Source organism: Pararhodobacter aggregans (genome assembly GCF_003075525.1).
GTDB lineage: Bacteria > Pseudomonadota > Alphaproteobacteria > Rhodobacterales > Rhodobacteraceae > Pararhodobacter > Pararhodobacter aggregans.
Genome location: NZ_QDDR01000016.1, coordinates 1 through 55,543 on the forward strand (window position 1 = coordinate 1; position 55,543 = coordinate 55,543).

The 55,543-nt window shown below is 68.6% G+C and carries 54 protein-coding genes (1 of these 54 cut by a window edge); 29 read left to right on the forward strand and 25 right to left on the reverse strand.

The window, feature by feature from the left end; genetic code table 11:
- Positions 1 to 27 precede the first annotated feature (27 nt).
- Entirely contained in the window at positions 28 to 1,038 is a 1,011-nt protein-coding gene (locus tag DDE23_RS21945; protein ID WP_107751736.1) for a DUF6456 domain-containing protein, read from the reverse strand.
- Between the two features lie 280 nt (positions 1,039 to 1,318).
- Between DDE23_RS21945 and DDE23_RS21950 the strand changes: the two genes are divergently transcribed.
- Both DDE23_RS21950 and DDE23_RS21955 read left to right on the forward strand, forming a co-directional pair.
- Complete coding sequence (locus DDE23_RS21950) at positions 1,319 to 1,654, forward strand: DUF6477 family protein (RefSeq protein WP_107751737.1); 336 nt, start codon at positions 1,319 to 1,321, stop codon at positions 1,652 to 1,654.
- Between the two features lie 94 nt (positions 1,655 to 1,748).
- Positions 1,749 to 3,782: an ASKHA domain-containing protein gene (locus DDE23_RS21955; RefSeq protein ID WP_107751738.1), complete on the forward strand. Its 2,034-nt coding sequence runs from the start codon at positions 1,749 to 1,751 to the stop codon at positions 3,780 to 3,782.
- 3 nt (positions 3,783 to 3,785) lie between these two features.
- On the opposite strand, the gene DDE23_RS21960 is transcribed toward DDE23_RS21955, so the two are convergent.
- From DDE23_RS21960 to phaC, 4 genes are all read right to left on the reverse strand, one after another.
- Positions 3,786 to 4,604: a hypothetical protein gene (locus DDE23_RS21960; RefSeq protein WP_107751739.1), complete on the reverse strand. Its 819-nt coding sequence runs from the start codon at positions 4,602 to 4,604 to the stop codon at positions 3,786 to 3,788.
- 36 nt (positions 4,605 to 4,640) lie between these two features.
- Positions 4,641 to 5,213, reverse strand: coding sequence for a polyhydroxyalkanoate synthesis repressor PhaR (gene phaR, locus DDE23_RS21965; protein WP_107751740.1), 573 nt, complete (start codon positions 5,211 to 5,213; stop codon positions 4,641 to 4,643).
- A 234-nt stretch (positions 5,214 to 5,447) separates the two neighbouring features.
- Entirely contained in the window at positions 5,448 to 5,927 is a 480-nt protein-coding gene (locus DDE23_RS21970) for a phasin family protein (RefSeq protein WP_107751741.1), read from the reverse strand.
- Positions 5,928 to 6,037: 110 nt separating this feature from the next.
- Positions 6,038 to 7,837, reverse strand: coding sequence for a class I poly(R)-hydroxyalkanoic acid synthase (gene phaC, locus DDE23_RS21975; protein ID WP_107751742.1), 1,800 nt, complete (start codon positions 7,835 to 7,837; stop codon positions 6,038 to 6,040).
- Positions 7,838 to 7,942: 105 nt separating this feature from the next.
- Here phaC and phaZ point away from each other — a divergent pair, with 105 nt between their 5' ends.
- Positions 7,943 to 9,229 (forward strand): polyhydroxyalkanoate depolymerase, encoded by a 1,287-nt coding sequence (phaZ, locus tag DDE23_RS21980; protein WP_107751743.1) that lies wholly within the window; start codon positions 7,943 to 7,945, stop codon positions 9,227 to 9,229.
- A gap of 56 nt (positions 9,230 to 9,285) precedes the next feature.
- On the opposite strand, the gene DDE23_RS21985 is transcribed toward phaZ, so the two are convergent.
- Both DDE23_RS21985 and DDE23_RS21990 read right to left on the reverse strand, forming a co-directional pair.
- The gene (locus tag DDE23_RS21985) at positions 9,286 to 9,714 is read right to left on the reverse strand and encodes a DUF1330 domain-containing protein (protein WP_238150090.1); all 429 of its coding nucleotides are present in this window, start codon (positions 9,712 to 9,714) and stop codon (positions 9,286 to 9,288) included.
- A complete protein-coding gene (locus DDE23_RS21990; RefSeq protein ID WP_107751744.1) occupies positions 9,711 to 10,457 on the reverse strand; it encodes an aldolase/citrate lyase family protein in 747 nt (248 codons plus the stop codon). The genes DDE23_RS21985 and DDE23_RS21990 overlap by 4 nt, the downstream gene beginning before the upstream one ends.
- A gap of 114 nt (positions 10,458 to 10,571) precedes the next feature.
- Here DDE23_RS21990 and DDE23_RS21995 point away from each other — a divergent pair, with 114 nt between their 5' ends.
- From DDE23_RS21995 to DDE23_RS22035, 9 genes are all read left to right on the forward strand, one after another.
- Complete coding sequence (locus DDE23_RS21995) at positions 10,572 to 11,513, forward strand: sugar-binding transcriptional regulator (RefSeq protein ID WP_107751980.1); 942 nt, start codon at positions 10,572 to 10,574, stop codon at positions 11,511 to 11,513.
- Positions 11,514 to 11,660: 147 nt separating this feature from the next.
- Entirely contained in the window at positions 11,661 to 12,968 is a 1,308-nt protein-coding gene (locus DDE23_RS22000) for an ABC transporter substrate-binding protein (RefSeq protein ID WP_107751745.1), read from the forward strand.
- Positions 12,969 to 13,094: 126 nt separating this feature from the next.
- Positions 13,095 to 13,961: a carbohydrate ABC transporter permease gene (locus DDE23_RS22005; protein ID WP_107751746.1), complete on the forward strand. Its 867-nt coding sequence runs from the start codon at positions 13,095 to 13,097 to the stop codon at positions 13,959 to 13,961.
- A gap of 10 nt (positions 13,962 to 13,971) precedes the next feature.
- Positions 13,972 to 14,802, forward strand: a complete 831-nt coding sequence (locus tag DDE23_RS22010) for a carbohydrate ABC transporter permease (protein WP_107751747.1) — start codon at positions 13,972 to 13,974, stop codon at positions 14,800 to 14,802.
- Positions 14,803 to 14,814: 12 nt separating this feature from the next.
- Complete coding sequence (locus DDE23_RS22015) at positions 14,815 to 15,819, forward strand: ABC transporter ATP-binding protein (RefSeq protein WP_107751748.1); 1,005 nt, start codon at positions 14,815 to 14,817, stop codon at positions 15,817 to 15,819.
- The gene (locus DDE23_RS22020; protein ID WP_107751749.1) at positions 15,816 to 16,583 is read left to right on the forward strand and encodes an L-iditol 2-dehydrogenase; all 768 of its coding nucleotides are present in this window, start codon (positions 15,816 to 15,818) and stop codon (positions 16,581 to 16,583) included. The genes DDE23_RS22015 and DDE23_RS22020 overlap by 4 nt, the downstream gene beginning before the upstream one ends.
- A 1-nt stretch (position 16,584) precedes the next feature.
- Positions 16,585 to 18,057: a mannitol dehydrogenase family protein gene (locus tag DDE23_RS22025; RefSeq protein ID WP_107751750.1), complete on the forward strand. Its 1,473-nt coding sequence runs from the start codon at positions 16,585 to 16,587 to the stop codon at positions 18,055 to 18,057.
- A 3-nt stretch (positions 18,058 to 18,060) separates the two neighbouring features.
- Positions 18,061 to 18,738, forward strand: a complete 678-nt coding sequence (locus DDE23_RS22030; protein WP_107751751.1) for an HAD family hydrolase — start codon at positions 18,061 to 18,063, stop codon at positions 18,736 to 18,738.
- An 11-nt stretch (positions 18,739 to 18,749) separates the two neighbouring features.
- On the forward strand, positions 18,750 to 20,318 hold the full coding sequence (locus tag DDE23_RS22035) for an FGGY family pentulose kinase (protein ID WP_107751752.1): 1,569 nt from the start codon (positions 18,750 to 18,752) through the stop codon (positions 20,316 to 20,318).
- Here DDE23_RS22035 and DDE23_RS22040 read toward each other — a convergent pair.
- Positions 20,308 to 21,426 (reverse strand): LysR family transcriptional regulator, encoded by a 1,119-nt coding sequence (locus tag DDE23_RS22040; RefSeq protein WP_238150091.1) that lies wholly within the window; start codon positions 21,424 to 21,426, stop codon positions 20,308 to 20,310. The genes DDE23_RS22035 and DDE23_RS22040 overlap by 11 nt on opposite strands.
- Positions 21,427 to 21,521: 95 nt before the next feature.
- Between DDE23_RS22040 and DDE23_RS22045 the strand changes: the two genes are divergently transcribed.
- Complete coding sequence (locus tag DDE23_RS22045; protein WP_107751753.1) at positions 21,522 to 22,841, forward strand: serine hydroxymethyltransferase; 1,320 nt, start codon at positions 21,522 to 21,524, stop codon at positions 22,839 to 22,841.
- Positions 22,842 to 22,845: 4 nt separating this feature from the next.
- Here the strand turns inward: DDE23_RS22045 and DDE23_RS22050 are convergent, their stop codons facing one another.
- On the reverse strand, positions 22,846 to 24,870 hold the full coding sequence (locus DDE23_RS22050; RefSeq protein WP_107751754.1) for an AsmA family protein: 2,025 nt from the start codon (positions 24,868 to 24,870) through the stop codon (positions 22,846 to 22,848).
- A 144-nt stretch (positions 24,871 to 25,014) separates the two neighbouring features.
- Between DDE23_RS22050 and DDE23_RS22055 the strand changes: the two genes are divergently transcribed.
- The 3 genes from DDE23_RS22055 (at position 25,015) to DDE23_RS22065 (ending at position 27,502) form a co-directional block, all read left to right on the forward strand.
- Complete coding sequence (locus DDE23_RS22055) at positions 25,015 to 25,692, forward strand: lysophospholipid acyltransferase family protein (RefSeq protein WP_107751755.1); 678 nt, start codon at positions 25,015 to 25,017, stop codon at positions 25,690 to 25,692.
- A complete protein-coding gene (locus tag DDE23_RS22060) occupies positions 25,689 to 26,633 on the forward strand; it encodes a phosphatidate cytidylyltransferase (protein WP_107751756.1) in 945 nt (314 codons plus the stop codon). The genes DDE23_RS22055 and DDE23_RS22060 overlap by 4 nt, the downstream gene beginning before the upstream one ends.
- Before the next feature lie 71 nt (positions 26,634 to 26,704).
- Positions 26,705 to 27,502 carry a crotonase/enoyl-CoA hydratase family protein gene (locus DDE23_RS22065; protein WP_107751757.1) on the forward strand — a complete coding sequence of 266 codons (798 nt, stop codon included), beginning with the start codon at positions 26,705 to 26,707 and terminating at the stop codon, positions 27,500 to 27,502.
- Between the two features lie 6 nt (positions 27,503 to 27,508).
- Here the strand turns inward: DDE23_RS22065 and DDE23_RS22070 are convergent, their stop codons facing one another.
- On the reverse strand, positions 27,509 to 28,192 hold the full coding sequence (locus tag DDE23_RS22070) for a pentapeptide repeat-containing protein (RefSeq protein WP_107751758.1): 684 nt from the start codon (positions 28,190 to 28,192) through the stop codon (positions 27,509 to 27,511).
- 295 nt (positions 28,193 to 28,487) lie between these two features.
- On the opposite strand from DDE23_RS22070, the gene DDE23_RS22075 reads away from it, so the two are divergent.
- A complete protein-coding gene (locus tag DDE23_RS22075; RefSeq protein ID WP_107751759.1) occupies positions 28,488 to 30,101 on the forward strand; it encodes an FMN-binding glutamate synthase family protein in 1,614 nt (537 codons plus the stop codon).
- Here the strand turns inward: DDE23_RS22075 and DDE23_RS22080 are convergent.
- Complete coding sequence (locus tag DDE23_RS22080) at positions 30,098 to 30,547, reverse strand: MarR family winged helix-turn-helix transcriptional regulator (protein WP_170121834.1); 450 nt, start codon at positions 30,545 to 30,547, stop codon at positions 30,098 to 30,100. The two genes, DDE23_RS22075 and DDE23_RS22080, sit on opposite strands and share 4 nt — an antisense overlap.
- A 97-nt stretch (positions 30,548 to 30,644) precedes the next feature.
- Here DDE23_RS22080 and DDE23_RS22085 point away from each other — a divergent pair, with 97 nt between their 5' ends.
- The gene (locus tag DDE23_RS22085) at positions 30,645 to 31,178 is read left to right on the forward strand and encodes a cytochrome b (protein WP_107751761.1); all 534 of its coding nucleotides are present in this window, start codon (positions 30,645 to 30,647) and stop codon (positions 31,176 to 31,178) included.
- Positions 31,179 to 31,330: 152 nt separating this feature from the next.
- Positions 31,331 to 32,707, forward strand: coding sequence for a 30S ribosomal protein S12 methylthiotransferase RimO (rimO, locus tag DDE23_RS22090; RefSeq protein WP_107751762.1), 1,377 nt, complete (start codon positions 31,331 to 31,333; stop codon positions 32,705 to 32,707).
- Positions 32,708 to 32,713: 6 nt separating this feature from the next.
- Here the strand turns inward: rimO and DDE23_RS22095 are convergent, their stop codons facing one another.
- From DDE23_RS22095 to DDE23_RS25210, 3 genes are read right to left on the reverse strand one after another with little or no spacing between them, the layout of a single operon-like run.
- Positions 32,714 to 33,565 (reverse strand): alpha/beta fold hydrolase, encoded by an 852-nt coding sequence (locus tag DDE23_RS22095; protein ID WP_107751763.1) that lies wholly within the window; start codon positions 33,563 to 33,565, stop codon positions 32,714 to 32,716.
- Positions 33,566 to 33,596: 31 nt separating this feature from the next.
- Positions 33,597 to 34,538, reverse strand: a complete 942-nt coding sequence (locus DDE23_RS22100) for a hypothetical protein (protein ID WP_116548263.1) — start codon at positions 34,536 to 34,538, stop codon at positions 33,597 to 33,599.
- Positions 34,539 to 34,564: 26 nt separating this feature from the next.
- The gene (locus tag DDE23_RS25210) at positions 34,565 to 34,741 is read right to left on the reverse strand and encodes a hypothetical protein (protein ID WP_157958099.1); all 177 of its coding nucleotides are present in this window, start codon (positions 34,739 to 34,741) and stop codon (positions 34,565 to 34,567) included.
- A 106-nt stretch (positions 34,742 to 34,847) separates the two neighbouring features.
- Between DDE23_RS25210 and DDE23_RS22105 the strand changes: the two genes are divergently transcribed.
- From DDE23_RS22105 to murA, 5 genes are all read left to right on the forward strand, one after another.
- Positions 34,848 to 35,270, forward strand: a complete 423-nt coding sequence (locus tag DDE23_RS22105; RefSeq protein WP_107751766.1) for a GNAT family N-acetyltransferase — start codon at positions 34,848 to 34,850, stop codon at positions 35,268 to 35,270.
- A gap of 52 nt (positions 35,271 to 35,322) precedes the next feature.
- The gene (locus DDE23_RS22110; RefSeq protein WP_107751767.1) at positions 35,323 to 35,616 is read left to right on the forward strand and encodes a DUF1330 domain-containing protein; all 294 of its coding nucleotides are present in this window, start codon (positions 35,323 to 35,325) and stop codon (positions 35,614 to 35,616) included.
- A gap of 53 nt (positions 35,617 to 35,669) precedes the next feature.
- The gene (gene hisB / locus DDE23_RS22115) at positions 35,670 to 36,257 is read left to right on the forward strand and encodes an imidazoleglycerol-phosphate dehydratase HisB (protein ID WP_107751768.1); all 588 of its coding nucleotides are present in this window, start codon (positions 35,670 to 35,672) and stop codon (positions 36,255 to 36,257) included.
- A gap of 167 nt (positions 36,258 to 36,424) precedes the next feature.
- Entirely contained in the window at positions 36,425 to 37,063 is a 639-nt protein-coding gene (hisH, locus tag DDE23_RS22120) for an imidazole glycerol phosphate synthase subunit HisH (protein ID WP_107751769.1), read from the forward strand.
- Positions 37,064 to 37,146: 83 nt separating this feature from the next.
- A complete protein-coding gene (murA, locus tag DDE23_RS22125) occupies positions 37,147 to 38,457 on the forward strand; it encodes a UDP-N-acetylglucosamine 1-carboxyvinyltransferase (protein ID WP_107751770.1) in 1,311 nt (436 codons plus the stop codon).
- 55 nt (positions 38,458 to 38,512) lie between these two features.
- Here the strand turns inward: murA and DDE23_RS22130 are convergent, their stop codons facing one another.
- From DDE23_RS22130 to DDE23_RS22180, 11 genes are all read right to left on the reverse strand, one after another.
- Complete coding sequence (locus DDE23_RS22130; RefSeq protein ID WP_107751771.1) at positions 38,513 to 39,601, reverse strand: alpha/beta hydrolase; 1,089 nt, start codon at positions 39,599 to 39,601, stop codon at positions 38,513 to 38,515.
- 66 nt (positions 39,602 to 39,667) lie between these two features.
- On the reverse strand, positions 39,668 to 40,675 hold the full coding sequence (locus tag DDE23_RS22135) for a VOC family protein (RefSeq protein WP_107751772.1): 1,008 nt from the start codon (positions 40,673 to 40,675) through the stop codon (positions 39,668 to 39,670).
- A 69-nt stretch (positions 40,676 to 40,744) separates the two neighbouring features.
- Positions 40,745 to 41,125: a carboxymuconolactone decarboxylase family protein gene (locus DDE23_RS22140; RefSeq protein WP_107751773.1), complete on the reverse strand. Its 381-nt coding sequence runs from the start codon at positions 41,123 to 41,125 to the stop codon at positions 40,745 to 40,747.
- Between the two features lie 58 nt (positions 41,126 to 41,183).
- Positions 41,184 to 42,650 carry an aldehyde dehydrogenase gene (locus DDE23_RS22145; protein WP_107751774.1) on the reverse strand — a complete coding sequence of 489 codons (1,467 nt, stop codon included), beginning with the start codon at positions 42,648 to 42,650 and terminating at the stop codon, positions 41,184 to 41,186.
- Positions 42,651 to 42,654: 4 nt separating this feature from the next.
- Positions 42,655 to 43,455: an N-acyl homoserine lactonase family protein gene (locus DDE23_RS22150; RefSeq protein ID WP_107751775.1), complete on the reverse strand. Its 801-nt coding sequence runs from the start codon at positions 43,453 to 43,455 to the stop codon at positions 42,655 to 42,657.
- Between the two features lie 9 nt (positions 43,456 to 43,464).
- Positions 43,465 to 43,881: a (R)-mandelonitrile lyase gene (locus tag DDE23_RS22155; RefSeq protein WP_202863308.1), complete on the reverse strand. Its 417-nt coding sequence runs from the start codon at positions 43,879 to 43,881 to the stop codon at positions 43,465 to 43,467.
- Between the two features lie 78 nt (positions 43,882 to 43,959).
- Positions 43,960 to 44,838 carry an NAD(P)-dependent oxidoreductase gene (locus tag DDE23_RS22160; protein WP_107751776.1) on the reverse strand — a complete coding sequence of 293 codons (879 nt, stop codon included), beginning with the start codon at positions 44,836 to 44,838 and terminating at the stop codon, positions 43,960 to 43,962.
- A 195-nt stretch (positions 44,839 to 45,033) separates the two neighbouring features.
- Positions 45,034 to 46,080: a TRAP transporter substrate-binding protein DctP gene (gene dctP / locus DDE23_RS22165; RefSeq protein WP_157958100.1), complete on the reverse strand. Its 1,047-nt coding sequence runs from the start codon at positions 46,078 to 46,080 to the stop codon at positions 45,034 to 45,036.
- A 67-nt stretch (positions 46,081 to 46,147) separates the two neighbouring features.
- A complete protein-coding gene (locus DDE23_RS22170) occupies positions 46,148 to 47,320 on the reverse strand; it encodes an FAD-dependent oxidoreductase (RefSeq protein WP_107751778.1) in 1,173 nt (390 codons plus the stop codon).
- A gap of 162 nt (positions 47,321 to 47,482) precedes the next feature.
- Positions 47,483 to 49,462, reverse strand: a complete 1,980-nt coding sequence (locus tag DDE23_RS22175) for a TRAP transporter large permease (protein WP_107751779.1) — start codon at positions 49,460 to 49,462, stop codon at positions 47,483 to 47,485.
- 47 nt (positions 49,463 to 49,509) lie between these two features.
- On the reverse strand, positions 49,510 to 50,697 hold the full coding sequence (locus DDE23_RS22180) for an FAD-dependent oxidoreductase (RefSeq protein ID WP_157958101.1): 1,188 nt from the start codon (positions 50,695 to 50,697) through the stop codon (positions 49,510 to 49,512).
- Between the two features lie 377 nt (positions 50,698 to 51,074).
- On the opposite strand from DDE23_RS22180, the gene DDE23_RS22185 reads away from it, so the two are divergent.
- The 5 genes from DDE23_RS22185 to DDE23_RS22205 all read left to right on the forward strand — a co-directional run.
- Complete coding sequence (locus DDE23_RS22185; RefSeq protein ID WP_107751781.1) at positions 51,075 to 51,998, forward strand: dioxygenase family protein; 924 nt, start codon at positions 51,075 to 51,077, stop codon at positions 51,996 to 51,998.
- Positions 51,995 to 52,954 carry a VOC family protein gene (locus tag DDE23_RS22190; protein WP_107751782.1) on the forward strand — a complete coding sequence of 320 codons (960 nt, stop codon included), beginning with the start codon at positions 51,995 to 51,997 and terminating at the stop codon, positions 52,952 to 52,954. The genes DDE23_RS22185 and DDE23_RS22190 overlap by 4 nt, the downstream gene beginning before the upstream one ends.
- The gene (locus DDE23_RS22195) at positions 52,954 to 53,610 is read left to right on the forward strand and encodes an alpha/beta hydrolase (RefSeq protein ID WP_202863309.1); all 657 of its coding nucleotides are present in this window, start codon (positions 52,954 to 52,956) and stop codon (positions 53,608 to 53,610) included. The genes DDE23_RS22190 and DDE23_RS22195 overlap by 1 nt, the downstream gene beginning before the upstream one ends.
- A gap of 83 nt (positions 53,611 to 53,693) precedes the next feature.
- Positions 53,694 to 54,968 carry an ABC transporter substrate-binding protein gene (locus tag DDE23_RS22200; RefSeq protein WP_107751783.1) on the forward strand — a complete coding sequence of 425 codons (1,275 nt, stop codon included), beginning with the start codon at positions 53,694 to 53,696 and terminating at the stop codon, positions 54,966 to 54,968.
- Between the two features lie 57 nt (positions 54,969 to 55,025).
- On the forward strand, positions 55,026 to 55,543 hold the 5' portion of the coding sequence (locus tag DDE23_RS22205) for an ABC transporter ATP-binding protein (protein WP_107751784.1). 196 nt of this gene lie beyond the right edge of the window; 518 of the gene's 714 nt are visible here — the first part of the coding sequence; its start codon is at positions 55,026 to 55,028; its stop codon lies off the right edge, out of view.

Here is a 55,543-nt window from a genome sequence, read left to right on the forward strand (position 1 = left end):
TCCCCCGGCGCAAGCGCCGGGCGCCGCTCACCCCATCATCTTCCCGGTCTCGCCCTGGGAATCGTAGTGCCGCTTCAACCGCAACAAGGCGATCCGCAGCACGATCTTGCCCGAGCGCGCCGACCAGCCCAGACGCCGCTCGGCCGTCTCCAGCCCCTCCATGTGGCAGCAGCAGCGCAGCGCCATATCCGCCAGCCCCGGTCCCAGATCGTCGAGCGCGGCGATCACCCGGTCGCGCGCGCCCAGCGCCCCCTTTCCGGGTAACGCCCCCCTTCCCGCCCCCGTACCCCGGATCGGTCCGGTCAGAAACCGGTCCCAATCCTGCGTCATCGGGGCGCCGGTCTGCGCCGCCTCGAAATCCTCGCGCAGCCGCTCGGCCGCCGCCACCAGATCGGCCGCAAGGAACGGCTTGCCCTCGCGGTCGCGGCGCCGGGCCAGGGCGGTGATCGGGCTTTCCACCGTCACCGGCCGGGTGCGCCGCGTGTCCTCCTCGTCGAAACTGCGGGGCGCGGGGGCGGCGCCCTCCTCGCCCATCAGCCGCCGCAACGCCAGACGCCCGGCCTGGGTGATCTCGTAGCGCAGCACCCGGCCCGATTGCACGCAGATGATCCAGTCCTGCAGCGCGAAGGCCTCGGCCACCAGCCGGTCCAGGACTGCCAGCCGTTCCGTGCCTCCGGCCCCCTCGCGCAGGATCACCGCGCGGTCCATGTCGGGCGCCACCGCCATCAGCGCCCCCTCCTCGGCCAGCCGCGGCAGCACGCGCCGGGCCTCGGCATCCAGCGCGCTGTCGCCGGTCGTGGGCCCCGCCCCCGGCCCGTCCTCGGCCGCCTTGAGCCGCCCCAGCGCCCCGTCGACCAGCGGGTCGTCGCGCCGGTTCTCGAACCGGCGCACCTGACGCAGGACGGTCGAGGCATGTACCCCCTCGGCCCGGGCGATCTCGCGCAGCGAGAGGCCGCCTTCGGTATGGGTCAGATAGAGCCGGACGGCAGACGGCACCCAGTCGGGCAGCTGGTCGAGCGGCGAGAGATTGGCGGTCATCGAACCCCCTTTGGCCTTGCCACACCCTCGGCACGCGCCGGGTTCCGGTGTGGCAGACCCGAAATCCCAGAATATATAGGTTGCCAAATGGTAAATATTCTCAACCTGCGCGTGCATCTGTTACCGGATTCTTAACCGGCTCACCCAGACAACAATGGTTATCAAAGCGTAAGGACGCTTGAAGCTTGCGAACGGTGGGAAAAGGGCCGCGCGCAACACCCGGATAGATTGTGTCATCATGATGGCAGCCTTGTGTTGTTATCGTGAAAGGACCGTCCCGATGAGCAGTACCCACGCCGATTCGCTGTTGAACGCCCTGGCCGAGCTGACGGCCCTGCGTCGCCCCCGGCTGATGCTGCGCACCGCGCGCTTCGGCACGCTCGATTACCAGCGCGACACCGACCTCCGGCGCATCCTGCGGCTGCCCGCGACGCCTGCCCCGGGGGTCGCCACCCTGCGCCTGCTGATGGAGCTGGAAAGCCAGCACGAGGCGCTGCGCACCCGCCCGCCGCAGGAAATCGGCAATCCCTGGCGCGCGACCCGCCATATCGAGGTGCTGATCGCCCTGATCGCCGAGGCGCGGCTGCTGGCCGAGGCGGTGACGCCCGCCACTTGAGCCGTCGCTTTCCGTCCGGCGTCGGTCGCCCTGCCCTCTTCCCCCTGCCGCCCCACGGGCTATGGTGCGCGGGATTAGGGACAGGACGGCTACCATGGCAGGCGACGCGCTGGTGATCTTTACGCCCTCGGGCAAGCGGGGGCGGTTCGCGACGGGAACCCCGGTGCTGACGGCGGCCCGGCAATTGGGGGTGGACCTCGATTCCGTCTGCGGCGGGCGGGGCATCTGCTCGAAATGCCAGGTCTCGCCCGGTGTGGGCGCCTTCCCCAAGCATGGCGTGACCGTCGCGCCCGACGCGCTGAGCGACTGGAACGCGGTCGAGCAGCGCTACAAAGACAAGCGCGGCATGATCGACGGGCGGCGGCTGGGCTGTCAGGCGAAGATCATGGGCGATGTGGTGATCGACGTGCCGCCGGAAAGCCAGCTGCACCGGCAGGTGGTCCGCAAGGCCGCCAGCGCCCGGGCCGTCGCCATGGACCCGGCGACGCGGCTTTTCTACGTCGAAGTGGCCGAACCCGACATGCACGAGCCCTCGGGCGATCTGGAGCGGCTGGCGGCGGCCTTGGCCGAGCAATGGCAGATCGCCGGGATCGAGGCCGGGCCAGCGGTGCTGCGCAAGTTGCAAACCGTGCTGCGCAAGGGCAATTGGGCAGTGACGGCCGCGGTCTACCGTGACCACCACGGCGGGGCGCCGCGGCTGCTGGATGTGTTCCCCGGCCTTTATGAGGGGGCGCTGGCGGGGCTGGCCATCGACCTCGGCTCGACCACCATCGCCGCCCATCTGTGCGACCTCAGGACCGGCGAGGTTCTGGCCTCGGGCGGGATCATGAACCCGCAGATCCGCTTCGGCGAGGATCTGATGAGCCGCGTCTCCTACGCCATGATGAACCCGGGCGGCGATGTCGAGATGACCAGCGCCGTGCGCGAGGCGCTGGATGCGCTGGCGAAATCGGTGGCGGGCGAGGCGGGGATCGACCCTGCGGCGATCATGGAGACGGTGGTCGTCTGCAACCCGGTCATGCATCACCTGTTCCTCGGCATCGACCCGGTGGAGCTGGGACAGGCGCCCTTCGCGCTGGCCACCTCGTCCTCGCTGTCGCTGCCCGCCCGCGATCTGGGGCTGAAGGCCCTGAACGCCGAGGCGCGGCTCTATACCCTGCCCTGCATCGCCGGGCATGTCGGCGCCGATGCGGCGGCCGTGGCCCTGTCCGAGGCGCCGCAGGACAAGGACGATCTGGTGCTGATCGTCGACGTGGGCACCAATGCCGAGATCCTGCTGGGCAACAAGACGCGGGTGCTGGCCTGTTCCTCGCCCACCGGCCCGGCCTTCGAGGGGGCGCAGATTTCCTCCGGTCAGCGGGCCGCGCCCGGGGCCATCGAGCGGATCGAGATCGACCCGATGACCAAGGAACCGCGCTTCCGGGTGATCGGCTCGGACCTGTGGTCGGACGATCCGGGCTTCGCCGAGGCGACGGCGCAGACCGGCGTCACCGGCATCTGCGGCTCGGGCATCATCGAGGCGGTGGCCGAGATGCGCATGGCCGGCATCGTCGATGCGGCGGGGCTGATCGGCTCGCCCGAACAGACCGGCACAGCACGGTGCGAGGCCGAGGGGCGGACCCACAGCTATCTGATCCACGACGGCAGCGCCCAGAACGGGCCGCGCATCACCGTCACGCAGGGCGATATCCGCGCGATTCAGCTGGCGAAATCCGCGCTCTATGCGGGGGCGCGGCTGCTCATGGACGAAATGGGCGTGGACCATGTGGACCATGTGACGCTGGCCGGGGCCTTTGGCGCGCATATCAGCGCCAAGCATGCGATGGTCCTCGGCATGATCCCCGACTGCCCGCTGGAGAATGTGACCAGCGCCGGCAACGCGGCGGGCACCGGGGCGCGGATCGCGCTGTGCAACATCGCCGCCCGGGCGGCGATCGAGGCGCAGGTGAAGCGCATCCACAAGGTGGAAACGGCGATCGAGCCGCGCTTCCAGGAGCATTTCGTCAATGCCTCGGCCCTGCCGCATGCGGTCGATACCTTCCCGCATCTGTCGCAGATCGTGACCCTGCCGCAGGTCGTCCACAACACCGGTGGCGGCGGTGAAGGCGGGCGGCGCCGGCGGCGCTGAGGCTCACATCCCCTCGGGCGACCAGAGGCCGAAACGCCGCTGGTGATCCTCGATGCAGCCGAGGTCCAGCGCCTTGCGGTCGCGCCCCTCGAATTCGCTCATCGCCAGCGCGGCGCTGCCCCCGGCGCGGCGGCGGGTCGGCGGCAGGATCGAGGCCTCGACCCAGATGGGCGTGCCCGCCAGTTCCAGCATGGCCGAAAGCCAGACGTCATCGACCGGCCACCATTCGCCCGGACCGTCGCGCAAGGCGGAGGGGAAGAACCCGGCGCGGACCATGACCCCGCACCAGCCGCCCAGCAGATCGGCATAGCCGCTGGCCTCGACCAACGGCACCGGCTCGACCCAGCGGCGGGGGCTTTCCAGCACCGGTTTCGTCACCCAGCGCGGCAGACGGCGCATGCGCGGCATGCGCTCGGCCCGCCGTTCGGTCTGGCCGAAGCCCGGCAGGTGACGGCCCAGCGCCGCCAGCGCCTCGGTCGGTCGGGTCGCGCGGAGATCCTTGAAACGGCGGTGGAAATCCGGGGCGTAGAGGCTGTCGTCATCGCAAAAGAGGATGTCGGTTTCCAGGTCCCCGGCCTCGAGGCATTCCAGCAGCGCCGGCACCACCTTGGTCGCCGGTCCCCAATCCAGCGCGCAGCGCCGGATGGTCACGCCCGGCGGCACCTCGGGCAGGGTGCCGTCCCAATCGGGAAAGCGGCGGTACGTTTCGGGGATCCACAACTCGACCGGGGCGCGCAGATCCTGCCGGACCAGCGAGCGCAGCGTCTGCCCGAGAAAGGCGAACCGGGGCGGGATCGACGACAGGGAAATGCGCGTCGCCATCGTGGCCACCCCTTCTGGTCTGGCAGCAGCGGCGCCTTAGCGGCCCATCTTGCTCAGCTTGGCTTCCAGGGCGGCAAGCTGGCGGCGGATCGCGGTCAGATCCTCGGCATCGTCGCCGCTTTCCTCGGCCGCAGCCTCGCCGGTCTGCAGGCCGGGCATGGTCTTCCATCCCGCCATCATGCTTTCCATGAAGGCCGCCTGCTGGCGCTGCATCTCGGCAAAGCCGGGCATCTTCGACATCTGCGCCATCATCGGGTTCATGGCGCTCATCTGTTCGGCCAGTTTCGGCCCTTCCTTCAGCATTTCGAAGGACATGGCCAGGAATTGCGGCACCACGCTCTGGGCCTGGGCGGTATAGCTGCGCACCAGATCGGTCAGCACATCGAGCGGCAGCACATTCTCGCCCCGGCTCTCGTGTTCGGCGACGATCTGCAGCAGGTACTGCCGCGTCAGGTCATCGCCGGTCTTCAGGTCAACGATCTGCACCTCGCGGCCCGCGCGGATGAATCCGGCGATATCCTCGAGCGTCACGTAATCGCTGCTTTCCGTATTATAGAGCCGTCGAGAGGCGTAGCGCTTGATCAAAAGCGGCTTGTCGGACTCGGCCACGTCGGTTGCTCCCCGTTTCATTTTTGCATTGCAGCGAGACTAGACCGCGATTTCGCTGCGGGAAACAGGATTCTTTACGCCGCTTTGGCGAAGCGCCCAATTTCCGGGCAAAGGAGGCACCCCGCCCCGCCCGGAAATGGCAAGGGGCGGGCTTTCGCCCGCCCCTGACGCCCGAGTGGGAGGAACCCCGGCGTCCGCCTTCTGCAAGGCAGGGCCCATGGCCCCGCCGCGCGATCACTTCGCCGCGGCGCTCGCCTTTTTGGCGGCCGAGGTCACTTCGTCGGTCGCTTTCTTGGCGGCGGCGGTCATGTCGGCGGTCGCCTTCTGCACCGCAGCGGTCGCCTCGGCCGACATGTCCTTGCCAGCGGCGAGCATCAGCTCGACGGTGTCCATCTGCACGCGCTTGGCGATCTCGGCGAAAGCGGCCATATGCTCGGCAGCCATCTCGGCCGAGGCCGAAGCGAAATCGGTGTAGGCCTTGGCGTATTCGGCGGGCTCTTCCTTGACGGTCGAGACTTCGCCGATCTTGGCCAGCGTCGACTTGGTCCATTTGGACGAAACTTCGGCCGATTTCTCGGCGGCTTCGAGCACGACCTTGCTCATTTTCTCGCCCAGGGCAGCCTGGGTCTTGAACACGTCCTGCATCGCCTTGGTGTCGACCGGGAAGGCGCCCATCATGTCCTGCATGACTTTGGTGAAATCGTTCTTCGCCATTTTCTCTCTCCTTGCTTGGATCCCGCCATCCAGGATCCTGCGTCATGAGGAGAATATGGATGCTGCACCGCAGAAAATCAAGATAGTTTTTCTGCAGTGCAGCATTTTCTCTAACCCGTTGATGAACCGCCCGGATTGGCAAGAACATAGGTTCCGGGCGCGGGCGCCAGCACCGAATCACCCACAGGGCGAGCGGAAATCAGCTTGCCCGAGCGGGCCCTGAGCCATTCCTCCCAGCGCGGCCACCACGAGCCCGGATCGTATTCGGCCTCGGCCTTCCAGCCCGCGGCGTCGCCGTCGAGCGGATGGTCCGAGGTGTAATGGCCATATTTCTTCTTCGAGGGCGGATTGACGATCCCGGCGATATGGCCGCTTTCCGACAGGATGAAGGTCTTGTTGGTGGACCCCATCTTCGACACGCCGCGGAAGCTCGACCGCCAGGCGGCGATATGATCCGTCTCGCAGGCGATGGCGCAGACCGGCACCTTCACGCCCGAGATATGCAGCGTCTCGCCCAGCATCTTGAACCCGGTCGAGCAAAGCTCGTCCCGCTGGCAGAGCCCGCGCAGGTACTCCACGACCATCCGCCCCGGCAGGTTGGTGCCGTCGCCGTTCCAGTAGAGCAGGTCAAAGGCCGGCGGCGCCTCGCCCAGCATGTAGCTGCGGATCGCCGGGCCATAGATCAGGTCGTTCGAGCGCAGATAGCTGAAGGTCTTGGTCATGTAATAGGAATGCAGATAGCCCTGCGCATCGGCCTCGGCCTCGATCCCGTCGACGAAATCGTCCTCCAGGAACACGCCCACCTCGCCCTGATCCGAGAAATCGGTCAGCGTGGTGAAGAAGGTCGCCGATTTGACCGACTTGTCCTTGCGCTTGTCCAGCAGCGCCAGCGTCAGGCTCAGCGTGGTCCCGGCGATGCAATAGCCGATGACATTGACCTGCTTGACGGCGCAGAGTTCCTTCACCTTGGCGATGGCCTCCAGATACCCTTCCTCGACATAGGTATCCATGCCGACATCGGCGTAGCTGGCATCGGGGTTCACCCAGGAGACGACATAGAGCGTATAGCCCTGATCGACGATCCACTTGATGAGGCTGTTCTGGGGCTTCAGGTCAAGGATGTAGAACTTGTTGATCCAGGGCGGAAAGATCAGCAGCGGCGTCTCGTGCACCTGCTCGGTGGTCGGCTTGTACTGGATCAGCTCGAACATGCGGTTGCGGAACACGACCGAGCCTTCGGAGGTGCCGATATTGCCGCCGACCTTGAAGGCCTCGCGGTCCGACAGCGTGACCAGCAGCTCGCCGTTGTTGGCCTCGATGTCACGCACCAGGTTCTCCAGCCCCTTGACCAGGCTCTCGCCCTCAGTCTCGACCGCGCGCATCAGCGCGTCGGGGTTGGTACCCAGAAAGTTGGTCGGCGCCATCATGTCGATGATCTGCCGGCCGAAGAATTCGAGGCGGCTGCGCTCCCTCGGATCGAGGGTATCGAGGTTCTCGATCGCCTTCTCGATAGCCTCGGAAGACAGCAGATATTGCTGCTTGATATAGTTGAAATAGGGATGCGTGCGCCAGAGCGGGTTGGAAAAACGCTTATCTTCCGGGGTGTTGTCCTCGGGCGCGACCAGGGGATGCTCGCGCAGGGCCTCCTGCGCCTCGACGAAATGCTTCAGCGTCTTGCCCCAATAGCCGACCTGCTGTTCCAGCACCTTCGAGGGGTTGTGCACCATCTCCTGCCAATAGGCGGAGGCGGCGCGCAGATAGAGCGAGGGATCGGGGGCCTGCAGTTCGCTGCGCTGCGGCTGCTTTTTCGCAAATGCAGCAATCAGACGTTGAGTGAGCGTCTCGATCCTCGCCAGATTGGCATTAAGGACCTCGAGATTGGCGGATTCTTCATACTCGGAAGTTGCCATTTAAATATGTCCCCCCTAAACTCCTGCGGTGCAGCATAGACCCGCGCCCCCCCACGTGGAAAGGCCGGATCCTTGTACCATAGCCGTGTCCTCTCGGAGACCCCCATGAAGCAGATGGCCACCTACGACTTGATGGAAACGATGCGCAACACCAACGAATGGTTGGGCGCATCGGCCCGGGCGATGGCCTCGTACCCGGTCTGGGGCATGGTCCCGCATCCGATGTTCAAGATGATGTCGGCCTGGGGCCGCGTGACCGAACGCAGCTTCGCGCGCATGGTAATCAAACCCGCCTGGGGCATCCGCACCGTGGTGGGCGAGGACGGGCGCGACCATCTGGTCGATCCGCAGATCGAACTGGCCCGCCCCTTTGGCGATCTGGTCCGCTTCCGCGTCGCCTCGCGCCCGGAAAAGGCCCGCCGCATTCTGCTCTGCGCGCCGATGTCGGGGCATTACGCCACGCTCCTGCGCTCGACCGTGGCCTCGCTTTTGCCCGATGCCGAGGTCTGGATCACCGACTGGCACAATGCCCGTGACATTCCGGTCTCCGAAGGCAAGTTCGATATCGAGGATTACACCCAGTACCTCGTCGATTTCATGAAGCATCTCGGCCCCGACACCCATGTCGTCGCCGTCTGCCAGCCCGCGCCCCTGGCCCTGGCCGCCACCGCCCTTCTGGCCGAGGAAGCGCCCGAGGCGCAGCCGCTGACCCTGACCCTGATCGGCGGGCCGATCGACCCCGACGCCGCCGCGACCGAGGTCACGGACTTCGGCCGCCGGGTGACCATGGGACAGCTCGAACATCTGGCCATCCAGCGGGTCGGCTTCAAATACGCGGGTGTCGGCCGTCAGGTCTATCCGGGCCTGCTGCAACTCGCCGGTTTCATCTCGATGAACCTCGACCGTCACGCTCAGGCTTTCAGCGACAAGATCGTCGCCGCCGCCCAGGGCGAGGACAGCGAGCGCGATCAGCACAACCGTTTCTACGACGAATACCTCGCGGTCATGGACATGACGGCGGAATTCTACCTCTCGACCGTCGAGCGCATCTTCAAGGAACGCGAGATCGCCCGCAACGTCTTCGAGGTTAACGGCAAGCCGGTCGATATCAGCAAGGTGACCGATGTGGCGACGATGATCGTCGAGGGGGCGAATGACGACATTTCCGCGCCCGGCCAATGCCTTGCCGCGCTCGACCTGCTGACCGGCCTGCCCGATGAGATGAAGGCGCAGCATCTGGAACCGGGTGCGGGCCATTACGGCATCTTCGCGGGGTCGAGCTGGCGCAACAACATCCGCCCGCTGGTGTTCAGCTTCATGGACGACAACAGCAAGCGCGGCAACCGCAAGGCCAAGAAACCCGCGGTGACGCTGGCGGCCTCGAACAGCTGAGCCGACGCGCCCTGCCCTTCCTGAAAGCCCCGCCCCTCACCGGGCGGGGCTTTTGCTCAGGCGAAACCGGCCCCGGGCGTGCCCGGCGCCATGCGGATCAGCCGGGAATCGGCGACCGCCGCCGTGCGGTGCTGCGCGGCGCGCTGATACTCGGCGTCACGGATCATGTCGATGAAGGCCTGCCCGCTGGGATAGGCGGCGACGAAGGCGATGTGCCAGCGCTCGGCCTCGGGGCCGATCAGCATCAGCTCCGGCCGGCCGCTCCACAGGATCGAGCCGCCGAGGCGCCGGAAGATCGGCCCGCTGTCGCGGCCATAGGCGGCATAGGCCTCGGCCCCGGTGGCCGTGCGGCCGTCCTCGTATCGGGCCTGATCGCGCAGGCGGACCAGATTGAGCATATGGACCGGCCGGTCGCGCGGCAGGTCCTTGAAGCGGGCAAAGCGCGCGCGGTCGGGGTTGATATGACCCTCGCCCGGCCCGCTCACGGCTTCAATCCGTTGCGCAGGACCAGCAGGTCGATGGCCTTCGAGACGAAGATCGCCCCGGCCCCCAGCGCGGCATCGTAAAGGACCGGATCCATGGTCAGGATCCCCGGCGGCTTGCCCGCGGCGCGGATCCGGCGGATGCCGTCGAGGATCGCCTCCTTCACCGCGGGATGGGCCGGATTGCCGGGATGGCCGAGGCTCGCGGCCAGATCGGCCGGGCCGATGAAGATGCCGTCGACCCCCTCGACCGCGGCGATGGCCTCGATCTGGGCAAGCGCGCTGGCGGTTTCGACCTGCACCAGCAGACAGGTTTCCTCATGCGCGCGCTGGTGATAGCCGGCGATCCGGCCGAAACCCGCGGCCCTGGTGGCCCCGGCGACGCCCCGGATACCGCGCGGCGGGTAGCGGGTGGCGGCGACGGCCAGCGCCGCCTCCTCGGCGTTCTGGATCATCGGCACGAGGATGGTCTGCGCCCCATGGTCGAGGATCTTCTTCATCAGCGCCACATCCAGCACCCGGGGCCGGACGATGGCCGAGACCGGAAAAGGCGCGACGGCCTGCAGCAGCGGCAGCACCGAGGGCACTTCCAGCGGCGCGTGTTCGGTGTCGAAGAGCATCCAGTCGAAGCCCGCCCCGGCCGCCATCTCGGCCACCAGCGGGTCGGTGATCTGGCACCAGAGGCCGCGCTGGACCTGCATCGCGGCGAGCGCCGCCTTGAAATGGTTCCTGGGCAGGTCGGTCATCGGTTCCCTCCTCGTAGGATGGGCAATATTGCCCATCCTACCGGCCAAGCGCCAGCCCGTCGCCTTGCCAAACCCGCCCGGGGCGACCACCATGGCCGCGCAACGGGGGCAATGATGACCACAGGCGAACGCAAGCACGACGACGCGGCCCGGGCCGCCTGGCTCGCCTATATCGGCGGCTGCAAGCAGGACGAGATCGCCCAGATCATGGGCATATCCCGGCAATCGGCGCAGCGGCTGGTCTCGCAGGCGCTGGCTGCGGGGCTGGTCAAGGTGCGCATCGACCATCCCATCGCCCGCTGCATGGAACTGGCCCGCGACCTCAGGGCCCGCTATGGGCTCACGCTGTGCGAGGTGGTGCCGTCGCTCGACACGCCCGCCTCCTCGGGCCTCGCGGTGTCGCAGGCGACCGGCGATCTGATCGAGCGCTACCTCGCCCAACCCGAGCCGCTGGTCATCGGCCTCGGCACCGGGCGGACGCTCAGGGCGGCGGTCGAGCATCTGCCGCATCTCGATTGCGCCCAGCACCGGATCGTGTCACTGACCGGCACCATCTCGCCCGATGGCTCGACCGCCTATTACAACGTGCTATTCACCATCGCCGACAAGGTGACCGCCACCACCTTCCCGCTGCCGCTGCCGGTCATCACCGCCTCGGCCGAGGAACGCGAGGCGCTGCTGGGGCAGAAGACGCTGCAGACCGCGCGCGGTCTCTCGGCCCGGACCGATGTGCGCTTCGTCGGCGTCGGCACCATGGCGCCCGATGCGCCGCTGGTCATCGACGGGTTCCTCACGCCCGAGGACCAGCAGCGCCTGACCGCCAAGGGCGCGGTGGGCGAGATCATCGGCTATGTCTTCGACCGCGACGGGCGGCTGCTGGAGGACGAGGTGAACCAGCGCGTCAGCTCCGCCCTGCTGAGCCCCGCGCCCGGGCGCCCCACCATCGCCGCGGCCAATGGCCCCGCCAAGATCCCGGCGATTCGAGCCGCGCTGACCGGCAGGCTGGTCACCGGCCTGGTCACCGATGAGGATACGGCGTTGGCGCTAACGGCGTAAGCCCACCCGCGCCCCCGGAATTTTCCCAGCGATGACAATGCCCTGCCCCCGCCCCTCGGCGCCGGGGCCAGAATCCAGTTGACGTTTCACGCGATCGTGTGAGAATTTGCCCAAGAGCTTAGCATTTGCTCATCTTGGGAGGATACCATGACCGATACCCTGCGCGCCCTGATGGGTGCGACGGCGCTGACGGCTGTCGCGCTCGCGGCCCAGGCCGAGACGATCACCATCGCCACCGTGAACAATGGCGACATGATCCGCATGCAAGGGCTGACCAGCCATTTCACCGACATGCACCCCGACATCACCGTCGAATGGGTGACGCTGGAAGAGAACGTCCTGCGCCAGAACGTGACGACCGACATCGCCACCGGCGGCGGGCAGTATGACGTCATCACCATCGGCACCTACGAGGTTCCGATCTGGGGGGCGAACGGCTGGCTGGTGGCGCTGGACGACATGGGCGCCGATTACAACGTCGACGACCTGCTGCCCGCGGTGCGCGGCGGTCTGACGGTGGACGGGCATCTCTATGCCTCGCCCTTCTACGGCGAAAGCTCGATGGTCATGTACCGCACCGATCTGATGGAAGCGGCCGGGCTGGAGATGCCCGAGGCCCCGACCTGGGAGTTCATCCGCGAAGCCGCCGCCGCCATGACCGACCGCGACAACGAGGTCTATGGCATCTGCCTGCGCGGCAAGGCCGGCTGGGGCGAGAACATGGCCTTCCTCAGCGCCATGGCCAATTCCTTCGGCGCGCGCTGGTTCGACATGGACTGGCGGCCGCAATTCGACACCGAGGCCTGGTCGAACACGCTGACCTTCTATCTGGACCTGATGACCAATTACGGCCCGCCCGGCGCCTCGAACAACGGCTTCAACGAGAATCTGGCGCTGTTCCAGACCGGCAAATGCGGCATGTGGATCGACGCCACGGTCGCGGCCTCGTTCGTGACCAACCCGACGGACAGCCAGGTCGCCGATCACGTCGGCTTCGCGCTGGCGCCCGACAACGGGCTCGGCCGTCGCGGCAACTGGCTCTGGGCCTGGTCGCTGGGCATCCCGGCCTCGTCGGACGCGCAGGAGGCGGCCAAGACCTTCATCGCCTGGGCCACGTCGTCGGCCTATACCGAGCTCGTGGCCGCGGAAGAGGGCTGGGCCAACGTGCCGCCCGGCACCCGCACCTCGCTCTATGAGAACCAGGCCTATCTCGACGCCGCGCCCTTCGCGGAAATGACCCTGCGGTCGATGGAATCCGCCGATCCCACCAGCCCCTCGGTCGATCCGGTGCCCTATACCGGCGTGCAATTCGTCGCCATCCCGGAATTCGCGGGTCTCGCGACCGAGGTGGGCCAGCTCTTCTCGGCGGCGCTTGCCGGGCAGATGTCGGCCGAAGACGCGCTGTCGCAGGCCCAGGCGCTGGCGACCGAAGAAATGGAAGCCGCGGGCTACTGAGCCGCGCCCCTTCCAGCCGACCCGGGCCGGCCCCCAACCGCCGGCCCGACCCCCTCCTCCTCTGTTGACCGGGCGCGCAGCCTACGGGCTGCGCGCCGCCCTCTCCCCATGATCCCGAGGGTTCCCATGGCCACCCAGCATTCCCGATCCGCGGCCCGCGCCATGATGGCCCCGGCGGTCTTCCTGCTTCTCGTCTGGATGCTGGTGCCGCTGATCCTAACGCTCTGGTTCTCGACCCTCGATTACCGGCCCCTGCGCGGGACCTTCGACTGCTGCGAGGGGCTGGGGAACTACGTCCGGTTCGTCAGTTCCTCGGCCTTCTGGGACAGCATCCTCACCACGCTGCAACTCCTGGGCGGCGTGCTGCTTATCACCGTGGTGGGCGGCATCGGGCTTGCGATCCTGCTGGACCAGCCGATCTGGGGTCAGGGCGTGGTGCGCATCCTGGTCATCGCGCCGTTCTTCGTCATGCCCACCGTCTCGGCGCTGGTCTGGAAGAACATGTTCATGAACCCGGTCAACGGGCTTTTTGCCCATGCCTTCAAGGCTGTCGGGCTGGAACCCGTGGATTGGCTCAGCCAGTTCCCCCTGTTCTCGATCATCCTGATCGTCAGCTGGCAATGGCTGCCCTTCGCCACGCTGATCCTGCTGACCGCCATCCAGTCGCTGGACAGCGAGCAACTGGAAGCGGCCGAGATGGACGGCGCCGGGCCGCTCTCGCGCTTTGGCTACATCACCCTGCCGCATCTGGCGCGCTCGATCACCGTGGTGGTGCTGATCCAGACGATCTTCCTGCTGTCGATCTTCGCCGAGATCTTCGTGACCACCGGCGGCGCCTTCGGCACCCGAACGCTCACCTACCTCGTCTATCAGCGCGTGATCGAAAGCCAGAACGTGGGGCTTGGCTCCGCCGGTGGCATCATCGCCGTGATCCTCGCCAATATCGTCGCCGCCATCCTGATGCGCGTCGTCGGCAAGAACCTCGACGCGTAAGGAGCAGATCATGGCCCGCGCCGTCACCACGCAACGCAAGATCGTCTTCACCGCCCTCGCCTGGGGCATCGGGCTGATGATCTTCTTCCCGATCCTGTGGACCATCCTGACCTCGTTCAAGACCGAGGCCACGGCCATCGCCGACCCGCCGGTGTTCTTCAACTTCGACTGGACGCTGGAGAATTACCGCGTGGTGCAGGAGCGCTCGGATTACATGCGCTATCTGTGGAATTCGGTGGCGCTGGCGCTGGGGTCCACCTTCCTCGGTATCCTGATCGCCGTCCCCGCCGCCTGGTCCATGGCCTTCGTGCCCGCCAGGCGCACCAAGGACGTGCTGCTGTGGATGCTCTCGACCAAGATGCTTCCCGCGGTCGGTGTGCTCTATCCGATCCGGCTGATCCTGATCCAGCTGGGCCTTCTAGACAGCAAGATCGCGCTGATCTTCATCCTGATGCTCATCAACCTGCCGATCATCATCTGGATGCTCTACACCTATTTCCGCGAGATCCCGGGCGAGATCCTGGAAGCCGCGCGGATGGACGGCGCGACGCTGAAGGACGAGATCCTCTATGTCCTGACGCCGATGGCCATTCCCGGTATCGCCTCGACCGTGCTGCTGAACATCATCCTGGCGTGGAACGAGGCCTTCTGGACCCTCACCCTGACGACCGTCAACGCAGCGCCGCTGACCGCCTTCATCGCCAGCTATTCCAGCCCCGAGGGCCTGTTCTACGCCAAGCTCAGCGCCGCCTCGACCATGGCCATCGCGCCGATCCTCATCATGGGCTGGTTCAGCCAGAAGCAACTCGTGCGCGGCCTCACCTTCGGCGCCGTCAAGTAAGGGACTGAATTCATGGGACGCATCACGCTTGATAAAGTGCGCAAGGCCTTCGGCGATGTCGAGGTCATCCCGCCCTTGGACCTGCGCATCGAGGATGGGGAATTCGTGGTCTTCGTCGGCCCCTCGGGCTGCGGGAAATCGACGCTGCTGCGGCTGATCGCGGGGCTGGAGGACGTCTCGGGCGGCGAGATCCGCATTGACGGGACGGATGCCACGCATCTCTCGCCCGCCAAGCGGGGGCTGGCCATGGTGTTCCAGTCCTACGCGCTCTACCCGCATATGACGGTGCGCAAGAACATCGCCTTCCCGCTGAAGATGGCAGGCATGGACAAGGCCGAGATCGACCGCCGGGTCGACGGAGCGGCGAAGGTGCTGAACCTGAGCAGCTACATCGACCGGCGGCCGGGGCAATTGTCGGGCGGTCAGCGCCAGCGGGTCGCCATCGGCCGGGCCATCGTGCGCGAGCCCTCGGCGTTCCTCTTCGACGAGCCGCTGTCCAACCTCGATGCCGCGCTGCGCGTCGGAATGCGGCTGGAGATCAGCGAGCTGCACAAGCGCCTCGCCACGACGATGATCTACGTGACCCACGATCAGGTCGAGGCCATGACCATGGCCGACAAGATCGTCGTCCTGCGCGCCGGGCATATCGAGCAGGTGGGCTCGCCGCTGGAACTCTACCGCACCCCGCGCAACACCTTCGTCGCGGGCTTCATCGGCTCGCCCAAGATGAACCTGATCGAGGGGGCCGAAGCCGAGAAACACGGCGCCCATACCATCGGCGTGCGGCCCGAGCATTTCCAGATCTCGGCCGAGGGCGGCACCTGGACCGGGACGATCGGCGTTTCGGAACACCTCGGCTCGGACACGTTCTTCCATGTGACGGTGCCGGGCTTTGCCGAACCGCTGACCATCCGCGCCGGGGGCGAGGTCGACCTGCATTACGGTGACACGATCCACCTGACGCCGGACGCCAGCCAGATCCACCGTTTCGACGCCAAGGGGCTGCGCCTGTCATGACCCGGCTTTCCGGCAAACGCGCGCTGATAACCGGCGCCGCCCGCGGGATCGGGCTGGCCTTCGCGCGGGCCTACCTTGCCGAGGGCGCGGTGGTCACCATCGCCGACATCGACCTGCCCCGGGCCGAGGCCGCAGCCGCCGAAATCGGCGCGCTGGCGGTACGGATGGACGTGACGCGGCAGGACAGCATCGACGCCGCCGTGGCCGAAGCCGTGGCCAAGATGGGCGGCATCGACATTCTGGTGAACAACGCGGCCCTCTTCACCGCCGCGCCCCTGACCGAGATCACGCGCGCCGATTACGACCGGGTGTTTTCGGTCAACGTGGCCGGGGTCCTGTTCACCATGCAGGCCGTCGCCCGGCAGATGATCGCCCAAGGCACCGGCGGCAAGATCATCAACCTTGCCAGTCAGGCGGGCCGGCGGGGCGAGGCGCTGGTCGCGGTCTATTGCGCCAGCAAGGCCGCGGTCATCAGCCTGACGCAATCGGCCGGGCTGAACCTGATCGCCCATGGCATCAACGTCAACGCCATCGCGCCCGGCGTGGTGGACGGCGAGCATTGGGACGGGGTCGATGCCTTCTTCGCCAAATACGAGGGCAAGGCGCCCGGACAGAAGAAGGCCGAGGTCGGCGCCGCCGTCCCCTTCGGCCGCATGGGCCGCGCCGAGGACCTGACCGGCATGGCCGTTTTCCTGGCCTCGTCCGAGGCCGATTACATCGTCGCCCAGACCTACAACGTCGACGGCGGGAACTGGATGAGCTGACATGGCCACCCCCCTCTCCCTTGCAACCCTCGCCTCCCTGCCCGCGACCGTGGCCAAACCCGGCTATGCGCGGGGTAGCCTCTCGGCCGGGATCCTGCATTTCGGCGTCGGCAATTTTCACCGGGCGCATCAGGCGATGTATCTGGACCGGCTGTTCAACCGGGGGCAATCGCTCGACTGGGCGCTGATCGGCGCGGGCGTGTTCGAGGGCGAGCGCAGGGGCCGCGATATCCTGCAGGCGCAGGACTGGCTGACGACGCTGGTCGAGCAGGAGGCCGATCATTCCGAGGCCCGCGTGCTGGGCTCGATGATCGACTACCTGCCGCCCGCCGATGCCCCCGCCATCATCGCAAGGATGAGCCAGAGGGATATCCGCATCGTCTCGCTCACCATCACCGAGGGGGGCTATTTCCTCGACGCGAAGGACCGTTTCGACCCGACCCATCCCGCCATCCGCGCCGATGCCGCCAGCCCCGAGGCACCGAAAACCGCCTTCGGCATGATGATCCGGGCGCTGAAGGCCCGGCGGAATGCCGGCATCCCGCCCTTCACCGTCATGTGCTGCGACAACATCCCCCATAACGGCGCGGTGACGCGCAACGCGCTCTGCGGTCTGGCGCGCCTCTCGGACCCCGATTTCGCCGAGTGGATCGCCGCCAACGTGGCCTTTCCCAACGCCATGGTCGACCGCATCACCCCCGCCACCACCGACCGCGAACGCGCGATGCTGGCGGCTGATTTCGGTGTGGCCGACGGCTGGCCGGTGTTCTGCGAGGGCTATACGCAATGGGTGCTCGAGGATCATTTCCCCCTCGGCCGCCCGGCCTTCGACGCGGTCGGCGCGCAATTCGTGGCCGATGTCGCACCTTTCGAGCTGATGAAACTGCGCATCCTCAATGGCGGCCACGCGGTCATCGCCTATCCGGCCGGGCTGATGGACATCCATTTCGTGCATGAAGCGATGGCGCATCCCTTGGTGCGCGGCTTCCTCAGGAAGATCGAGGAGACCGAGATCCTGCCACAGGTCCCCCCGGTCCCCGACACCGACCTGCCCGCCTATCTGGACCTGATCGAGCGGCGGTTTTCCAACCCCAAGATCGGCGACACGATCCGGCGGCTCTGCCTCGACGGCTCGAACCGGCAGCCGAAGTTCATCATCCCGACCCTGCGCGACGCACTCGCCAGCGGCGGCGGCTTCAACGGGCTGGCGCTGGAATGCGCACTCTGGGCGCGCTATTGTGCCGGGGTGACGGACAGCGGACAGATCATCGAGCCCAACGACCCGAACTGGGACCGGCTGGTCCCGGTGGCCGAACAGGCACGCCGCCGCCCGCAGGCATGGCTGGAGCAGGACGCGATCTATGGCGATCTGGCCGGACACGCCGGGTTCGCCGCCCGCTTCGCCCATTGGCTCAACGCGCTCTGGCGCGACGGCACCGCCGCCACGCTCACCCGCTATCTGCAGCAGGGCTGAGGCATGGATAGCAGGCCCCACCCCGCCCTCGTGATCTTTGATTGCGATGGCGTGTTGGTCGACAGCGAGACGATCTCGCTGGAGGTCATGCTGGGGCTGCTGACCGAGGCGGGCTGCCCGCTCACGCCCGAGGAAGGCTACGCGCATTTCCTCGGCAAGTCGCTGGGCAGCGTGCGCGACTGGCTGGCGCGCGAACGGGGCGTGACCCTGACCGATCCGCTGCTGGCCGAGATGCGCCGCCGCCTGCTGGCCAGGTTCGAAGTCGAATTGCAGCCAGTGCAGGGCGTGGCCGAGGCCGTGCAGGCGCTGGACCTGCCGGTCTGCGTCGCCTCCTCCAGCCAGCCCGACCGGATCCGGCTGTCGCTGGGGGTGACCGGACTGCTGCCGCTGTTCGAGCCGCATATCTTCAGCGCCACCATGGTCGCGAACGGCAAGCCCGCGCCGGATCTGTTCCTGCTGGCCGCCCGCCGCATGGGCGCCGATCCCGCCGCGTGCCTCGTGGTCGAGGACAGCCCGGCCGGGCTGCAGGCCGCCGACGCCGCGGGGATGCGGGCCATCGCCTTTACCGGCGGGTCGCATGCGGGACCGGCCTCGTTGCGCGCGGCGGTTGAAAATCTCGCGCCGATGGCCATCATCGCGGACATGGCGGATTTGCCCGGGCTGATCCGGGGTGCCGCCTGAAAGTGGAGGCTATGCCGGCGTATCTGGTGGCGGTCGATGTCGGGACGCGGAGTGCGCGGGCGGGGGTTTTCGACGCCTCGGGCGCGATGCTGGCGCGTGCCGTGGTGCCGCTGGCGCTGGCGGACGGGCCGGGCACACGGGCCGAATACGCCTCGGACCAGATCTGGGCGGCGGTCTGCAGCGCGGTGCAGGCGGCGGTGGCGGGGTCGGGCGTGGCGCCCGCCGAGATCGCCGGGCTGGGCTTCGACGCGACCTGCTCGCTGGTCCTGCGCGACCGGACCGGCGCGCCGCTGGACCTCGGCGGCGGGCGCGACACCATCGCCTGGTACGACCACCGGGCCGAGGCCGAGGCGAAGACCTGCACCGAGACCCGCCACCGGCTGATCGACCATCTGGGCGGCACCATGTCGCCCGAGATGCAGACACCGAAGCTGATGTGGCTGAAGGCGCAGCGCCCGGATCTGTGGTCGCGGCTGGGCCATGCCCGGGATCTCGCCGACGACCTGACGGCGCGGGCGACGGGCGCAGCCGCCGCCTCGGCCTGCGCGCTGGCGGCGAAATGGCCCTATCTGCCCGATCACGGCGGCTGGCAGCGGGACTTCCTGGCGGCCGTCGGCCTGGAGGATCTGCTGGACCGCGCCGGATTGCCGGACAGCGCCGCCGCCGTCGACCGCCCGATCGGCACCCTCACGCCCCGCGCGGCCACCGAGCTGGGCCTGCCGCCCGGCCTGCCGGTCGCGGCGGGGTTGATCGACGCCTATGCAGGGGCGCTGGGCACGGTCGGCCTGCATCCCGCCGCCACGACCGGCGAATGCCTGACGCTGATCGCCGGGACCTCGAATTGCATCATGGCGATCACCCCGCGCCCGCTTTTTGCCCGGGGCCTCTGGGGACCGTCGCGCGACACGGTGCTGCCCGGGTTCTGGACCTCGGAGGGCGGGCAATCGGCGGCGGGGGCGGCGCTGGAATATGTGCTGGACCTCTGGCCCGCAACCGGGCTAGCCGCCCGCCCCGACCATGCCACGGTGCTGGCCCTGATCGCCGAGGCCCTGACCACCCAGGGCCCGGGCTTCGGCGCCGGGCTCGACGTGCTGCCGGATTTCAACGGCAACCGCTCGCCCCTGTCGGATGCCGCGGCGCGGGGCGTGGTCAGCGGCCTGTCGCTCGACCGCAGCACCGAGGGGCTGGCCGCGCTCTATTGGCGGACCGCCGTGGCGCTGGCGCTGGGGGTGCGGCAGATCGTCGAGCATCTGCAGGCGGCGGGCAGTCGCGCGGACAGCCTCGCCATCGCCGGGGGGCTGGCGCGCCCGCCGCTGCTGCAACAGCTTTTCGCCGATGTGACAGGGCTGAGGGTCCTGCGGTCCGAGGCCGAGGATGTGGTCCTGCTGGGCACCGCCATCGCCGCCGCCACCGCCGCCGCGGGCCTGCACAACGACCTGCCCGGCGCCGCCCGGGCGATGGCGCGGCTGGCCAAGGTCATCGAGCCCGATCCCGCCCGCCGCGCGACCTATGACCGCGATTACCGCGTCATGCTGCGGATGCAGGAGCACCGCGCCGAACTGGCCGCGCTCAGGGGCTGAGGCCGGGCCCCGCCAGCCAATCCGCCACCCGCGCCGCCGCCCCGCCGCGCGGCAGGGGCCTGAGCCGCGTCAGCCGCAGGCCCTTCGCGACCGGCACCGCAGGGCCCAGCGGCGCGACCAGCCGTCCCTCGGCCAGCGCCCCCGCCAGCAAGGCGGTATGGCCCATCAGCACGCCCGCGCCCGCCATCGCCTCGGCTACCGCCAGCGCATAGAGGGAATGCTCGACACCGCGCGGCACCGGACGGCCGGGCATGACAACGGCGGCCCAGACCCGCCAATCCCCCGCCCAGCTGGAATCGCTCAGGCACGGCAGGCGGATCAGGTCGGCGGCGCTGCGCAGGCCTGCGGCCAGCGCGGGGGCGCAGACCGGGATCAGCGCATCCTCGGCCAGCAGCCTGCCGCCGGTCTCGGCAAAGAACAGCGCCAGATCATAGGGCGCGCGCTTGGCCTCGGGCGGGCGTTCCAGCGCGGTGACCGAAACGGCAATGCCCGGCAGTGCCGCCCGCAGCGCGGGCAGGCGCGGCATGAGCCAGAGCTGCGCCACGGCGGGCAAGGCGGCGATGCGGACCGTCGCCGCGCCGATGGCCAGCCCGTCGAAGCGCGCCAGCGCCCGCGACAGGCCCGGCAGCACCGCCAGAGCCTCGGCCGCCGGGGTCACGCCCCGGGCGTGGCGGGTGAAGAGCGCGCGGCCCGCCCAATCCTCGACCCGCCGCACCTGTGCCGCCACCGCCCCGGGGCTGAGGCCCAGCCCCTCGCCCGCCGTGGCGAAACCGCCCGATCTCAGCGCCGCCTCAAGGACGCGGAGCGTGCCCAGCGGCAGGGGCGGATCCCCCAGCGGCGCCAGCGCCCGCGCGAGCGCGGCAAGGCCCCGCGCCACGCCCTCGGCCAGATCGCGGGCCTCGGCCGTGGGTGTCACCCCCTGCGGCAGCGCCTGAAACAGCGTGACGCCCAGCGCCCCCTCCAGCGCCCGGACCTTGGCCCGCACCGCCCCCGCCGTGACGCCCATCGCGCCCGCCGCCGCGGCATAGCCGCCCAGCCGCACCGCAGCCTCGAAGGCGGCCAGATGCGGCAGGGGTGGCAGGCGCGGCGGGGGCGGGGCGACGGGCATCTGAGGCTCAAATTTTCTGCGCCTCAGGGGACAGGAAATTCGGTTTGCGCGCAAGGCCCCTGCCCCGCATCCTGTCCCCGGAACAGGAGATCCCGATGACCCATCTCGCCCCCCGCCCCTGGGTGCCCGCCACCGCCGAGGCGCATGTCCAGAGCCTCGCCAAAGCCGCCGCCGCGCTGGACAGCGCCGCGCTGGACGCAAGGATCGAGGCGCTGATCCAGCAGAACCAGCGCATCCACGAGCAGGAATGCTTCAACCTCAACCCCGCGACCAACGTCATGAACCCGCGGGCCGAGGCGGCACTGGCCCGGGGCCTCGGCAGCCGGCCCTCGCTGGGCTATCCCGGCGACAAATACGAGATGGGCTTGCAGGCCATCGAGGAAATCGAGGTGATCGCGGCGGAACTGGCGGCCGAGGTCTTCGGCGCCACCCATGCCGAGATCCGAGTGGGCTCGGGCGCGCTGGCCAACCTCTACGGTTTCATGGCGCTGGCCAGACCCGGCGATGCGATCATCGCGCCGCCCGCCAGCATCGGCGGGCATGTGACGCACCACGCCGACGGCTGCGCCGGGCTCTACGGGCTGGTCACGCATCCCGCGCCGGTCGATGCGGACGGCTATACCGTCGATCTGGCGGCGCTGCGGGATCTGGCGCTCAAGGTCCGGCCGAAGATCATCACCGTGGGCGGCTCGCTGAACCTCTTCCCGCATCCGGTGCCGCAGATCCGGGCGATAGCCGATGAGGTGGGCGCCAAGGTCCTGTTCGACGCCGCGCACCAATGCGGGATCATCGCCGGGGGTGTCTGGGCCAATCCGCTGGCGCAGGGCGCGCATCTGATGACGATGAGCACCTACAAATCGCTGGGCGGCCCGGCCGGTGGGCTGATCGTCACCAACGATTCGGCGATCGCGGAAACGCTGGACCGCATCGCCTTTCCGGGCCTCACCGCCAATTTCGATGCGGCGAAATCGGCGGCGCTGGCGATCAGCCTGCTGGACTGGCGCGAACACGGGCAAGCCTATGCCCAGGCGATGGCCGACACGGCGCGGGCCTTTGCCGAGGCTTTGGCGGCAGCCGGCCTGCCGGTCTTCGCGGCCGAGAAAGGCTTCACCACCTCGCACCAATTCGCGGTCGAGGCGGCCGGGTTCGGCGGTGGACAGGCGGCGTCCAAGACCTTGGAAAAGGCCGGGTTTCTGGCCTGCGGCATCGGCCTGCCCATCGCCTCGGTCGAGGGCGATCTGAACGGGCTCAGGATCGGCACGCCGGAGCTGGTGCGCTGGGGCGTGACCCCCGCCGACATCCCCGAGATCGCCGCGCTGGTGGCCGAGGCGCTGCGCAGCAACGACCCCGCCGCCATCGCCCACCGGACCCGGGCGCTCAGGGCCCGGTTCGACCGGCTGCATTACATCCGGTGAGGGCTCATTCGCTGGCGGCGGGCGCCGGGTCCGAGCCGCCGCCCAGCAGCCGCAACAGCCCCTGCCGCGCCTGATCCTCCAGCGACTGACCCAGCGCCTCGCCGGGGGTCTGGCCCTCGGTCGGGGTGACGCTGCCGCCCAGCCGCTCGGTGATCGCCTGTTCGGCGCGGGCCCGGGCCTCGTCCTGCAGGCGCTGGATTTCCTGCTGGGCGCGGGCTTCCAGACGCTCGCGCTCCTCTTGCAGGCGCTGTTCGGCCATCCCCTCCAGATCCAGCCGGAAGCGCGGCTCGGACCAGGGGCCGGTGATGAGCAGCGGCACGCGCAGCGCATCGCCCGTCTCGGCGTTGCGCATCGCTTCTGGGGTGACGCGGTAGTTCAGCGTCATGCCGCCCAGATCGGCGGTGCCCCGGCCGCGCACGGCGAAAAGAGGCGCGTCGAGCAGCAGATCCTCGTTCGACAGCACCCCGCCCGCCATGGTGAAGCTGGCGCCGATGCTGGTGTAGACGGTCGAGGACCCGGCCCCCAGCGCCGAAGGATCGAGGTTGTTGAACATCGCCGCCAGATCGATGCCCTGGATCTCGCCCTGACCGAATTGCAGCGTGCCCTGCCCTTCGAGCGAGCGCATGATCGCGTCGACCGAGGCGCCCGAGCCGAGGAAGCGCAGATCGGCCGAGGCGGTGCCGGTCAGCCGTTCGAAGCCCAGCGCCTGCCGCAGCAGGGCCATCAGGCTGACGTTGCGCAAGGCCAGCGTGCCGCCGACCGAGAGGCCGTTGCGGTTGTTGGCGACCAATTCGCCCGAGAGCGTGCCGTCGAAGGCGCGGACCTCGTTCAGGCCCAGCACGGCCCGGGCACGGTCGATGGTCAGCGAGCCGCGGGTCGCGTCGATGATGCCGAAGCCGGTGTTGACCGGGCCCAGTGTCAGGCCGATCTGTGCATCTGCCAGACCCAGCGCCGAGGCGTCGATGCGGGTCGTCGGCCAGCCCGAGGCACCCGAGGAAGCGCCGCTGTTGCTGCCGCCGGAGAAGCCCGTCAGGTCCAACCCGTCGGCGCTGATCTGCCCGGCGATATTGGGCCGCGGCCCGTCGAAGGTGGTGTCCAGCGCCAGCCGCAGCCGGTTCGCGCCGATGCCGACCAGCCCCTCGCGCAGATGCAGGCTGCCGGTGGGCGCGAGCGTCAGTTGCCCGCCCAGCGTCAGCGGCCGCGCGGCCTCGGGGATCGGTTCGGCGCCGCCCGCGCCCGCCAGTTCCAGCGCCGGACCCAGTCGGCTGATGTCGATGCTGAGCCGCCCCTCGGCCGCCACGGGTTCCAGCCCCGCGCGGCCCTCGAACGAGCCCTGCGCCCCCTCGGCCCGGATCGAGGCGCTGACCGCCACGACCTCGCCCGCGATCAGGTCGCTGACCGAACCCAGGCGGGCGTTGACCTCGGCCTGCTGGCCGTTGCGGTCGATGGCGATGCGCAGGGTCGCCGCACCGCCCGATTCCGGCATCGTCAGGTCGATCGAGACGCCCTGCACCGTCACATCGGTCCCCGCCTGCCGGTCGATGTAGCGCAGGCTGGCGCCCTCGATCTGCGCGCGGTCAAGGACGATGGGCGGCAGGGCGGACCGGGTGCCCGCCTCGCCCGTGGGCGCGTTCTGGTCGCCGACCCCCGCGAAATTCCAGTTGCCGACGCCGTTGGCGTCGCGTTCGAGCACGATCTGCGGCTGCCGGGCCTCGAACCGGCGGACCACCAGATTGCCCTGGATCAGTTGCGACAGGTCCACGCCCAGATCGACCGAGTCCGCGACCAGCATCGGGCCTGCGTCCGAACCCGCGACATTGGCCAGCGTCACCCGCTCGACCCGCGCGCCCAGCACCGGCCAGAAGGTCGGCGTCACATCGCCGTCGATGGTCAGCGCCCGGCCGGTCGCCGCCTCGAACTGGCGGGCGGCGAGGTTGGCGATGCGGTCGGCGGGCAGCAGGAACAGCGCCCCCACCGCCAGGATGACCAGCACCAGGAGCGCCCCCAGCAGCCTGAAGATCCAACGCATTTTCCAACCTCCGGGCAGACCTGTACCCCGCCATGTTATCAAAGGGCGGCCCCGGCACAAGGCGGGGCGGTTCACGCGGCCGCGACGGGCGCGGGGTTTCGCCACCCCTTCCCAGCGGCGCGCTTGCGTCGCATGATGCGGCCCATGACCAGCGTTCCCGCCCCCGAGCCCGCGCGCCTGCCCGCCTGGCGCCGTTTTGCCGCCCGCGTCGCGGGTCAGGCCATCGTGCTCTTCGCCCGCGCCATCACCGCCGTGCATGCCGATTGGCGGGGTGTCGGCCCCTCTCCCCGCCAGCGGGTCTATTACGCCAACCATGTCTCGAACGGGGACATGCCGATGATCTGGTCGGTGCTGCCGCAGCATCTGCGGCTGAAGACCCGGCCGGTCGCCGCCGCCGATTACTGGCTGAAAAGCCCGCTGCGCGCCTTTGCCGGGGCCGAGGTGTTCCGCGCCGTGCTCATCGACCGCCGGGCGGGCGAGCGCACCGACGATCCGATGGCCGCGATCCTTGAAGCGCTGGACGAGGGCGCCTCGCTCATCATCTTCCCGGAAGGGCAGCGCAATCAGGGGCCGGACCCCCTGCTGCCCTTCAAGTCCGGCCTCTACAACATCGCCAGCGCAAGGCCCGAGGTCGAGCTGGTGCCGACCTGGATCGCCAACCTCAATTCGGTGATGCCGAAGGGCGAGATCATCCCCCTGCCGCTGATGTGTTCGGTGATCTTCGGCGAGCCGGTGGCGCTGCGCGAGGGCGAGGACCGTCGCGACTTCCTGACCCGCGCTGCGGCGGCGCTGGCCGCCCTCAGACCGGAGCCGCGGCCATGAGCCCCCTGATGCGCGACATCGCCCTGCTGGCGCTGGCCGTGGCGCTGGTGCTGCTGGCGCTGACCCTGTTCGGCGAGCGGATGCGGGCGCGCCGTCCCCAGCCCGACACGGCGGTCGAGGTCTTCATGACCCGGGTGGACAGCTGGTGGGCGATGTTCATCCTGTTCACGCTGGCGATGCTGGCGGGAAGCTGGGCGATCATCCTGTTGTTCGCCGTGGCCTCCTTCGCGGCGCTGCGCGAGTTCTACACCTATTCGGCGCGGAGCAAGGCCGACCACCTGTCGCTGGCGCTGGCCTTCTACATCATCCTGCCGGCGCAGTTTCTCCTCGTGTTCTTCGACCTGCAACGCGCCTTCGCGGTGTTCATCCCGGTCGGTGTCTTCCTGCTTCTGCCCTTCGTCTCGGTGCTGCGCGGCTCGACCGAGCGGTTCCTGAGCCGGGTGTCGGAAACCCAATGGGGCCTGATGATCGCCGTCTTCTGCCTCAGCCACATCCCGGCGCTGATGTGGTTGCAGCGCCCGGATCAGGAGCCCGGGCGCGGGATGCTGCTGATCGCCTTTCTGGTGCTGGTGGTGCAGACCGGGGATCTGGCGGCCTTCTACACCGGGCGCGGACGGGGCTGGAGGCGGATCGTGCCGGGGCTCTCCAGCAAGACCTGGGGCAGCGCCGCCAGCGGTCTGGCGGCGGCGGCGGGTCTGGGGCTGGTGCTGTTCTGGATCACGCCCTTCGGCCCCTTGGGCGCGGCAGCGATGGCGGCGGTTGCCTCGCTGGCGGGTCAAGTCGGGCATCTGGTGCTGCGCGCGATCAAGCGCGACCGGGGCCTGCGCGACTGGTCGCATCTGATCCCGGGACAGGGCGGGTTTCTGGACCAGCTCGACAGCGTGATCTTCGCCGCGCCCGCCTTCTTCCACCTGACCCGGCTCTGGTGGCAGGCGGGCTGAGCCCTGCCGTCACGTCGCCCTTGCCCGGGCGGCCCCGCCCTGCCAGCCTGCGCCAAACGACGGAGGAACCCATGGCCGACGACCGCGTGCGCGTGACCCTCGACGACGGCATCGCCGAAGTCACCCTGACCCGCCCCGACAAGCTGAACGCCTTCGACATGGCGATGTTCGACGCGCTGGGCGCGGCGGGCGACCGGCTGGCCGGGGAACAGGGCCTGCGCGCCGTGGTGCTGAGCGGCGAGGGCCGGGCCTTCTGCGCCGGGATCGACATCGCCACGCTGGGCAGTTTCGCGGCCAATCTCGACCGCCTGCGGCAGGAGATCGTCTCGCCCCCCGGCGGGCGGGCCGCGAACCGTTTCCAGCATCCCTGCACACTCTGGGCCGACCTGCCGGTCCCGGTCATCGCCGCCGTGCAGGGGGTCTGTTTCGGGGCCGGGATGCAGCTGGCGCTGGGGGCGGATATCCGCATCGCCGCGCCCGACGCGCAGTTTTCCATCATGGAAAGCCGCTGGGGTCTGATCCCCGACATGGGGCTGACCAAGCTGCTGCCGCCCCTGATGCGCGCCGATCAGGCGCTGGAGCTGATTCTCACCGCCCGGCAGGTCGACGCGGCCGAGGCGCAGGCGCTGGGGCTGGTCACGCGGCTGGCCGAGGATCCGCTCAAGGCCGCGCGCGACACCGCCCGCGCCATCGCCGCCCGCAGCCCCGAGGCCGCGCAGGGCGCCAAGGCGCTGGTGCGCGCCGCCTGGCCCGGCGGCGACGCACATCTGGCGCTCGAGGCCCGGTTGCAGGCGGCGATCATCGGCTCGGAAAACCAGATGGAGGCGGTGATGGCCGGCATGCAGAAACGCGCGCCGACCTTCCGCTGACCCGGCTCAGCGCACCTTGAGGCCAAGCTGCCCCAACAGGTCGCCCGCCTGCGCCTTGGAGATCACCGCCCCCTTGAACCGGCTGGCGTCCGTGAGCCGGATGCCACCCAGATCCGCACCGCGAAGGTCCGCGCCCTCGAACCGGCAATCGGCGATATGGGCGTCCCTGAGCGAGGCGCCTGAGAACACCGCATCGCGGAAATCCGAGCCGCGCAGATCCGCCTCGGCGAAGGTCACGCCCTGAAGCTGGGCCTTGCGGAACGAGAAGTTCGGCATCAGCGCCAGCGTCAGGATCACCTCCTCGAAACTCACGTCCAGAGTCCGGGCGCCGGTGAAATCCGCCCCGGTCAGCTTGCAGCCGGTGAAGGCGACCGAGGACAGCGTGGCGGCCGAAAAGCTCGCGTTGCCCCAATCCCCGCCCTCGATCCGGCACTCGGTCAGGATCGCCCCGGCGAAACTGGCCGTCGCGCCCCGGCAGGCGACAAGGGCGACCCCGTCGAGCCGGGCGCCGGTGAACCGCGCGCCGGACAGCGTGCAGCGCTCGAACCGCCAGTCGGTGAGGTCGAGGTCGCTCAGATCCGCCCGCTCCAGCGCGCAGCCCCGCAGGACCACCGGCCCGCCCCCGCGCGCCAGGTGATCGAGGTCGTCCCGCGAGGGGGTGCTGTCTTCGAGTATCGTGTCAGCCGTCATTGAGGCACGCTCCATGCTGTCCCGGCCCACCGCAACACCCCGTGCCCATGGGCGGCGGGGCGGCAACGGGGCCTGAGGGGGTTCCAGGGGTCTCAGGCGACGCGCGCCCTCGTTCGGCCAGCGCAGGGCGGAGGCGGCGAACGGAGGGCCGGGCTAGCAGGCGGGCGGGTCCGTGGCAACCTCTGCCGACCGGGAATGCCCCCTTCGGCGTCATGCCTCTGTCACCAAGCCGGGGGTGTTCCGTTAGGGATCATCTGCTAGGGTGAAGGCCCCGATCCCAAGCCGGAGGAGCGTCATGCTCTCGCAGACCCTGCGCTATTCGACTTTTGCGCTGGTAATCGTCCTCACCGTCCTTTCGGCCGTCCTGCTGATCTGGTCCGCCTGGTTCGTGATCCCGCTGGTGATCTTCGCCCTGCTGACGGCGGTCGGGATCTATGACCAGATGCAGACGCAGCACGCGATCCTGCGCAATTATCCGGTGCTGGGCCATCTGCGCTATTTCTTCGAGATGATTCGCCCCGAGATCCGGCAATACCTGCTGGAAGATGACGAGGCCGAGGTCCCCTTCTCGCGCGAGGATCGCAACATCGTCTATCAGCGCGCCAAGAACGTCGAGGACAAGCGCCCCTTCGGCACCAAGCTGCAGGTCTATGGCGGGGGCTACATGTGGCTCACGCATTCGATCCGGCCGAAGAAGATCACCAACCACGATTTCCGGGTCCGGGTCGGCGGGCCCGATTGCAGGCAGCCCTATGACCTGTCGATCTACAACATCTCGGCCATGTCCTTCGGTGCGCTGTCCGCCAATGCGATCCTGGCGCTGAACAAGGGCGCGAAGTTGCAGGGCTTCGCCCATGACACCGGCGAGGGCGGGATCAGCCGTTATCACCGCGAGGGCGGCGGCGATCTGATCTACGAGATCGGCACCGGCTATTTCGGCTGCCGCGCCCCGGACGGCAGCTTCGACGCCGAGAAGTTCCGCGAGGTCGCTGCCGATCCCCAGATCAAGATGATCGAGATCAAGATGAGCCAGGGCGCCAAGCCCGGCCAGGGCGGTATCCTGCCCGCCGCCAAGATCACCGCCGAGATCGCCGAGGCCCGCGGCGTGCCGATGGGCGTCGATTGCCACTCGCCCGACGCGCATTCGGCCTTCTCGACCCCCATCGAGATGATGGACTTCATCGCCCGGCTGCGGGAACTGTCCGGCGGCAAGCCGGTGGGCTTCAAGCTCTGTGTCGGGCATCGGCGGGAATTCATGTGCATCGTCAAGGCGATGCTGAAGACCGGCGTGACGCCAGATTTCATCGTCGTCGACGGCAAGGAGGGCGGCACCGGCGCCGCGCCCCTGGAATTCGCCAACCATATGGGCATGCCGCTGGTCGAGGGGCTGACCTTCGTGCACAACGCGCTGCGGGGCGCGGGGCTCAGGGACCGGATCAAGATCGGCGCCTCGGGCAAGCTGATCCACGCCTTCGACATCGCCCGCGCGCTGGCCATGGGCGCCGACTGGGCCAATTCGGCCCGCGGCTTCATGTTCGCCATCGGCTGCATCCAGGCGCAGGCCTGCCACACCAATCATTGCCCCTCGGGCGTGGCGACGCAGGACAAGGCGCGGCAGCGGGCGCTGGTGGTCGATGACAAATCACAGCGGGTGGCCAATTTCCACCGCAACACGATGAAGGCGCTGGGCGACATGGCGGGGGCGGCGGGCCTGTCGCATCCGTCGGATTTCCTGCCCTGGCACCTGATGATGCGCAAAAACGAGCGCGACATGGTCACCGGGCAGGAGGTCTTTCCCTACATGCCCGAAGGCTTCCTGCTGCGCGAGGATGACGAGCGTTTCGGCTACATGGCCCGCTGGCGCCGGGCCAGCCCGGACAGTTTCGAGCCCTTCGACGAAGGAGTCTAGAAGGACTCGCCCGGCACCACGACCGCCTGCAACAAGGTTACCAGCCGCGCCCGGTCCTCGGGCGCGAGCGGCGCCAACAGCGCCTCGTTCACCCCCCTGGCCGAAGCCCGCCAAGCGGGCGCCGCCTGCCGGGCGGCCTCGGTGGCAAAGATCCGGTGACTGCGGCGCGAGGCAGGGTCAGCCTCGCGGGTGACGAGCCCCGACTCGGCCAGCGCGTCCAGGTGACGGCTGATCTTCCAGGCCGGCATGGCGAAGATCGCCCCCAGTTCGGCCTGGGTCATGCCCTCGGTTTCCAGCACCGCCATCATCAGCGCGAATTGCCCCAGCGCCAGCCCATGCGGGGCGAGCGCCTGCTCCATCGAAGCCTCGAACCGTTGCGAGAGGCGCTGGACCAGCCAGCCGGCGCTGGCGTGACGGGTGGCTTTCGAGGCGGGCAGATCGTCCATGCCCCCGGGTAGCATCGGTTCATCGCTTGAGCAATATTTGCAATTGCTACTGTTGCAAAAGTTTGCGACACTGGGCCATCCCAACCCGGAGCCTGCCATGTCCCCCCGTCCCGCCCGTTACCACCCCGCCCTCGTCACGCTGCACTGGCTGATCGCCCTTCTGGTGATGCTGGCGCTGATCGCCGGCAGCCTCGTCATCTCGGACATGCCGAATACCGAGCCCGACAAGATCGATGCCCTGCGCATCCACGCGATCATGGGGGTGAGCATCGGCGCCCTGATGCTGATCCGTCTGCTGGTCCGCTGGCGCACCGCCCATCCCGCCCCGGCCAGCACCGGCATCGCCCTGGCCGACCGTCTGGCGCCGCTGGCGCATGGGGCGCTCTATGTGCTGGTGTTGCTGATGGCGGCCTCGGGCATCGCGCTGTCGGTGCAATCGGGGCTGGGCGAGGCGCTGTTCGGCACCGGCGCCCTGCCCGCCGATTTCCACGCCTTCACCCCGCGGCTGGTGCATGGGCTGATCGCCGATCTGCTGATCGCCCTGATCGTGCTGCATGTGGCGGCGGCGCTCTATCACGCGCTGGTCAGGCGCGACGGATTGCTCAGGCGCATGGGCTTCGGCGCAAGATGAGTGGGGGGCGAGGGGGCTGCCGCCCCCTCGCGCTCCCCTGCCCGGGAGGGGGCTTGCCCCCTCCCGGACCCTCCCCTGTCCCGGAAGATTGCGTATTTGGCGCAGAATGAAAGGGCTTTGCGGCGGACCCCGGCGGGCGTATATCGCCGCGCATGAGCCAGAACCCTCCCAGCCTCCGCCCAGACCTCGCGCCCCGTGCGCTGATCCAGGACGCGCCCCGTGCGGGCCAGCCGACCATCGGCATGGTCAGCCTCGGCTGCCCCAAGGCGCTGGTCGACAGCGAACGGATCCTGACCCGCCTGCGCGCCGAGGGTTACGCCATCAGCCCCGATTACGCCGGCGCCGATGCGGTGATCGTCAACACCTGCGGGTTCCTCGACAGCGCCAAGGCCGAGAGCCTGGAGGCGATCGGCGAGGCACTGCGCGAGAACGGGCGGGTCATCGTCACCGGCTGTCTGGGGGCCGAGCCCGAGTATATCACCGGCGCCCATCCCAAGGTCATGGCCGTGACCGGGCCGCATCAATACGAGCAGGTGCTGGACGCGGTGCATGGCGCGGTGCCGCCTTCGCCCGATCCCTTCATCGACCTCCTGCCCGCGACCGGGGTCAGGCTGACTCCGCGGCATTTCAGCTATCTGAAGATTTCCGAGGGCTGCAACCACAAGTGCAAGTTCTGCATCATCCCTGACATGCGCGGCCGTCTGGTCAGCCGCCCGGCGCATGCGGTGATCCGCGAGGCCGAGAAGCTGGTCGAGGCGGGGGTGCGCGAGCTGCTGGTGATTTCGCAGGACACCTCGGCCTACGGCGTCGATCTGAAACATGCCGAGGCCAAGGGGCACCGGGCGCATATCACCGATCTGGCCCGCGATCTGGGCTCGCTCGGCGCCTGGGTGCGGCTGCATTACGTCTATCCCTATCCGCATGTGCGCGACCTGATCCCGCTGATGGCCGAGGGGCTGGTGCTGCCTTATCTCGATATCCCCTTCCAGCACGCCCATCCCGAGGTGCTGAAGCGCATGGCCCGTCCGGCGGCGGCGGCGAAGACGCTGGACGAAATCGCCCGCTGGCGCGCCGATTGCCCGGAGATCGTGCTGCGCTCGACCTTCATCGTCGGCTATCCCGGCGAGACGGAAGAGGAATTCCAGACCCTGCTCGACTGGATGGACGAGGCGCAGCTCGACCGCGTCGGCTGCTTCCAATACGAGGATGTGGCGGGCGCCCGGTCGAACGCGCTGCCGGACCATGTGGCGCCCGAGCTGAAACAGGAGCGCTGGGAGCGCTTCATGGAAAAGGCGCAGGCGATTTCCGAGGCGAAGCTGGCGGCGAAAGTCGGCTCGGTGCAGGAGGTGATCGTCGACAGCGTCGATGACGAGGGCGCCACCTGCCGCACCAAGGCCGACGCGCCGGAGATCGACGGCAACCTGTTCATCGACGAGGATTTCGAGGGGCTGCAGCCGGGCGATATCGTAAAAGTGGAAGTCGAAGAGGCTTCCGACTACGATCTCTGGGGCAGATTGTTGGAAAAGTGATAGCGGTCAGAGCCCGCGAAATGTCAGCCATTCGGCGATGAGCCGCGCCAGCTCGGCCGGTTTCTGGTGGCAGATCCAGTGATCGGCGCCGGGGAGGCGGCGGATAGTCAGGTCGGGGCAATAGGCGTCGAGCCCCTCCAAACAGACCGGCAGCAACGCGGTGTCGTCCTCGCCCCAGATCACCAGATGCGGGACGGCGACGCGCCCGGCTTCGACCGGCATCGCCGGCAGGTCCAGCGGCTCGCCCGGGCGCGCCACCCGCAGGGGCGAGGCGCGATACCAGTTCAGCATGCCGGTCAGCACCCCGGGGCGGGACCATTCCGTGAGATAGGCGTCAAGAACCGGCCCGGTCAGCCAGGACATGTCCATCTTGGCCGCGAAAAGCCGCCTGAGCCCGGCGAAATCTTCGGCCGAGAGCCGCGCCTCGGCGCCCGGGTCGCGCAGATACTCGATATAGGCCGAGGCCTCGGCCTGCACCCCGCCCCGCGCCAGTTCGCGCTGGAAGGGGCCGGGATGCACCCCGTTCACCACGATCAGGGTCGAGACCAGCTCGGGCCGCCGCATCGCCAGCGCATAGCCGACCGCCGCGCCCCAGTCGTGGGCGACGACCGGGACGGGGGCGCCCAGATCCTCGATCAGCGCGGCGATATCGGCGACGAGGGGCTTGATGCGGTAGGACTCGACGCCCCCCGGCACCGGGCTTTGGCCATAGCCGCGCTGGTCGGGGGCGATGCAGTGGCGGTCCGGCAGATGCGCGGCGACGCCCGCCCAGGCGCCGCCGTATTCGGGGAAGCCGTGCAGCATCAGGACGGGCGGGGCCGAGGGATCGCCCCAGCGGTGCAGGTACAGGTCGGTCATGCGGGCAGCCTCGGGCCGCGGGCCGCGCCTGTCAACGGGGGGTGAGGAACCAACCGGCGCGGGCGCGGACCCCGGCATTGCGGTCCTCTGCCAGCCGCAAGGCCACGGCCCGGGCCGCCTGTGGGTCGAGCACGCCATAGGCTTTCAGCATCTCGGCCGCGACCTTGCGCACCTGGCTGCTGCGGTCGGCGGCGCCCAGCGCCATGACCTCGGCCACATCCGGGGTGACGCTGAGCGGACGCCGCCCCGCCGCCGGGTGATCGCCCCGCCAGCGGGGCCCTTGCGGCGCGGTGTAGCTGACCTGCCCCCCGACCAGCCACCACAGCGCCGAGGCCCGGAGCGAGGGATGCGCGGCCTCGCGCAGCAGCATCGGCAGGGCGGTGTCGAAGGCGGGATCCCGCATCAGCCGCAGGAAAAGCTGGCGCACCGCCCGGCCCTGACCGGTCCGCAGCAGCTGGATCAGCGCCACGGGCGCCCGGTCCAGAAGCGCCCGCCAGAGCCGCCGCCCGGCGGGCGAGATCCGCCAGGCACGCTCCAGGCTCTCGGCCCTTGCCAGCGCCACCTCGGCCGCGACCACGGGCGGGATCGCGGGCAGATGCCGGGCAAGCTGCGTCTCGGCGAGGTGGCGGACCTCGGGCACCCAATCATCGAGCCGGGCGAGCAGCGCGGCAAGGTCGAGGGGATGCGCTGGCAGCGGCAGGCGCAGCAGGGCCGCGTCGCGGTGAAAGCCGTTCGGGGAATGGATCAGCAGCCAGGCGAGCGCCGGGTTGCGGGCCAGCAGCGCGCCCATCGGCACCGAGGGGTAGAGCGCCCCGGCCACGGCCCTGAGGCCTCGGGCCGTGGCGGGATAATCGGCCAGCGGCGCGGCGCGGGCCGCGGCCAGCAGCGCCGCCAGCGCGCCCTCGTCCACCGTTCCGGCGGCGAGCGAGGCGGCGAGGCGCGGGCTTTGGGCGGTGGGATCGGGCGGGATCATGCGGCCACGTTAGCTGATCCGCCCGCTCAGCGCCGCACATTCGTTGCGGGCAGGCGGACGCAGAGGATGCGCGCGTCGATCCCGACCGTGGCGCCCGGCTGCGGGAAGACCGGGGCCAGGTAGCAGATCGGCGCGACGGCCGCTGCGGGCAGCGGCGAGAGGATCGGCAGCAGCAGGGCGGACAGGAGGGACAGGCGGGTCATGGCGAGGCTCCGGCAAGGGGTTGCGATCAGGGCGGCGATGGGATGAACCTGACAGGCCCTCGCCGCCCGCGCGGTTCCCGCGGGCACAACCCGACCGGAGCCCGCCATGATCCGCCCCGCCACGCCCGACGATCTGGACCGCCTGCTGGCCATGGTCCATGCGCTGGCCGCCCATCACGGTGACCCGGCCGCCTGCACCCGCGAAGCGCTGGAGCGGGACGTTTTCGGGCCCGGGGCCTTTCTGAGCGTGCTGATCGCCGAGGGCGGCTATACCGCGCTCTACCCCGTCGCGCAGCTGCATTGGGGCGTGAGGGGGATGGAGATGCATCACCTCTTCGTCGATCCCACCCGACGCAGCAGCGGGCTGGGCAAGGCGCTGGTCGAGGCGGCGATCGCGCAGACCCGGGCGCAGGGCGGGCGGTTCCTCGCGCTCGGCACCCATCCCGGCAACGACAAGGCGCGCGCCTTCTACACCGCGCTGGGGTTCGAGCCCTTCCACCCCGGCGCCCGGATGCGGGTCAAGTTCTGACTTGCACCCGGCGCCCGGAACGCCAAGATCGCCCCACCTGAAGGAGAACCCCATGCCCAAAGCCTTTTGGGTCGCGCATGTCGATGTGGACGACCCCGAGATCTATGCCAAATACCGCGAGGCCAATGCCGAGCCCTTCGCCAGATATGGCGCGCGCTTCATCGTCCGGGGCGGGCCGCAGGTCCAGCGCGAGGGCCAGACCCGGGCGCGGACCGTGGTGATCGAATTCCCCGACCTCGCCGCCGCCACCGCCTGTTTCGACAGCCCCGAATATCAGGCGGCCAAGGCGATCCGCGATCCGATCTCTTCGGCCGATCTGGTCATCGTCGAGGGTTACGAGGGCTAGTCAAGCGCCCCGCCCCGCCCTATACCCGCGGCGTTCCCGCGACGGATAAGCAGATGCGCAGCGCCACGATCACCCGCAAGACCTCGGAAACCGAAATCAGCGTCACGCTGGATGTCGACGGCTCGGGCCGCTACGACAACCAGACCGGCGTCGGTTTCTTCGACCACATGCTGGACCAGCTGGCCCGGCACGCGCTCTTTGACCTGACGGTCCGGGCGGATGGCGACCTGCATATCGACGACCACCACACGGTCGAGGATACCGGCATCGCCATCGGTCAGGCGCTGGCCAAGGCGCTGGGCGACAAGCGCGGGATCCGCCGCTATGGCGAATGCGCGCTGCCGATGGACGACGCGCAGGTGCGTTGCGCGCTGGATCTGTCGGGGCGGCCGTTTCTGGTCTGGAACGTGGCGCTGCCGACGCAGAAGATCGGCACCTTCGATACCGAACTGGTGCGCGAATTCTTCCAGGCGCTGAGCACCCATGGCGGGATCACCCTGCACCTTGACCAGGTGCATGGGGTCAACAGCCACCACATCGCCGAAGCCGCCTTCAAGGCCGTGGCCCGCGCCCTGCGCGACGCCTGCGAGGTCGATCCGCGCAAGGCGGATGCGGTGCCCTCGACCAAGGGCACGCTGTAACAGGCGCGCCAACCGCCGGTTCCCGTGGCGCGCGGCGCCCTGCCCCGGCGGTGGTGCGGTTTCTGGGGGTTGCAGGCGTATTTGCGGCAGAATGAAAAGCGGGCGCCGGGTTCTGGACGCGGTGCGGCGCCTGCGCTAGGGGGAAGGTCGCACAAGGGGTTTCAGCCATGCTCACCGTCCTCGTCGATTATGAATCCGGCAACCTGCATTCGGCGCAGAAGGCTTTCGAGCGGATGGCGGCCGAGAGTGGCGGCGGCGAGGTGCGGGTGACCAACCGCCCCGAGGAGGTGCTGGCCGCCGACCGTATCGTCCTGCCCGGCGACGGCGCCTTTCCCGCCTGCAAGCGCGAGCTTCTGGCCGCCACCGGCATGGTCGATGCGCTGGAAGAGGCGGTGATCCGGCAGGGCAAGCCCTTCCTCGGGATCTGCGTCGGCATGCAGCTCTTGGCCACCGCGGGGCATGAATACCAGACCACCCCGGGCCTTGGCTGGATCGGCGGCGACGTGGTGCGGATCACGCCCGGGGACCCGGCGATGAAGGTGCCGCATATGGGCTGGAACGACATGACCCTTGATCGGCCGCATCCGGTGCTGGCGGGGCTGGCGACGGGCGATCACGCCTATTTCGTCCATTCCTACCGCTTTGAGGTCGCCGATCCGGCGCATCTGCTGGCCCATGTCGATTACGGCGGGCCGGTCACCGCCATCGTCGGGCGCGACAATATCCTCGGCACCCAGTTCCACCCGGAAAAGAGCCAGTCGGCGGGCCTTCGCCTGATCGCCAATTTCCTGCGCTGGAAACCCTGAGACGGGCGCCAAACCCGGTTCCCGTACCGCCCTTCCTTTGCTAGATGTGGCAAAAAAGCAGGCGGCAGAAAAGCGGGCGGCAGATGGCACAGGCACAACCACACGAGCGGATCCAGTATATCGTCGAGGGCGGGCACCGCCTCTCGGGCGAGATCGAGCCTTCGGGCAACAAGAACGCGGCGCTGCCCATCGTGGCGGCGGCGCTGCTGACGGACGAGCGGGTGGAGCTCACCAACGTTCCCCGCATCCGCGACATCGAGGTGCTGGTCGAGCTGATTCAATCGGTCGGCGCCGAGGCCCGGTGGCTGGGCCGCAACCATCTGGAGATCCGCGCGGCGACCCTGCGCCCGGCCGATCTGGACCCCGAGCTTTGCGCCCGGGTCCGGGCCTCGATCCTGCTGGCGGGGCCGATGCTGGCCCGCTGCGGCGAGGTCACGCTGCCGCCGCCGGGGGGCGATGTCATCGGCCGCCGCCGGGTCGACACCCATTTCCTGGCGCTGCAGGAGCTGGGCGCCGAGATCAAGACCAACGGCCATTACGCCTTCCGGGCCGGGAAACTGGTCGGCAAGGACGTGTTCCTGGACGAGCCTTCGGTCACCGCGACCGAGAACGCGCTCTGCGCCGCGGTTTACGCCGAGGGCACGACGATCCTGCGGAACTGCGCCTCGGAGCCGCATGTGCAGGACCTCGCGCGGTTCCTGATCGCCATGGGGGCCGAGATCGAGGGCATCGGCACCAACACGATGACCATCCACGGCGGCCGCAAGCTGCGCGGCTGTTCGCACCGGATCGGCCCCGATCATATCGAGGTCGGCTCGCTGATCGGTCTGGCGGCCGTCACCAAATCCGAGATCACCATCAAGAATGCCGGCACCGAGCATCTGCGCTCGACCCTGATGGGGTTCGAGCGGCTGGGCATCCGCTGCCAGATCAAGGGCGATGACCTGCATATCCCCGCGGATCAGGAGATGAAGGTGCAGGCCGATTTCGGCGGCCATATCCCGACGATTTCCGACCAGCCCTGGCCCGCCTTCCCGGCCGATACCATGTCGATCGCCATCGTCACCGCCTCTCAATGCGAAGGGGTGGTGATGCTGTTCGAGAAGATGTTCGAAAGCCGGATGTTCTTTGTCGACAAGCTGATCGCCATGGGCGCGCGGATCGTGCTCTGCGACCCGCACCGGGCCATCGTCGCCGGACCCTCGCAGATGCGCGGCTCGCGGCTGGAGAGCCCGGACATCCGCGCCGGCATGGCCATGCTGATCGCGGCGATGTGCGCCGAGGGGACCTCGACCATCAACAACGCCCAGCAGATCGAGCGCGGTTACGAGCGCATCGACGAGCGGCTGAACGCGATGGGGGCGAAGATCACCCGGGTTCCGCCCCGGGCCTGAGCCCCTTGCGATGACCCGAAGGCCCGCCCGACCGGCGGGCCTTTTGCGGTGCGGCTCAGGCGGCGGGGTCGCTCGCGTCCCGCACCCAGCCCGCGATCAGCGCCGCCACCGCGTCGCTGTTCTTTTCCAGCATCATCGCATGGCCGTTGCCGCGAAGCCCGTGTTCTTCCAGCCGGACATGATCGCAGCCGACGCCCGCCTGTCGCAGGAAATCGACGGTGCCGTGGTTGTCATGCGCCATCCACGAAGCCTCGGCGGTGAAGATCGTCACTGGCACCTGTGCGAGGCGCGGCAATTGGCGGGCGGGTTCGGCCTGCACCAGACATTCCAGATCGCCGGCCCGGGCCGGGGCGCGGTTCTCGCGGGCGATGTCCTCGGGGCTGGCGGCGGGCGGCTCGAAGCTCAGCGGCGCGGCGGTCAGGCCCCAACTGAGCGTCCCCGTCGGGCGCGAGGCGAAGGGCGGGCCGACCGGCTCGACCGCCAGCAGCGCCCGCACCAGATCGGGGCGCGCATCCGCCGCCAGCCAGCCGGTCGGCGCCCCGGCGCTGTGGGTCAGCACCACGGCAGGGCCGATCCGTTCCAGGAGTTCCACCAGCCCCCGCTGGCAATCGAGGTGATGGCGGCCAAGGTCGGTCATCATCGGGCCGGAGCCCGCCAGAAAGGCGTCGAAACCCGGATCGCCCGGCCGCCCGCCGTCCGGCCATTGGTCATGGCGCGCGGCGCTCGGGTATTGCTCGGGCCAGCCCTCGGGCCGGGTAAAGGCGCGTTCGATGAAAGCGGGCGGCGGCAGCGGGCCCATGGCGCCCATCGCGTCCGGGTGATGCGGCGAGCGACCGTGGCCGGGGCGGTCCACCACATAGACCGGATGGCCGGCCCGGACGAAATGCTGCACCCAGCCCGGGCGGCCATCGGCGGTGCCCAGCATGTCGAGCCCCTGCCCGCCCCCGCCATGCACCAAGACCAGCGGCGTGCGGTAGCCCAGCGCGGCCGGGATCCAGTATTCCACATACATCTGCCCGCGGATCGCCGGGCCGCCCGCCGTCTCGACCCATTCGATCCCGGTCCAGAAGAAGCCCTGCGCGGCAAGCGTCAGGGGCGCGGGGCTGGCGGCGTGGAGGTCCTCGGGACGGAAGGAACGGGTCATCGGCAACCTGCGGCGCAAGAAAGGGGGAGGCCCGCCGCCCCCAGGGAGAGGCGGCGGGCGGACACGTCAGGCCCGGGCGGGCTTTGACGCGGGCTCGGAGATCAGCGTGCCATCGGCGCGCCGCGGGTTGGTGATCGGCGTCAACTCGCGTTCCAGCTTGGCGCGGAGCGGCTCGACGCGTTTGGACAAGGCCAGCCGCTCGCCCAGTTCTTCCTTGGTCTGATCGACCAGAAAGCCCGGACCGGCGCTGGTCAGCTCGATGATCGCCGGGGTGTTGGTATAGCAGGAATCAAAGACGTGATGGTCATAGACCGGCGTGGTCCTCAGCGGCCCTTCGTTCGAGAAATCGCGCCAACCCTGCAGGTTCTCCTCGGCATCGAGCGCCAGGTGATGCCAGACGCCGACCGCGATCTCCTGAAACGGCAGCGGGTTCGGCGCGGGGTTGGAATACCAGCGCGACGAGCGCGTGGTGCCCTGCAACTCGTACCGGCCGAGGCCGTCGTTGCGGGTGAAGCCCATGTGCTCGGCATAGGGCGCGATCTCGTCCAGCGAGGCGTTGGTGCGGATCCCCTCGATCCCGGTGACGCGGAAATCGGCCGGGATATCCGAGGCCGGGAAAGCCTGCGGCGGATCGCTCGCATCGGTGGCGATCAGCTCGACATTGTGGCCCTCGGGGTCCTGGAACACCAGCCGGCGGGGCTGGGTCGGGTCCAGACGGATCAGCTCGCTATAGACTTGCTCCTGCGTCAGGCGGTCCATCCAGTAATCAAGCGCGGCATGGCTTTTCACCCGCAGGATAGCCGCGTGATGGTTGCCCTTGCCGGGCAGTCCGCGGGGGAATTCCTTGAATTCCAGAAAGGTGACGACGCTGCCGACATCGCCGTCGGTATTGCCGAAATAGGTGTGGTAGCGGAAGGTCGTCTCGAAGTTCAGCGTCTTCTTGACGAAGCGCAACCCCATGATCCGGCTCCAGAAATCCACATTCGCAGTAACGTCGGCGGTGATGCCGGTGATGTGGTGATTGCCGTTGAGAGGCCGGTTCGGCCGCGTCGGCCTTGCGTCAGTCTTGGGCATCAGGGTTCCTCCCGCTGTGCTGTGTTGATCGACTCGGGCGCCGCGGCCGCTGGTGGCCGCGGCCGAAGCTCAGGCCTTGGGTTGGGCGTCCAGCACCCGCCGGGCGATGCGGAAGCATTCGACCCCGCAGGGCACGCCGCCGTAGATCGCCACGACATGGATCGCGGCGCGCACCTGCTCGCGGCTGACGCCGTTGTTGAGCGCACCCTTGAGATGGGTTTCCCATTCCGACCAGCGGCCCAGAACCCCCAGCAGCGCCAGGTTCATCAGGCTGCGGGTCTTGGGGTCGATGGCCTCGTCCCCCCAGCCGAAGCCCCAGCACCAGGCTGTCATCGCCTCCTGGAACGGGCGCGAGAAATCGTCGGCCGCGTCGAGATTGCGCTGGACATACTCGGCCCCCAGCGTGGCCTTGCGGGCGGCGAGACCGTCGGCGAAGTGATCGGATGACATGGCCTGTGTTCCTTCCTGGCTGTCTGTCTGTAGGGTCGCGGCCCCGCTTGGGGCGGGATCAGCGAATGATGAACGGGTTGGCGACGGAGGTTTCGGTGGCGATCCAGACGGATTTCACCTGCAGGTATTCCTTGATCGACTCCATCCCGCTCTCGCGGCCGATGCCGCTGCGTTTGTAGCCGCCAAACGGCGAGGTGTAGCTGACCGCGCGGTAGGTATTGACCCAGACGGTGCCCGCCTTCAGCCGTTCGGACAGCCTGAGCGCCCGGCCCATGTCGCGGGTCCAGACCCCGGCGGCCAGGCCGAAGGGGATGTCATTGGCGATGGCGATGGCCTCGGCCTCGTCCTCGAAGGGAATGACGGCCAGCACCGGGCCGAAGACCTCTTCCTGGGCGATGCGCATGGCGTTGTGGACGCCGGTGAAGATGGTCGGCTGCACGAATTGCCCGCCCGGCGCCCCCTCGACCGGCCCGCCACCCAGCACGCAACGCGCGCCTTCGTTGCGGGCAATCTCGATATATTCCAGCACCTTGCGGTATTGCGGCGGGGTGGTGACGGGGCCGACATGGGTCTCCGCCGCCATCGGATCGCCGATCCTGGCCGCGCCCGCCACCTCGACCAGCCGTTCGACGAAACGGTCGTGGATCGAGCGTTGCAACAGCAGGCGCGAGCCGGCGATGCAGGTCTGCCCGGTGGCGGCGAAGATGCCCGAGATCGCGCCCATCACCGCCGCTTCCAGATCGGCATCCTCGAAGACGATGTTGGGCGACTTGCCCCCCAGTTCCAGCGAGACCGGCTTGATCTGCCGCGCCGCCGCCTCATAGACCCGGGCGCCGCCGATGTCGGAGCCGGTGAAGGCGATTTTCGCCACCTCCGGGTGATTGACCAGCGGCGCGCCCGCTTCCGCGCCGAAGCCGGTCACGGTATTGACCACGCCTGCCGGGAACCCGGCCTTGGCAAAGAGCGGCATGAATTCCAGCGTCGAGGCCGAGGTGAATTCCGAGGGCTTTATAACCGCCGCATTCCCCGCCGCCAGCGCCGCGCCAAGCTTCCACGCGAGCAGCAAGAGCGGCGAGTTCCAGGGGGTTATCATCCCCACCACGCCCAACGGCTCGTAGCGGGTGAAATTGAAGACACCGGCCTTGTCCGAGGGGATCACATGCCCCTCGATCTTGTCGGCCAGCCCGCCGAAATAGCGATACCATTCCGCGATATAGCCGGTCTGAGCGCGCATCTCGGCATAGAGCTTGCCGTTGTCGCGGACCTCGATCTCGGCCAGATGGTCGGCGTGGCCCTCGATCAGATCGGCCAGCCGCACCAGCGCCTTGCCGCGCGCCGTCGCGGTCAGCGCCGCCCAGTCGGCCTGCCCCGCAACCGCCGCCTCGACCGCGCGCGCCACATCGGCGGCATCGCCCCGGGCGATCTCGGCCCAGGGTTTGCCGGTATAGGGGTTCGCGGTTTCGAACCAGCGGCCGGCGATGGGGTCGACATACTCGCCGGCGATGAAATGTCCGTAGCGCTGCATCGGCTCACTCCTTCGGATCGGCGTCGAGCCGGGCGGCAATGCCCTCGAGCCCGGGCGCGGCGGCGGGATAGCGGCCGAGGACCAGCGGATCATGGCCCGGGATCACCCCCCGGCGGTCGCTGGCCAGCGCATAGAGCCGGTCATAGCCTTCCAGCGTATCCGCGAGGCTGTGCAGGATCGGGAAGGCGCGCCCGGTCTCCATGTTGGAATAGAAATGGCTCGCGTCCGAGGCCAACACCATCCAGCCGCGCCGGGTCATCACCCGCACCACCTGCAAGCCCTTGGAATGCCCGCCGATCTTGTGAAGCGTCAGGCCCGGGGCCAGCTGGCTGTCGCCGTCATGAAAGGTCACGCGGCCGTCGAAGACCTTGCCCACCATGTCGGTGACATCCTCCTTCTCGAAGGGATGGCGCAGCGCGCCGTGGCACATGCAGCGCCCGGTGCAATATTCCATCTCGGCGTCTTGCAGGTGGTAGCGCGCGCGCGGGAACAGCGCGTGATTACCGCAATGGTCGAAATGCATATGCGAGAGGATCACATCCTCGACCGTGTCGGGGTTGATGCCCAGCGCGCTCAGACCCTCGCCCGGGCAGCGCAGATGCGCGCGGCCGCGCTTCTCGCCCGTGGCCTTGTCGTAACCCGTGTCCAGGACGAAGGTCCGCCCGTTACCCCGGATCGCCCAGACGAAGTAGTCGAGCGGCATCGGCCCGTCGTGCGGATCCCCGCCCAGATGGTTCCCGGCCGCCGTCGCCGCGGCGTTATGGCCGTATTTGACGGCGAAGACCTCGTAGGGTTCGATCGACATGGCCCGCCCTCAGCCCTGCGGCGCCTGGGCGGCGGCGTAATCGGCGTCGCTGACCAGTTCCAGCCAATCGGCGACCTGGCCGTCCTCGCTTTCCTGCATCGAGATATGGGTCATGGCGACGGTCGAGGTGGCGCCGTGCCAATGCTTGACGCCGGGCGGGATCCAGATGCTGTCACCGGGGTTGATGACCTCGGCCGCCGCACCCCAGCGCTGGATCAGCCCCTGCCCCGCGGTGACGAACAGCGCCTGCCCCATCGGATGCGTGTGCCAAGCGGTGCGGGCGCCGGGCTCGAAGGTCACGACATTCGAGGACAAAAGCCCCGGCTTCGGCATCTTGACGATCTGGTCCTGCCAGACGGCGCCGCTGAAGCGGCTGGCCGGCGCCCGGAACGAGGCCCGGGTCCCGCTGCGCGAGATCTCGATCATGGTATCCCTCCCTGTCGCCCCGCCGGAGCGGGGTCCTCCCGGGCGGAAGGCGCCGCGCGCCGCCCGCCGGGGCAATGCTCAACCGCGCGCCTGAACCCCGGCGCGCTCTTCCGTCAGGGTGACGATGCGGGTGAAATCCGACCCCGCCCCCAGTTTCTCCAGCGCCTCGTCCCAGGCGGCCAGCACCGAGCGGCAGCCCGGCAGGTCGAGGCCCAGCTCCTCGGCCGTGCGCACGAAAAGCGCCACGTCCTTCTGCATCAGCCCGGTGTGGAAGCCGTAGTCGAAGGCCCCGTTGAGGATGGATTGCGGGAATTTCTGCATCGTCGCGGTGTTGCGGCCGCTGCCGGCGTTAATCACCTCGACCACGGTGCGGGCGTCGATCCCGGCCTTCACGCCCATGACCACCGCCTCGGACGAGAGCGTCATCGCCGCCGCCGACAGGCAATTGTTCACCAGCTTCATGGTTTGGGCGAGCCCGGGCTCGGCACCGATATAGAAGGGCTTGCCCAGCGCCTTCAGCATGTCCTGCAGATCGTCGAAATCCTCGCGCGGGCCCGAGAACATCACCGCCAGCGTCCCGGCCACGGCACCGCCGACCCCGCCGCTGACCGGGCTGTCCAGCCAGCGCACACCCCGCGCGCCCAGCGCAGCCGAGAGTTCGCGCGACTTCTGCGGCCCGGTGGTCGACAGGTCGATCACCCGGCGCAACGCCTTGCCCTGCAACTGGCGGCCGACCGCCTCGACAATCGGCGGCGTCGGCAGCGACAGGAACACCGTATCGACCGCATCGCTCAGAGCCTCGGCACTGGCGACCGACCGCGCGCCGGCTTCGACCAGGGATGCCACCGCCGCCGCATTGGCGTCGTGGATCACCAGATCGAAGCCCGCCGCCATCAGCCGCTCCGCCATCGGACGGCCCATGTTCCCAACCCCGATGAAGCCGATCGTTCTGCCCATTCCCGTTCCTCCAGAATCTCTATCATCATACTATAATACAATATTCCCATCCGCAACGCCTGACCGCCAAGTTCTTTTCAAAGCGGTGTTTTTTTGCTGATCGGCAACGGGGATTGCGGCCTCCGGCATGGGAAAGGGGGCGACCGACATGGTCGATCGCCCCCTGCCATTGGCCCAGGATGCGGGCGGCGGCGGTCAGTTCGCCGCGGCCTCGATCTCGGCCAGGACGGCGTTGTATTCGGCAACGAAGGCGTCATAGACCGCCTGCCCGTTGTCGGTCTCGGCCAGCCAGGTCTCGGTGATCGGCGCCAGACGCTCCAGCCAGAGCGCGCGTTCTTCATCGGGCAGCGAGTATTGGTGCAGCGTACCCGCTTCGATCAGCTGGTCGTTGAACTGCGCGCGCAGCACGTCCTGTTCACGGCCCAGGTGCCGCGAGAGCCGCTCGCCGCTCCAGGCGTCGATCGAGGCGCGGGCCTCGGGTTCGAGATTGGCGTAGCTGTCGCGGTTCATGATGAAGGCGATGACCGACAGGCCGAAGGACACGTTGTCGACCTCGTATTCCAGCATCTCGTTGAAGCGGAAGACCACGAGCGAGTTGCCGTTGCCCACCGCCCCGTCGACGACGCCGCGGCTGATCGCCTGATAGGCCTCGCTGAACGAGATCGAGACGGGCGAGGCGCCCAGAGCGGTCAGTGCCGCCGAGGTCTCGCGCCCGGTCGAGCGGACCCGCATCCCGGCCAGATCGTCGAGCGATTGCACGGGCGTGCGCGAATAGAGCGACAGCGCCATCGGCGTATAGAGGCCCAGCACATGCACCTGCTCGAAGGTGTCGTCCAGCATCCCCTGTTCATAGAGCCGCCAGAGCGCGGCCGAGGCGGCCTCGGCGTTCGACGCCAGACCCGGCAGCGAGGCGACGGCGGTGCGCTGGAACGGCAGGCCGGTGGCATAGGTAATCATGTTGCCGATATCGGCCACACCCGCCGTCACCCGGTCCCACATGTTGTCGGCCGCGGCGAAGGGCGGCGGATAGGGCGCGACCTCCAGCGTGCCGTTCGAGCCCTCGTTCAGGGCGTCGATCCAGGGCTGATAGCAGCAGCGCATGATGATGCTGTCGGGCGCCTGCGCCGTGGCGAAGCGCAGGTGCTGCTGCGCGGGCGCCGCCATCGGCAGCAGCGACAGGGCCAGCGCCGCGGTCAGGCTGCGGGCGAACCGGCGGCTCGCGGTCTTTGTCTTGGTCGTCATGGTCTCTCCTCCCAGAGTGAATTGGCCGACCGGCGCGCGCCGGATCGGATCTTGGCCCCGCCCGCCCCTAAAGGCTGGACTGCATCGAGCGGGCAAACGGGACCTGCGCCCGAACGGCGTCGGGATCGGTCGCGAGGCGGCGCACGGCCTGCAACTGGCTGTCCAGCAGGCTCCCTTCATGCGCGTGAAAGATCATCTGCTTGTTCTGGACCGCGCGGGGCGAGGCGATCTCCAGGAAGATCCGGCGCCTGTCGTCGGAATAGCGGTCCAGAAGGTCGGGCGAGGCGCCCTCGTTGACGATGGCGTTGAGGATGTCGAGCAGGAAATAGAGGTCCAGCAGCCCCGAGGTCAGGCCCAGCCCCCCGGTCGGGTTGGTGATATGCGCCGCGTCGCCCGCCAGAATCACCCGCCCCACCCGCATGGTGTCGGCGCAGCGCTGGTGCATCCGGTAGGGGGAATATTGCACCAGCTCGTAATCCTCGACCCCCGGGGCATAGGCCCGGTAGAAGGCGTCGATCCGCTCGGTCACCGTCTCCAATGGTTGGGTCGCATCCTCCATGAAGGTGACGCGCCACAGGTCGGACGTGTCGAGCTTGGCGATGATCGCGCCATGCACGTCGTCCATCACCATATTGGCCCGCGCATAGCCGAAGGATTCGAACGGCAGCCGGACATTGGTGGCGATGAACCGCTCGGGATGGGTGATGCCGAAGAAATTGAGCTTCAGCGCCGTCTCGCGCACCGTGCTGCCGCCGCCGTCGGCGCCGATCAGCCAGTCGAACCGCTCGACCGTCTCGCCCGCCGGCCCCGACAGTCGCGCGGTGACGCCGCTGGTATCCTGCGTCAGATCGGTGAGACGGGTCGCGAAACGGACCTCGGCGCTGGCGAAGCGCTCAAGGTGACGGCAGGCGATGCGGGCCAGATCGTTCTGGCCCAGATGCAGGTTGAAGGCATAGGGCGCGACCTCGGCCAGAGGCGCCAGCGACCAATGGATGCGTTCGTTGGTGCGAAACACGAAATGGCAGTAATCCTGCTTGGCGAAGCCCGTCTCCAGCGCCTCGTCCAGGATGCCCAGCCGCTTCAGCCCCTCCAGCACGTACCAGTGATAGACCGCGGCGCGGGGGGAATCGACGATATCGGGCTCGGCCTCGACCAGCGTGACCCTGAGGCCGCGCTGCGCAAGGCCCAGCGCGGTCAGGAACCCGACGGGCCCGCCTCCGACGACCAGGACGTGCTGCATCTCGACCCTCCGGTTAGTGATACAATAATACGATATGCTAGATAGCGGGATGCCGTGCTGTCAATCGCGCATCGCGCCCGAAAGCCACAATAAAACGGCCTGATTTCAGCGCCTTGCGCAGGGCGAACACCGCCCTGCCCCGGGCCCGGCGAATCGCCCGGGTCAGAGGAACCCGGGCAGCCAGAGGATCAGCATCGGGAAGCCGATCAGCAGCGCCAGCTTGATAAGGTCGGCCACCAGAAAGGGCATGACCCCGGCATAGAGCTGGCTGAGCGGCAGTTTCGGCGCCACCGATTTCAGCATGAACAGGTTCAGGCCGAAGGGCGGGGTCATCACGCCGATCTCGACCACCACGACCATGATCACCGCCCACCAGATCGGATCGTAGCCATAGGCGCCGACGATCCCGGCGGTCAGGCTGGCGGTAATCATCATGATCGCCATGCTGTCGAGGATGAAACCCAGCAGGATGTAGCCCGCGCACAACATGACCACGATCACCCAGCCCGGCGCGTTCAGCCCGGCGATGGCGTCGGTCATCGCCGTCGACAGCCCGGTTGCCGAGAAGAGGAAGGTGGTAATCAGCGCGCCGATGATCAGGAAATAGATCATCGAGGTCGAGCGCGTGGTCTCGGCCATGACCTTCCAGAACCCGCCGCCCTTCAGACCGCCCCTGAGCACCAGGATGGCGAAGGCGATGACCGCGCCCAGCCCGGCGGCCTCGGTCGCGGTGCAGATGCCGAAGAAGATCCCGCCAAAGACCAGCAGGAACATCACCACGACCGGCAGCGAGCGCAGGCCGCTGGTCACGATCTCGCGCCCGTTCCAGGCCTCGCCCCTGGGCGCGGCCGAGGGGACCAGCGTCACGGTCAGGCCGATGGCGATCATGTAGAAAATGACCGTCATCAGGGCCGGGATCAGCATGGCGATATAGATCGCGCCGATGGATTGCTCGACCAGCAGCGCATAGACCACGGCCACGGTCGAGGGCGGCAGCAACTGGCCCAGCGTCCCGCCCGAGGTGATGGCGCCCGCCGCCAGTTTCGGCGAATAGCCGCGGCGCTCCATCTCGGGATAGGCGACCGAACCGATGGTGGCGACGGTGGCGACAGAGGAGCCGGTCAGCGCCCCGAAGCCCGCCGAGCCGCCGATCGTGGCCAGCGCCAGCCCGCCACGGAACGGCGCGAAGATGGCCTGGGCGAAGGCGTAGATGTCGCGCGACATGCCGCTCTGCACGGCGAAACCGCCCATCATCAGGAAGAACGGCACCACCGCCAGATCGAGGCTGATGAGCAGGCCCTTGGTCTCGGCCCCGGCGATGTTGATGGCCTGCATCGGGCCGAAGATGCCGAGGATCCCCAGCGTGGCGCAGGCGGTGAGCGCCGCGGCCAGCGGCACATAGAGCAGCATCAGCACCCAGAGGAGCCCGACCAGCGCCGCCGCCGCCGTCAGCATGTTCATCAGGAAGAAGGTCTGCAGCGACAGGAACAGCCAGACCGCCCCCGCCGACAGCCCCAGCCCCAGCGCGAAGATGACGATCACGCCGACATACCAGCGGCGGGTCAGATCGGCCGACGCCCGCAGCGCCACCATCAGCTGCGCCGGGATGCAGAGGACGAAGAAAGCGGTGATGACCGAATACCACGGCCAGAGCCGCCATTGCATGATCGTGGTGACCTTGCCCTGATTGAAGGCCGAAAGCGTCTGCCGCCAGATGGCATAGGCGATCAGGGCCACGGTCACGGTGAACAGCACCGCCCCGAAGGCGCGAAGCCAGGCGATGGTCCTTGCCTTCAGCATCAGGCCCAGCAGGTCGATCTCCAGCGTCGCCCGGGCGGAAAGGCCCGCCGCCAGCACCGCGGCGATGGCGGTCGGAAAGACGGTGTGGAAGATCTCGTTTGAGCCGGGGATCGGCGCGTTGAAGATCCAGCGCAGGATCACCACGTCGAAAGTGGTGACCAGCGCCACCCCCAGCATGGTCAGGGCACCGGCGGTGGCGACGACCCGCGCCAGCCGCCCGACGCCGTCATCCATCGCCGCCAGCGCGTCGCGGACCCGGGACGGGGGCAGCGGCTCCGGAGCCGGTGCCTGCAGCGCCGGGTCGGCGGCGATCTCTCCCGTATCGGTCTCGGTCCGGGTCATCGGGGGCCTCGCTGAAAGGAAGGAGGGAACACGGAGCCCGGGCGGGCTCAGAGCGTGGATTGCAGCTGCCGCGTGAAGGTCGCCTGCGCCAGAACCGCGTCGCGATCCGTCGCCAGCCGCCGGACCTGGGTCAGTTCGCGGTCGAACCACGCGCCCTGATAGGCGTGGAACACCCGCTGCTTGTTGCGGCTGGCCTGGGGCGAGGCGATCTCCAGGAAGATGCGCCGCCGCTCGTCCGAATAGCGGTCCAGCAGATCATGCGAGGCGCCCTCGTTGACGATGGCGTTCATGATCTGGGTCAGGAAATACGAATCGAAGAGACCCGAGGTGAGGCCCAGTCCGCCGGTGGGGTTGGTGATATGCGCGGCGTCGCCCGCCAGAATTACCCGCCCGACCCGCATGGTGTCGGCACAGCGCTGGTGCATCCGGTAGGGCGAGAATTGCACGAGCTCGTAATCCTCGCGCCCCAGCCCCGGCACATAGGCCTGATAGAAATGATGAATCCGGTCGCGGATCCCCTCGAGCGGCAGGCTCGCGTCCTCCATGAAGGTGACGCGCCACAGGTCATCGCGGTCGATCTTGGCGATGATCGCGCCATAGACATCGTCCATGATCATGTTGGCCCGGGCGTAGCCGTAGGATTCGAAGGGCAGTTTCACGTTGGTGGCGACGAATCGCTCGGGCCAGGTGATGCCGAAGAAATTCATCTTCAGGATCTTCTCGCGCACCGTGCTGCCGCCGCCATCGGCCGCGATCACCCAGTCGAAGCGTTCCTCGGTCGTGCCCTCGGGGCCGTGCAGCGTGGCGGTGACCCCATGGTCGTCCTGCGCCAGGCCGGTGATCTTCGTGCCGAAGCGAATCGACGCCAGCGGGTTGGTTTGCAGCCGGCGGCAGGCGATCTCGGCCAGGTCGTTCTGGCCCAGATGCAGGTTGTAGGGATGCTTGGTGACGGAGTCGAGCGCGTCGAGCGACCAGTGGATCCGCTCGTCGGTGCGGTGGACGACGAAGCTGTAATCCTGCTTGGTGAAGCCGCGGTCCATGGCCTCTTGCAGGATGCCCAGATCCTCCAGCCCCTGCAGGACCGACCAGTGATAGACCATCGCGCGGGGCGAATTGACGATCTGCGGCTCGGCCTCGACCAGAGTCACCTTGATCCCGTAGCGGCCGGCGAGCCCCAGGGCAGTGATGAATCCCGCCGGGCCGCCGCCGGCGACCAGCACATGTTGAGTTCCCACGGGCCCCTCCCCAGGCGTGAGTATGATTGTATGATGATACTACTAAGCGCTTCGGCGCGATGTCAACCGACCTGATGCGCCCGCCCCGCCTATCCGGGGTCCACCCTGAGGTCGGGGCGAGATCGGCGGCAGTATCGAAACAGCCCGGGCGGGAAGTCAAATCAGCAGTCTCGGGGTTAACATAGCCCGACGCTATACAGTTCATCGCCGGACCGGCCACGGGCCGTGGTCAGCCCGCCCCCGCCCGCCCGCGCTGCCGCTTCGGCTATCCCACCGGCGGCAACATAGCAAACCGCTATATTGCACGGCGTTCATTTCATCACCCGGGGCGCATTCTTCGGCCATCGTTAGGGCGGGAGCTGGGAGGTCCCCCGATCATGCGTCACGCCGCGCCGAGCCCGTCCGAGGCCGAGGAATGCCTGTCGCCGCTTGGCGCCTTCCGGGCCCGCATTGCCCGGGGCCCGGCCGCGGCCGATCCGTCGCAGGCCCGGCTGGTGGCGGCGATGATGGCGGTGGCGGACCATCTGCAAGCCCTGATGGACGAGCTGCGCCCGGATGCCGAGGATCTGCGGGCGCTGGTCGGCTTCCTCACGGATGTGGGCTATCACACCGACCCGCGGCGCCAGGAATGGGTGCTGCTGGCCGATGCGCTGGGGCTTTCGGCCGCGGTCGAGGATCTGAACGCCCCCCGTCCGCCGGGTGCCACGCCGAACACTCCCGCCGGGCCGTTTTACCGCGCCGACGCGCCCGAGGTGCCGCTGGGCGGCAACCTCTCGCTCGACGGGCGGGGCGAGGCGATGGCAGTCACGGGCCGGGTCACCGGGCTGGACCATTCCCCCGTCGCGGGCGCGCTGGTCGAGGTCTGGCACGCCAATGCCCAGGGTCTTTACGAGAATCAGGAACCCGACCTGCAGCCCGAATTCAACCTGCGCGGCCGCCTGACCGCCGACGAGCGCGGGACCTTCGCCTTCACCACGATCCGGCCCGCGGGCTACGCCCTGCCCGGCGACGGGCCGGTGGCGGCGCTGCTGACCCGGCTGGGCCTGTCGCTCGACCGGCCCGCGCATCTGCATTTCCGCGTCTCGGCCCCCGGGTTCCAGACGCTCACCACCCAGATTTTCGACCGGGCGGATCCCGCTATCGGTCGGGATGCCGTCTTCGGGGTCAAACCCGAACTTCTGGCCGAGTTCCGCATGCTGGCGTCCCCCGATGGATTCCGCCGCCATGCGCTCGACCTCAACCTCGTGCTCTGTCCTGAGGGGCAGCGCGCATCCGGCCCAGTGGGAGGAGCCCGACTATGAGCCAAATCAGCGGTTATCATCACCTGACCATGTCAACCGACGGTGCCCAGGAAGACTTTGACTTCTACACCAAGGACCTCGGCCTGCATTCGGTCAAGCGCACCGTGCTGTTCGACGGCGTGATCCCCGTCTATCACCTGTACTACGGCTCGCCCAATGGCGATGCCTCGACCATCATCACCACCTTCCCGTTCCGCAAACCCGGCGTCTATGGCCGCCGCGGCACCAACCAGGCCCGCACCATCATGCAGGCCATCCCGATGGGCGCGGCCGATTTCTGGGTCGACCGGCTGAACGGCCGCGGCATCGAGGCCAAGAAGATCACCCGCTTCGGCGCTGACCGCGTGGCCTTTGCCCATCCCTGCGGCATCCCGCACGAGCTGGTCGAAAGCGACAGCGACCCGCGCGAGCCGATCACCAATGACGTGCAGGGCATCGGCAAGGCGCATGGCATCAAGGGGATCTACGGCGGTCTGGTCGCCTGTTTCGACCGCACGGCGATGGATGACTTCCTGACCATCGCGCTCCCCCTGACCAAGGAGGCCGACAACCACGAAGGCACCGTCTACCGCGTGCCGGATGCCAATGGCGTCATCCAGCGGGTCGAGGTGATCGACGACCGCAGCTCGCCGCAGGGGACCTGGACGCTCTCGGGCGGGACCATCCACCACATCGCGCTGAACACCGGCGACGAGGAAAGCCAGCTGAAACTGCGCGCCCATATCGAGGGGCTGGGCTTCACCGACATCTCGGAACAGAAGGACCGGATGTACTTCAAGTCCTGCTACGTCCGCTCGCCGGGCGGGGCGCTGTTCGAACTCGCCTGGACCACGCCCGAGGGCTGGGCCAAGGACGAGGCCCCCGGCGAGATCGGCAAGACGCTCGTGTTCCCGCCGTGGTTCAAGAATCGCGAGGACGAGCTGCGCTCGGGTCTGGAAGAGGCCGCGTTCGTCTGATGGCCCAGACCGGCCCCCTGCGGCGCGGCGCGCTGGGCCCCGGGGCGAAGGCGCTTTGCGTCTTCGTCCACGGCCGCAGCCAGTCGCCCGAAGAAATGGAAAGCCATGTGCTGGCGCGGCTCGACGCGCCGGGGGTGGCTTTCCATCTGCCCCGCGCCGAGCGCGGCGCCTGGTATGACGCGAAGGCGGTGGACCCGCTGGTGCCCGAATGCCGGGTGCAGCTTTCCGCCTCGCTCACCCAGCTGGGCGCCGAGATCGCCGCCTTCCGCGCCGAGTATCCCGGTCTGCCGCTGTTGCTGGCCGGGTTCTCGCAGGGGGCGTGCCTGTCGCTGGAATACGCCTTTTCGGGCGCCCCCGCGCCCGAGGCGCTGGCGGCGCTGACCGGCTGCCGGGTCGGCACGCCGGGTTGCACCCGCGACGACGCCCTGCCCCGGGGCCTGCCGGTCTATCTGACCGGTGGCGACGCCGATCCCTGGATCCCGGTCCATGCCTTCGCCGAGGCCGCGCAGGCCCTGGGGATGCGCGGCACGCGGCTCAGGGCGGACCTCTTCCCCGGCCGCGGCCACGAGGTCGCCGGGGCGGAAATCGCCATGCTCGGGTCGCTGCTGGCCGATCTGGTCGCGGGCCGTGCGCCCGCCCTGGCGGCCCCGCGCTGAGAACGACGCCGGGATGCGGCGCCGGGAGGGCGCCGCATCCCGCCAAGACGACGAGACGGCACTGCAACCAAGGGAGGATTACCATGTTCACGAGACGCAGATTCCTGACCACCACCTCGGCGACCGGGCTCACGCTCGCCGCCTCGGGCCTTGCCGCGCCTGCCATCGCCCAGGGCCGCAAGATCAAGCTCGGCTATGTCTCGCCGCAGACCGGGCCGCTGGCCGGTTTCGCCGAAAGCGACGCCTATAACATCGCCCGGTTCCTCGCGACCGAGGCGGGCCAGAATTTCGAGGTCATCGTCAAGGACAGCCAGTCGAACCCGACCCGCGCCGCGGATGTGGCCAAGGATCTCATCATCTCGGACGAGATCGACCTGATGCTGGTCGCCTCGACGCCCGAGAACACCAACCCCGTCGCCACCACCTGCGAGGCCGAGGGGATCCCGGTCATCTCGACCAAGGCGCCCTGGCAGCCGTGGTTCATCGGCCAGCAGGGCAATCCCGGCGATCCCTCGACCTGGCGGCCCTTCGACTTCGCCTTCCATTATTTCTGGGGGATGGAGGACATGGGCGCGGTCTTCACCGCAATGTGGAACCAGCTGGAGACCAACCGCCAGATCGGCGGGCTTTTCCCCAACGACGCCGATGGCAACGCTCTGGGCGACCCGAACCTCGGCCTGCCCGCGATCTATGCCGCGGCGGGCTACACCACCCATGACCCGGGCCGCTATCAGAACCTCAGCGACGATTTCACCGCGCAGATCAACGCCTTCAAGGCCGCGAATGCCGAGATCGTCACCGGCGTGGTGATCCCGCCCGACTTCACCACCTTCTGGAACCAGGCCCGCCAGCAGGGCTTCAGCCCCAAGGCGATCTCGGTGGCGAAGGCGCTGCTTTTCCCGCAATCGGTCGAGACGCTGGGCGCGGCCGGGCACAACCTCTCGTGCGAGATCTGGTGGTCGCCGTCGCATCCCTTCCGCTCGTCGCTGACCGGGCAATCGGCGCGCGACCTGGCCGAGGATTACGAGGCCGACAGCGGCCGCCCCTGGACCCAGCCCATCGGCTTCATCCATTCGCTGTTCGAGGTCGCCTCGGACGTGATGGGCCGCGTGACCAGCCCCGAGGATCCCGAGGAAGTCGCCGCCGCCATCGCCGCCACGGATCTTGAGACCATGGTCGGCCGGGTCGCCTGGAACGGCGAGGGCGTGCCCGATTTCGCCGCCGCCAACGTCTGCAAGACGCCGCTGGTCGGCGGTCAGTGGCGCCGGCGCGAGGATGGCGGCTTCGATCTGGTCTGTGTCGAGAACGGCATCGCCCCGCAGATCCCGACCGCCGACACGATGCAGCCCCTGGGCTGATCCCTGCCGGGGCGGCGACCACCGCCGCCCCGCCTCTGCCCCAAGGGGACGACGAAGATGCTGACCCTCGACACTGTGTCGAAATCCTTTGGCGCGCTGACCGTCACCGATGGCGTCAGCCTGAGCGTGCCCAAGGGGCAGGCTCTGGGGATCATCGGTCCCAATGGCGCCGGGAAATCGACGCTCTTCAACCTGATTACCGGCAACCTCATGGTCAGTTCCGGCCGGATCGAGCTGATGGGCCGCGACGTGACCCGCCTGCCCGCGATGACGCGGGTCCGCATGGGGGTCGGGCGCAGCTTCCAGATCCCCCAGCCCTTCGAGGGGCTGACCGTCTTCGAAAACCTGCTGACCGCGGCCCGGTTCGGCGGTGCCGCCGCCCATGACCGCGCGGTCCACGATTGCGCCGAGATCCTGCGCGAGACCGGGATGCTGCCCCGCGCCAACCAGCTGGCCGGGGAACTGAGCCTTCTCGACCGCAAGCGGCTGGAACTGGCCCGGGCGCTGGCCACCGGGCCGGAACTGCTGCTCTTGGACGAGATCGCGGGCGGCCTGACCGAGGGCGAATGCCGCGC

Coding starts and splice junctions, on each gene's coding strand:
- hisB (WP_107751768.1), top strand. CDS start 35,670: ATGCGCAGCGCCACGATCACCCGCAAGACCTCGGAAACCGAAATCAGC.
- DDE23_RS21970 (WP_107751741.1), bottom strand. CDS start 5,927: ATGGCGAAGAACGATTTCACCAAAGTCATGCAGGACATGATGGGCGCC.
- DDE23_RS21950 (WP_107751737.1), top strand. CDS start 1,319: ATGAGCAGTACCCACGCCGATTCGCTGTTGAACGCCCTGGCCGAGCTG.
- hisH (WP_107751769.1), top strand. CDS start 36,425: ATGCTCACCGTCCTCGTCGATTATGAATCCGGCAACCTGCATTCGGCG.
- DDE23_RS22150 (WP_107751775.1), bottom strand. CDS start 43,455: ATGTCGATCGAACCCTACGAGGTCTTCGCCGTCAAATACGGCCATAAC.
- DDE23_RS22140 (WP_107751773.1), bottom strand. CDS start 41,125: ATGTCATCCGATCACTTCGCCGACGGTCTCGCCGCCCGCAAGGCCACG.
- DDE23_RS22095 (WP_107751763.1), bottom strand. CDS start 33,565: ATGACCGACCTGTACCTGCACCGCTGGGGCGATCCCTCGGCCCCGCCC.
- DDE23_RS22155 (WP_202863308.1), bottom strand. CDS start 43,881: ATGATCGAGATCTCGCGCAGCGGGACCCGGGCCTCGTTCCGGGCGCCG.
- DDE23_RS22035 (WP_107751752.1), top strand. CDS start 18,750: ATGCCGGCGTATCTGGTGGCGGTCGATGTCGGGACGCGGAGTGCGCGG.
- DDE23_RS22060 (WP_107751756.1), top strand. CDS start 25,689: ATGAGCCCCCTGATGCGCGACATCGCCCTGCTGGCGCTGGCCGTGGCG.
- DDE23_RS22175 (WP_107751779.1), bottom strand. CDS start 49,462: ATGACCCGGACCGAGACCGATACGGGAGAGATCGCCGCCGACCCGGCG.
- DDE23_RS22200 (WP_107751783.1), top strand. CDS start 53,694: ATGTTCACGAGACGCAGATTCCTGACCACCACCTCGGCGACCGGGCTC.
- DDE23_RS22020 (WP_107751749.1), top strand. CDS start 15,816: ATGACCCGGCTTTCCGGCAAACGCGCGCTGATAACCGGCGCCGCCCGC.
- DDE23_RS22185 (WP_107751781.1), top strand. CDS start 51,075: ATGCGTCACGCCGCGCCGAGCCCGTCCGAGGCCGAGGAATGCCTGTCG.
- phaZ (WP_107751743.1), top strand. CDS start 7,943: ATGAAGCAGATGGCCACCTACGACTTGATGGAAACGATGCGCAACACC.
- rimO (WP_107751762.1), top strand. CDS start 31,331: ATGAGCCAGAACCCTCCCAGCCTCCGCCCAGACCTCGCGCCCCGTGCG.
- DDE23_RS22050 (WP_107751754.1), bottom strand. CDS start 24,870: ATGCGTTGGATCTTCAGGCTGCTGGGGGCGCTCCTGGTGCTGGTCATC.
- dctP (WP_157958100.1), bottom strand. CDS start 46,080: ATGACGACCAAGACAAAGACCGCGAGCCGCCGGTTCGCCCGCAGCCTG.
- DDE23_RS22080 (WP_170121834.1), bottom strand. CDS start 30,547: ATGGACGATCTGCCCGCCTCGAAAGCCACCCGTCACGCCAGCGCCGGC.
- DDE23_RS22130 (WP_107751771.1), bottom strand. CDS start 39,601: ATGACCCGTTCCTTCCGTCCCGAGGACCTCCACGCCGCCAGCCCCGCG.
- DDE23_RS21990 (WP_107751744.1), bottom strand. CDS start 10,457: ATGACCGACCTGCCCAGGAACCATTTCAAGGCGGCGCTCGCCGCGATG.
- DDE23_RS22145 (WP_107751774.1), bottom strand. CDS start 42,650: ATGCAGCGCTACGGACATTTCATCGCCGGCGAGTATGTCGACCCCATC.
- DDE23_RS22195 (WP_202863309.1), top strand. CDS start 52,954: ATGGCCCAGACCGGCCCCCTGCGGCGCGGCGCGCTGGGCCCCGGGGCG.
- DDE23_RS21945 (WP_107751736.1), bottom strand. CDS start 1,038: ATGACCGCCAATCTCTCGCCGCTCGACCAGCTGCCCGACTGGGTGCCG.
- DDE23_RS22070 (WP_107751758.1), bottom strand. CDS start 28,192: ATGACGGCTGACACGATACTCGAAGACAGCACCCCCTCGCGGGACGAC.
- DDE23_RS22190 (WP_107751782.1), top strand. CDS start 51,995: ATGAGCCAAATCAGCGGTTATCATCACCTGACCATGTCAACCGACGGT.
- DDE23_RS22170 (WP_107751778.1), bottom strand. CDS start 47,320: ATGCAGCACGTCCTGGTCGTCGGAGGCGGGCCCGTCGGGTTCCTGACC.
- DDE23_RS22045 (WP_107751753.1), top strand. CDS start 21,522: ATGACCCATCTCGCCCCCCGCCCCTGGGTGCCCGCCACCGCCGAGGCG.
- DDE23_RS22025 (WP_107751750.1), top strand. CDS start 16,585: ATGGCCACCCCCCTCTCCCTTGCAACCCTCGCCTCCCTGCCCGCGACC.
- DDE23_RS22000 (WP_107751745.1), top strand. CDS start 11,661: ATGACCGATACCCTGCGCGCCCTGATGGGTGCGACGGCGCTGACGGCT.
- DDE23_RS22075 (WP_107751759.1), top strand. CDS start 28,488: ATGCTCTCGCAGACCCTGCGCTATTCGACTTTTGCGCTGGTAATCGTC.
- DDE23_RS22030 (WP_107751751.1), top strand. CDS start 18,061: ATGGATAGCAGGCCCCACCCCGCCCTCGTGATCTTTGATTGCGATGGC.
- DDE23_RS22105 (WP_107751766.1), top strand. CDS start 34,848: ATGATCCGCCCCGCCACGCCCGACGATCTGGACCGCCTGCTGGCCATG.
- DDE23_RS22110 (WP_107751767.1), top strand. CDS start 35,323: ATGCCCAAAGCCTTTTGGGTCGCGCATGTCGATGTGGACGACCCCGAG.
- DDE23_RS21960 (WP_107751739.1), bottom strand. CDS start 4,604: ATGGCGACGCGCATTTCCCTGTCGTCGATCCCGCCCCGGTTCGCCTTT.
- DDE23_RS22135 (WP_107751772.1), bottom strand. CDS start 40,675: ATGCCCAAGACTGACGCAAGGCCGACGCGGCCGAACCGGCCTCTCAAC.
- DDE23_RS22065 (WP_107751757.1), top strand. CDS start 26,705: ATGGCCGACGACCGCGTGCGCGTGACCCTCGACGACGGCATCGCCGAA.
- DDE23_RS22085 (WP_107751761.1), top strand. CDS start 30,645: ATGTCCCCCCGTCCCGCCCGTTACCACCCCGCCCTCGTCACGCTGCAC.
- DDE23_RS22100 (WP_116548263.1), bottom strand. CDS start 34,538: ATGATCCCGCCCGATCCCACCGCCCAAAGCCCGCGCCTCGCCGCCTCG.
- DDE23_RS25210 (WP_157958099.1), bottom strand. CDS start 34,741: ATGACCCGCCTGTCCCTCCTGTCCGCCCTGCTGCTGCCGATCCTCTCG.
- DDE23_RS21955 (WP_107751738.1), top strand. CDS start 1,749: ATGGCAGGCGACGCGCTGGTGATCTTTACGCCCTCGGGCAAGCGGGGG.
- DDE23_RS22160 (WP_107751776.1), bottom strand. CDS start 44,838: ATGGGCAGAACGATCGGCTTCATCGGGGTTGGGAACATGGGCCGTCCG.
- DDE23_RS22040 (WP_238150091.1), bottom strand. CDS start 21,426: ATGCCCGTCGCCCCGCCCCCGCCGCGCCTGCCACCCCTGCCGCATCTG.
- DDE23_RS22010 (WP_107751747.1), top strand. CDS start 13,972: ATGGCCCGCGCCGTCACCACGCAACGCAAGATCGTCTTCACCGCCCTC.
- murA (WP_107751770.1), top strand. CDS start 37,147: ATGGCACAGGCACAACCACACGAGCGGATCCAGTATATCGTCGAGGGC.
- phaC (WP_107751742.1), bottom strand. CDS start 7,837: ATGGCAACTTCCGAGTATGAAGAATCCGCCAATCTCGAGGTCCTTAAT.
- DDE23_RS21995 (WP_107751980.1), top strand. CDS start 10,572: ATGACCACAGGCGAACGCAAGCACGACGACGCGGCCCGGGCCGCCTGG.
- DDE23_RS22015 (WP_107751748.1), top strand. CDS start 14,815: ATGGGACGCATCACGCTTGATAAAGTGCGCAAGGCCTTCGGCGATGTC.
- DDE23_RS22055 (WP_107751755.1), top strand. CDS start 25,015: ATGACCAGCGTTCCCGCCCCCGAGCCCGCGCGCCTGCCCGCCTGGCGC.
- DDE23_RS22005 (WP_107751746.1), top strand. CDS start 13,095: ATGGCCACCCAGCATTCCCGATCCGCGGCCCGCGCCATGATGGCCCCG.